The 57,671-nt window shown below is 35.6% G+C and carries 61 protein-coding genes, 1 tRNA gene and 1 other annotated feature (1 of these 63 running past the window's edge); of the genes, 58 read left to right on the forward strand and 4 right to left on the reverse strand.

Translation table 11 applies throughout. The features are described from left to right. The 36 genes from ftsW to ACESM9_RS01820 all read left to right on the forward strand — a co-directional run. Window positions 1-861 (forward strand): putative lipid II flippase FtsW (gene ftsW, locus ACESM9_RS01645; protein ID WP_372994633.1); only part of this gene is annotated, 861 nt, incomplete at its 5' end. Between the two features lie 5 nt (window positions 862-866). Then, window positions 867-1,979, forward strand: coding sequence for an undecaprenyldiphospho-muramoylpentapeptide beta-N-acetylglucosaminyltransferase (murG, locus tag ACESM9_RS01650; RefSeq protein ID WP_372994636.1), 1,113 nt, complete (start codon window positions 867-869; stop codon window positions 1,977-1,979). Window positions 1,980-2,094: 115 nt separating this feature from the next. Then, window positions 2,095-3,351 (forward strand): UDP-N-acetylglucosamine 1-carboxyvinyltransferase, encoded by a 1,257-nt coding sequence (murA, locus tag ACESM9_RS01655; RefSeq protein ID WP_372994638.1) that lies wholly within the window; start codon window positions 2,095-2,097, stop codon window positions 3,349-3,351. Window positions 3,352-3,414: 63 nt separating this feature from the next. Continuing rightward, a complete protein-coding gene (locus tag ACESM9_RS01660) occupies window positions 3,415-4,125 on the forward strand; it encodes a cell division protein FtsQ/DivIB (protein WP_372994640.1) in 711 nt (236 codons plus the stop codon). Window positions 4,126-4,141: 16 nt separating this feature from the next. Further along, the gene (locus ACESM9_RS01665) at window positions 4,142-4,858 is read left to right on the forward strand and encodes a DUF881 domain-containing protein (RefSeq protein WP_372994642.1); all 717 of its coding nucleotides are present in this window, start codon (window positions 4,142-4,144) and stop codon (window positions 4,856-4,858) included. Window position 4,859: 1 nt separating this feature from the next. Further along, the gene (locus ACESM9_RS01670) at window positions 4,860-5,588 is read left to right on the forward strand and encodes a DUF881 domain-containing protein (RefSeq protein WP_372994644.1); all 729 of its coding nucleotides are present in this window, start codon (window positions 4,860-4,862) and stop codon (window positions 5,586-5,588) included. Then, window positions 5,585-5,932 carry a small basic family protein gene (locus ACESM9_RS01675; protein WP_372994646.1) on the forward strand — a complete coding sequence of 116 codons (348 nt, stop codon included), beginning with the start codon at window positions 5,585-5,587 and terminating at the stop codon, window positions 5,930-5,932. The genes ACESM9_RS01670 and ACESM9_RS01675 overlap by 4 nt, the downstream gene beginning before the upstream one ends. A gap of 141 nt (window positions 5,933-6,073) precedes the next feature. Beyond that, window positions 6,074-7,153 (forward strand): cell division protein FtsZ, encoded by a 1,080-nt coding sequence (ftsZ, locus tag ACESM9_RS01680; protein ID WP_372994648.1) that lies wholly within the window; start codon window positions 6,074-6,076, stop codon window positions 7,151-7,153. A gap of 125 nt (window positions 7,154-7,278) precedes the next feature. After that, window positions 7,279-7,818, forward strand: coding sequence for an N-acetylmuramoyl-L-alanine amidase (locus tag ACESM9_RS01685; RefSeq protein WP_372994651.1), 540 nt, complete (start codon window positions 7,279-7,281; stop codon window positions 7,816-7,818). A 133-nt stretch (window positions 7,819-7,951) separates the two neighbouring features. Beyond that, complete coding sequence (gene spoIIGA / locus ACESM9_RS01690) at window positions 7,952-8,878, forward strand: sigma-E processing peptidase SpoIIGA (protein WP_372994653.1); 927 nt, start codon at window positions 7,952-7,954, stop codon at window positions 8,876-8,878. Then, window positions 8,856-9,605: an RNA polymerase sporulation sigma factor SigE gene (gene sigE / locus ACESM9_RS01695; RefSeq protein WP_372994655.1), complete on the forward strand. Its 750-nt coding sequence runs from the start codon at window positions 8,856-8,858 to the stop codon at window positions 9,603-9,605. Before spoIIGA ends, sigE begins: the two co-directional genes overlap by 23 nt. Before the next feature lie 130 nt (window positions 9,606-9,735). Then, window positions 9,736-10,509 (forward strand): RNA polymerase sporulation sigma factor SigG, encoded by a 774-nt coding sequence (gene sigG, locus ACESM9_RS01700; RefSeq protein WP_372994657.1) that lies wholly within the window; start codon window positions 9,736-9,738, stop codon window positions 10,507-10,509. 233 nt (window positions 10,510-10,742) lie between these two features. Then, complete coding sequence (locus ACESM9_RS01705; protein ID WP_372994659.1) at window positions 10,743-10,979, forward strand: YlmC/YmxH family sporulation protein; 237 nt, start codon at window positions 10,743-10,745, stop codon at window positions 10,977-10,979. 141 nt (window positions 10,980-11,120) lie between these two features. Further along, a complete protein-coding gene (nrdR, locus tag ACESM9_RS01710) occupies window positions 11,121-11,582 on the forward strand; it encodes a transcriptional regulator NrdR (RefSeq protein WP_372994661.1) in 462 nt (153 codons plus the stop codon). Between the two features lie 75 nt (window positions 11,583-11,657). Then, window positions 11,658-11,879: a binding site (T-box leader), on the forward strand. A 60-nt stretch (window positions 11,880-11,939) separates the two neighbouring features. Next, the gene (gene epsC, locus ACESM9_RS01715) at window positions 11,940-12,593 is read left to right on the forward strand and encodes a serine O-acetyltransferase EpsC (protein ID WP_372994663.1); all 654 of its coding nucleotides are present in this window, start codon (window positions 11,940-11,942) and stop codon (window positions 12,591-12,593) included. A gap of 75 nt (window positions 12,594-12,668) precedes the next feature. Next, a complete protein-coding gene (pgeF, locus tag ACESM9_RS01720; protein WP_372994665.1) occupies window positions 12,669-13,484 on the forward strand; it encodes a peptidoglycan editing factor PgeF in 816 nt (271 codons plus the stop codon). Window positions 13,485-13,499: 15 nt separating this feature from the next. Beyond that, entirely contained in the window at window positions 13,500-14,216 is a 717-nt protein-coding gene (locus tag ACESM9_RS01725) for a response regulator (protein ID WP_372994667.1), read from the forward strand. Beyond that, on the forward strand, window positions 14,213-15,985 hold the full coding sequence (gene pnpS / locus ACESM9_RS01730) for a two-component system histidine kinase PnpS (protein ID WP_372994668.1): 1,773 nt from the start codon (window positions 14,213-14,215) through the stop codon (window positions 15,983-15,985). Before ACESM9_RS01725 ends, pnpS begins: the two co-directional genes overlap by 4 nt. 103 nt (window positions 15,986-16,088) lie before the next feature. Continuing rightward, window positions 16,089-16,943: a phosphate ABC transporter substrate-binding protein gene (locus tag ACESM9_RS01735; protein WP_372994670.1), complete on the forward strand. Its 855-nt coding sequence runs from the start codon at window positions 16,089-16,091 to the stop codon at window positions 16,941-16,943. 94 nt (window positions 16,944-17,037) lie between these two features. Then, window positions 17,038-17,886, forward strand: a complete 849-nt coding sequence (pstC, locus tag ACESM9_RS01740; protein WP_372994672.1) for a phosphate ABC transporter permease subunit PstC — start codon at window positions 17,038-17,040, stop codon at window positions 17,884-17,886. Then, window positions 17,879-18,742 (forward strand): phosphate ABC transporter permease PstA, encoded by an 864-nt coding sequence (gene pstA / locus ACESM9_RS01745; RefSeq protein ID WP_372994674.1) that lies wholly within the window; start codon window positions 17,879-17,881, stop codon window positions 18,740-18,742. The genes pstC and pstA overlap by 8 nt, the downstream gene beginning before the upstream one ends. Window positions 18,743-18,749: 7 nt before the next feature. Beyond that, a complete protein-coding gene (gene pstB, locus ACESM9_RS01750; RefSeq protein ID WP_372994676.1) occupies window positions 18,750-19,502 on the forward strand; it encodes a phosphate ABC transporter ATP-binding protein PstB in 753 nt (250 codons plus the stop codon). Between the two features lie 25 nt (window positions 19,503-19,527). Then, window positions 19,528-20,184 carry a phosphate signaling complex protein PhoU gene (phoU, locus tag ACESM9_RS01755; protein WP_372994678.1) on the forward strand — a complete coding sequence of 219 codons (657 nt, stop codon included), beginning with the start codon at window positions 19,528-19,530 and terminating at the stop codon, window positions 20,182-20,184. 128 nt (window positions 20,185-20,312) lie between these two features. Then, on the forward strand, window positions 20,313-21,632 hold the full coding sequence (locus ACESM9_RS01760; RefSeq protein ID WP_372994680.1) for a DUF512 domain-containing protein: 1,320 nt from the start codon (window positions 20,313-20,315) through the stop codon (window positions 21,630-21,632). Between the two features lie 16 nt (window positions 21,633-21,648). Continuing rightward, on the forward strand, window positions 21,649-22,968 hold the full coding sequence (gene der, locus ACESM9_RS01765) for a ribosome biogenesis GTPase Der (protein ID WP_372994682.1): 1,320 nt from the start codon (window positions 21,649-21,651) through the stop codon (window positions 22,966-22,968). A gap of 14 nt (window positions 22,969-22,982) precedes the next feature. Then, on the forward strand, window positions 22,983-23,585 hold the full coding sequence (gene plsY, locus ACESM9_RS01770; protein ID WP_372994684.1) for a glycerol-3-phosphate 1-O-acyltransferase PlsY: 603 nt from the start codon (window positions 22,983-22,985) through the stop codon (window positions 23,583-23,585). An 11-nt stretch (window positions 23,586-23,596) separates the two neighbouring features. Further along, window positions 23,597-24,631: an NAD(P)H-dependent glycerol-3-phosphate dehydrogenase gene (locus ACESM9_RS01775; RefSeq protein WP_372994686.1), complete on the forward strand. Its 1,035-nt coding sequence runs from the start codon at window positions 23,597-23,599 to the stop codon at window positions 24,629-24,631. A 92-nt stretch (window positions 24,632-24,723) separates the two neighbouring features. Next, window positions 24,724-26,202, forward strand: a complete 1,479-nt coding sequence (gene spoIVA / locus ACESM9_RS01780; RefSeq protein WP_372994688.1) for a stage IV sporulation protein A — start codon at window positions 24,724-24,726, stop codon at window positions 26,200-26,202. Window positions 26,203-26,318: 116 nt separating this feature from the next. Next, window positions 26,319-27,251, forward strand: a complete 933-nt coding sequence (locus tag ACESM9_RS01785) for a hypothetical protein (protein ID WP_372994690.1) — start codon at window positions 26,319-26,321, stop codon at window positions 27,249-27,251. 40 nt (window positions 27,252-27,291) lie between these two features. Continuing rightward, a complete protein-coding gene (locus tag ACESM9_RS01790) occupies window positions 27,292-28,254 on the forward strand; it encodes an NAD-dependent epimerase/dehydratase family protein (RefSeq protein ID WP_372994692.1) in 963 nt (320 codons plus the stop codon). 2 nt (window positions 28,255-28,256) lie between these two features. Further along, window positions 28,257-29,330 (forward strand): NAD-dependent epimerase/dehydratase family protein, encoded by a 1,074-nt coding sequence (locus ACESM9_RS01795; protein ID WP_372994694.1) that lies wholly within the window; start codon window positions 28,257-28,259, stop codon window positions 29,328-29,330. A gap of 21 nt (window positions 29,331-29,351) precedes the next feature. Beyond that, entirely contained in the window at window positions 29,352-29,750 is a 399-nt protein-coding gene (locus tag ACESM9_RS01800; protein ID WP_372994696.1) for a WxcM-like domain-containing protein, read from the forward strand. Window positions 29,751-29,787: 37 nt separating this feature from the next. Beyond that, complete coding sequence (locus ACESM9_RS01805) at window positions 29,788-30,567, forward strand: sugar phosphate nucleotidyltransferase (RefSeq protein WP_372994698.1); 780 nt, start codon at window positions 29,788-29,790, stop codon at window positions 30,565-30,567. A gap of 147 nt (window positions 30,568-30,714) precedes the next feature. Continuing rightward, entirely contained in the window at window positions 30,715-31,416 is a 702-nt protein-coding gene (locus ACESM9_RS01810; protein ID WP_372994700.1) for a hypothetical protein, read from the forward strand. A 17-nt stretch (window positions 31,417-31,433) separates the two neighbouring features. After that, the gene (locus ACESM9_RS01815) at window positions 31,434-32,798 is read left to right on the forward strand and encodes a UDP-glucose dehydrogenase family protein (protein ID WP_372994702.1); all 1,365 of its coding nucleotides are present in this window, start codon (window positions 31,434-31,436) and stop codon (window positions 32,796-32,798) included. Window positions 32,799-33,040: 242 nt separating this feature from the next. Then, window positions 33,041-34,711: a peptide ABC transporter substrate-binding protein gene (locus ACESM9_RS01820; RefSeq protein ID WP_372994704.1), complete on the forward strand. Its 1,671-nt coding sequence runs from the start codon at window positions 33,041-33,043 to the stop codon at window positions 34,709-34,711. 150 nt (window positions 34,712-34,861) lie between these two features. On the opposite strand, the gene ACESM9_RS01825 is transcribed toward ACESM9_RS01820, so the two are convergent. Together ACESM9_RS01825 and ACESM9_RS01830 are read right to left on the reverse strand one after the other, a co-directional pair. Then, the gene (locus tag ACESM9_RS01825; protein ID WP_372994760.1) at window positions 34,862-36,133 is read right to left on the reverse strand and encodes a sensor histidine kinase; all 1,272 of its coding nucleotides are present in this window, start codon (window positions 36,131-36,133) and stop codon (window positions 34,862-34,864) included. A 24-nt stretch (window positions 36,134-36,157) separates the two neighbouring features. Further along, window positions 36,158-36,883: a LytR/AlgR family response regulator transcription factor gene (locus tag ACESM9_RS01830; RefSeq protein ID WP_372994706.1), complete on the reverse strand. Its 726-nt coding sequence runs from the start codon at window positions 36,881-36,883 to the stop codon at window positions 36,158-36,160. Window positions 36,884-37,096: 213 nt separating this feature from the next. Between ACESM9_RS01830 and ACESM9_RS01835 the strand changes: the two genes are divergently transcribed. The 4 genes from ACESM9_RS01835 to ACESM9_RS01850 all read left to right on the forward strand — a co-directional run bounded on the left by ACESM9_RS01835 (window position 37,097) and on the right by ACESM9_RS01850 (window position 42,301). Further along, window positions 37,097-39,874: a WG repeat-containing protein gene (locus ACESM9_RS01835; RefSeq protein ID WP_372994708.1), complete on the forward strand. Its 2,778-nt coding sequence runs from the start codon at window positions 37,097-37,099 to the stop codon at window positions 39,872-39,874. Window positions 39,875-40,206: 332 nt separating this feature from the next. After that, entirely contained in the window at window positions 40,207-40,761 is a 555-nt protein-coding gene (locus ACESM9_RS01840) for a LemA family protein (protein ID WP_372994710.1), read from the forward strand. Window positions 40,762-40,769: 8 nt separating this feature from the next. Continuing rightward, complete coding sequence (locus tag ACESM9_RS01845) at window positions 40,770-41,273, forward strand: DUF2207 domain-containing protein (RefSeq protein WP_372994712.1); 504 nt, start codon at window positions 40,770-40,772, stop codon at window positions 41,271-41,273. A gap of 119 nt (window positions 41,274-41,392) precedes the next feature. Continuing rightward, window positions 41,393-42,301: a DUF4428 domain-containing protein gene (locus ACESM9_RS01850; protein ID WP_372994714.1), complete on the forward strand. Its 909-nt coding sequence runs from the start codon at window positions 41,393-41,395 to the stop codon at window positions 42,299-42,301. 775 nt (window positions 42,302-43,076) lie between these two features. Here ACESM9_RS01850 and ACESM9_RS01855 read toward each other — a convergent pair. Continuing rightward, window positions 43,077-43,153, reverse strand: a tRNA-Pro gene (locus ACESM9_RS01855). A gap of 192 nt (window positions 43,154-43,345) precedes the next feature. Between ACESM9_RS01855 and ACESM9_RS01860 the strand changes: the two genes are divergently transcribed. The 18 genes from ACESM9_RS01860 to ACESM9_RS01945 all read left to right on the forward strand — a co-directional run bounded on the left by ACESM9_RS01860 (window position 43,346) and on the right by ACESM9_RS01945 (window position 57,599). Continuing rightward, window positions 43,346-44,593 (forward strand): HlyD family efflux transporter periplasmic adaptor subunit, encoded by a 1,248-nt coding sequence (locus ACESM9_RS01860; RefSeq protein WP_372994716.1) that lies wholly within the window; start codon window positions 43,346-43,348, stop codon window positions 44,591-44,593. 18 nt (window positions 44,594-44,611) lie between these two features. Next, window positions 44,612-45,316, forward strand: coding sequence for a YggS family pyridoxal phosphate-dependent enzyme (locus tag ACESM9_RS01865; protein ID WP_372994718.1), 705 nt, complete (start codon window positions 44,612-44,614; stop codon window positions 45,314-45,316). Window positions 45,317-45,328: 12 nt separating this feature from the next. Beyond that, window positions 45,329-45,772, forward strand: a complete 444-nt coding sequence (locus ACESM9_RS01870) for a cell division protein SepF (RefSeq protein ID WP_372994720.1) — start codon at window positions 45,329-45,331, stop codon at window positions 45,770-45,772. A 13-nt stretch (window positions 45,773-45,785) separates the two neighbouring features. Next, entirely contained in the window at window positions 45,786-46,067 is a 282-nt protein-coding gene (locus ACESM9_RS01875; RefSeq protein WP_372994762.1) for a YggT family protein, read from the forward strand. A 3-nt stretch (window positions 46,068-46,070) separates the two neighbouring features. Then, window positions 46,071-46,832 carry an RNA-binding protein gene (locus tag ACESM9_RS01880; protein WP_372994722.1) on the forward strand — a complete coding sequence of 254 codons (762 nt, stop codon included), beginning with the start codon at window positions 46,071-46,073 and terminating at the stop codon, window positions 46,830-46,832. A 19-nt stretch (window positions 46,833-46,851) separates the two neighbouring features. After that, a complete protein-coding gene (locus ACESM9_RS01885) occupies window positions 46,852-47,301 on the forward strand; it encodes a DivIVA domain-containing protein (protein WP_372994724.1) in 450 nt (149 codons plus the stop codon). 83 nt (window positions 47,302-47,384) lie between these two features. Beyond that, on the forward strand, window positions 47,385-48,197 hold the full coding sequence (gene aroF, locus ACESM9_RS01890) for a 3-deoxy-7-phosphoheptulonate synthase (protein ID WP_372994726.1): 813 nt from the start codon (window positions 47,385-47,387) through the stop codon (window positions 48,195-48,197). A 114-nt stretch (window positions 48,198-48,311) separates the two neighbouring features. After that, the gene (locus tag ACESM9_RS01895; RefSeq protein ID WP_372994728.1) at window positions 48,312-48,575 is read left to right on the forward strand and encodes a DUF5665 domain-containing protein; all 264 of its coding nucleotides are present in this window, start codon (window positions 48,312-48,314) and stop codon (window positions 48,573-48,575) included. Window positions 48,576-48,586: 11 nt separating this feature from the next. Beyond that, window positions 48,587-49,195 (forward strand): TraR/DksA C4-type zinc finger protein, encoded by a 609-nt coding sequence (locus ACESM9_RS01900; protein WP_372994730.1) that lies wholly within the window; start codon window positions 48,587-48,589, stop codon window positions 49,193-49,195. 60 nt (window positions 49,196-49,255) lie between these two features. After that, window positions 49,256-49,702, forward strand: a complete 447-nt coding sequence (gene lspA / locus ACESM9_RS01905) for a signal peptidase II (RefSeq protein ID WP_372994732.1) — start codon at window positions 49,256-49,258, stop codon at window positions 49,700-49,702. Between the two features lie 10 nt (window positions 49,703-49,712). Continuing rightward, the gene (locus ACESM9_RS01910; protein WP_372994734.1) at window positions 49,713-50,630 is read left to right on the forward strand and encodes an RluA family pseudouridine synthase; all 918 of its coding nucleotides are present in this window, start codon (window positions 49,713-49,715) and stop codon (window positions 50,628-50,630) included. Between the two features lie 137 nt (window positions 50,631-50,767). After that, window positions 50,768-51,301 carry a bifunctional pyr operon transcriptional regulator/uracil phosphoribosyltransferase PyrR gene (gene pyrR / locus ACESM9_RS01915; protein WP_372994736.1) on the forward strand — a complete coding sequence of 178 codons (534 nt, stop codon included), beginning with the start codon at window positions 50,768-50,770 and terminating at the stop codon, window positions 51,299-51,301. Window positions 51,302-51,342: 41 nt separating this feature from the next. Further along, complete coding sequence (locus ACESM9_RS01920) at window positions 51,343-52,644, forward strand: dihydroorotase (protein WP_372994738.1); 1,302 nt, start codon at window positions 51,343-51,345, stop codon at window positions 52,642-52,644. Continuing rightward, window positions 52,610-53,563: an orotidine-5'-phosphate decarboxylase gene (pyrF, locus tag ACESM9_RS01925; RefSeq protein ID WP_372994740.1), complete on the forward strand. Its 954-nt coding sequence runs from the start codon at window positions 52,610-52,612 to the stop codon at window positions 53,561-53,563. Before ACESM9_RS01920 ends, pyrF begins: the two co-directional genes overlap by 35 nt. Window positions 53,564-53,574: 11 nt before the next feature. After that, window positions 53,575-54,330, forward strand: coding sequence for a dihydroorotate dehydrogenase electron transfer subunit (locus ACESM9_RS01930; protein ID WP_372994742.1), 756 nt, complete (start codon window positions 53,575-53,577; stop codon window positions 54,328-54,330). Further along, the gene (locus ACESM9_RS01935) at window positions 54,326-55,231 is read left to right on the forward strand and encodes a dihydroorotate dehydrogenase (RefSeq protein ID WP_372994764.1); all 906 of its coding nucleotides are present in this window, start codon (window positions 54,326-54,328) and stop codon (window positions 55,229-55,231) included. Before ACESM9_RS01930 ends, ACESM9_RS01935 begins: the two co-directional genes overlap by 5 nt. Before the next feature lies 1 nt (window position 55,232). Continuing rightward, window positions 55,233-55,808 (forward strand): orotate phosphoribosyltransferase, encoded by a 576-nt coding sequence (gene pyrE / locus ACESM9_RS01940; protein WP_372994744.1) that lies wholly within the window; start codon window positions 55,233-55,235, stop codon window positions 55,806-55,808. Between the two features lie 381 nt (window positions 55,809-56,189). Continuing rightward, on the forward strand, window positions 56,190-57,599 hold the full coding sequence (locus tag ACESM9_RS01945) for a sodium-dependent transporter (protein ID WP_372994746.1): 1,410 nt from the start codon (window positions 56,190-56,192) through the stop codon (window positions 57,597-57,599). 25 nt (window positions 57,600-57,624) lie between these two features. On the opposite strand, the gene ACESM9_RS01950 is transcribed toward ACESM9_RS01945, so the two are convergent. Further along, window positions 57,625-57,671 carry the 3' end of an NFACT family protein gene (locus ACESM9_RS01950; RefSeq protein ID WP_372994748.1) on the reverse strand. It continues 1,732 nt past the right edge of the window, so only the last 47 of its 1,779 coding nucleotides appear in the window; its start codon lies off the right edge, out of view; it ends in the stop codon at window positions 57,625-57,627.

Below are 57,671 nucleotides of genomic sequence, written 5' to 3' on the forward strand. Positions count from 1 at the left end.
ATATTATTGATTGCCATATTTATACCCGGACTAGGCTATGGGGCTAAAGGTGCTATGAGATGGATTAAGATAGGACCAATGACAATGCAGCCATCGGAATTTGCAAAAACCGCATTGATAATATTTATGGCAAAAAGTTTGAGCAACAAAAAAGATAAGGTTAGACAATTCTTTCAAGGGGTTGTTCCTTATATAATACTAATGGTCATATATTTTGGTTTAATCATACTGCAGCCAAACTTGAGTATGGCAGGAAGTATACTGATAATTACATTTATAATGTTGTTTGCTGCTGGAGCTAAAATATGGCATTTATTGGGCTGGGTTATCCCCTTTCTTCCGGCAGTAGTATATTTGGTGACAAAAGAAAGTTACAGGCTCAATAGATGGCTGTCATTTAGAGATCCATGGGCAGACCCTCTAAATACAGGCTATCAGGCTATACAATCTCTCTTGGCCTTAGGTTCAGGAGGGTTATTTGGACTAGGCCTCGGGAACAGCCGGCAGAAGTTTTTTTATATACCTGAAGCTCAGAATGATTTTATATTTTCTATAATAGGGGAAGAATTAGGGTTTATAGGAGCTTCTACAGTTTTGTTTTTATTCTTATTTTTAATTTGGAGAGGTATTAGAATTGCTCTTCATGCTCCTGATATGTTCGGTTGTTTGTTGGCTACAGGAATAACATGCATGATTGGAGTACAGGTTGCCATAAATATAGCTGTTGTAACAGTATCAATGCCGACAACAGGTGTGACTCTTCCTCTCATTAGCTCAGGCGGTTCTTCTTTACTATTTGTTATGGCCAATATAGGAATTTTGCTTAATATTTCCAGGAGCATAAAAAGTGAGGGGAGTTGAATCAAGTGAGAGTGATATTTGCGGGAGGTGGAACCGGAGGACATATATACCCTGCCATATCCATCGCCAGAGGTATTTTAGATAAATATAAGGATGCAGAAATACTCTTTGTTGGAACAGCAAAGGGAATGGAAAGCAGCATAGTTCCGAGAGAAGGATTCTCTTTTACAACTATTAAGGTAAGAGGTTTTTTGAGAAAACTATCCTTTGAGAATTTGGTAGCAATAAAAGAAAATATGGTGAGTTTTATTGAATGCCGCAGAATCATAAAGGAATTTAAGCCTGATATAGTAATAGGGACAGGTGGGTATGTATGTGGCACCATGTTAATGACTGCCGCTTTTATGGGCATACCCACATTAATACATGAACAAAATGCTTTTCCTGGAGTCACCAATAGAATTCTGTCAAGATTTGTTGATAGGATAGCATTAACATTTGGTGAGGCTTCTGATTATTTTCATAGAAAAGATAAAATAACAATTACAGGCAATCCTCTTCGAGGAGAAATTACAAAAATATCTAAAACAGAAGGCATGAAAGCTTTTGGCTTTGATATAAATAAGCCTCTCATATTAATAGTTGGAGGCAGCAGAGGGGCTAAAAGAATTAATGAAAGCAGTATGCTTATTGCAGAAGAATGTGCGAAAAAGAGGGAATTTCAGCTTCTGCATATGACTGGAGAAACCCAATATAACGATGTCATAAAATTATATAATAATAATGGTATTTCTCACGATACTTCTTATTTGAGAGTAATGCCCTATATCCACAATGCTCCCTATGCATTAGCTGGAGCAGATTTGTTGATAAGCAGGTGTGGGGCAGGACTAATATCTGAAATTACAGCCCTCGGCAAGCCGTCAATATTGATTCCATATCCATATGCAACAGATAATCATCAGGAATATAATGCCAGGGCACTAGAGAATTGTAATGCAGCAACTGTTATACTTGAAAGTGAGCTAAATGAGAATGTGCTTTTAGATAGAGTAAAATCTCTATTTGCTGATAAGAGGAAAATGGAGGATATGGCATCCAACAGCAGGAAATTGGGAAAGCCGGAGGCAACCTCCGCTATAGTTGAAATGGTTGAAGCATTATTAAACAATAAGTAGATACTGATATGTTATAATGAATAAAGAAGAGTACTTGCCTTTGTAACACCTTTGGAGGAAATGCATAATATGTTAGTATGATTACTATTAGCACTTCCTGGAGGTGTCGTAAAACATGGGCATGTATATCATAAATGGTGGCAACAGGCTCGAAGGTGAGTTGAGGATTGAAGGCTCAAAGAATGCTGTGCTGCCGATATTAGCAGCATCAATAATAAATGGTAAAAATTCAATTATCCATAATGTTCCATATTTGAAGGATGTAAATACATTAGTAAGTATGCTTGAATCAATCGGATGCAAATACAGTTTTGTAGGGAATACAGTTATAGTGGATTCCACAGGGGATTTGGACATAAATATACCAGAGAAGCCTGTACGAGAGATGAGATCATCAATCATACTTATGGGAGCAATGCTGGGGAGATTCAAGAAGGTTAAAATAAGTTTTCCAGGAGGCTGCGAAATCGGATTAAGACCTATTGATCTGCATTTATCAGGTCTCAGACTTTTAGGCGCAAAAATCGTAGAATCACATGGATATATAATATGTGAATGTGATAAACTGTATGGCAATGAAATTCATTTAGATTATCCCAGCGTTGGTGCTACAGAAAATATTATGTTAGCAGCTGTATCAGCTGAGGGAGTGACCACTATTCAAAATGCAGCGAGAGAGCCGGAAATAGTAGATCTACAGGATTTCTTGAACAAGATGGGGGCTAAAATTACTGGTGCAGGAAGCAGCACCATAAGAATACAAGGTGTAACAAGTTTCCATGATGTAGAGCATACAGTCATACCTGATAGAATAGTTGCAGGTACCTATGCGGTTGCAGCAGCTATTACAGGTGGAAAAGTAGTAATAAGAGATATTATTCCTGAGCATATAAAACCGATTATTTCAAAGCTTGGGGAAAGCGGATGTAAAATATACAGATATGATAAAGATATAAGCATTAGCTGCAGCAGAAGACCAAATGCAGTAGATATTATAAAGACCATGCCATATCCAGGATTTCCGACAGATATGCAAGCCCAGATGATGGCGCTCATGTGTACTGCAAGAGGCACAAGTATTTTTATAGAGACTATATTTGAGAATAGATATAAACATGCCGAAGAACTAATAAAAATGGGAGCAAATATAAAAATAGAGGGCAGAGCTGCAATAGTCAAAGGGGTAAATAAACTGATGGGAGCACATGTGTTTTCTCGTGACCTTCGCGGAGGTGCCGCTTTAGTTTTGGCTGGTTTAGCGGCTGAAGGTACTACAATAGTAGATAATGTAGATTTACACATAGAAAGAGGATATGAAAATCTGGATATAAAGCTCAAAAACCTAGGTGCAGACATAACAAAAGAAAAATGATGATTGCAGCTATGCTGCAATAAATTTTAGTTCTTTTGTAGTACAAGCCTTAGAGGTGAGAATATGAAATCATTATTTAAATTTTTTATTTTGGTTTTTATACTAGGAGCAATTGGGGCTTTTTTACTTTCATCTGAAATATTTGAGATTAAGAACATATATGTTACGGGAAATAAGACTGTAGCTAAGGATGAAATAATAAAGTTATCAAATATACAGTACAAGCAAAATATTTTCAAATTAAACACCAAAGATATAATAAAAGGTATGTTTAATAACCCTAAAATCAAAGCAGTAAAGATAAAGAGGGTATTGCCTTCCAGCATTGCATTGGATATTATTGAAAGGGAAGGCGTTGCTTTAATACCTTACTTGGGATCATATATAAAAATTGACGAAGAAACCGTAATAATTGAAGTAATCAGCTTAGAGAGCGATTTAAATCTGCCAATAGTATCAGGTATTACTTTTAGTGATTTTAAGCTTGGTGAAAAGCTAAAAAGTGAAAAATTAGATCAGTTAAATAGTGTGATGGAAGTAATTAAATGTTTGAAAAGTGTTAAAATGACAGATATAATTGAAACAATTAATGTAGAAGATTCATCTAACATAATAATAACAACATCAAACAATATACGAGTGTATTTAGGAAATAATAAGCTGGATTACAAAATTGGCATGGCAAAGTCAATTGTGGAGGATCTAACAAAGGATAATGAAATTGGAATAGTTGATATGAGACATGAAGGTAATCCGATTTTTAAGAGAGATTAAGCCAGGAGGTTTTTCAATGAAAAACATAAAAATTCATCTAGCCATAGGCTTAGTGTGTTTAGTATTAGGAATTATGGTTGCTGTACAGTTTAAAACTGTAAAAAACAATATAGGTCCTGTAACAGAATATAGAGCAAGAGAATTGGCTTCCCAGTTAAAAAGGGTAACTACTGAAAGAGATAGTTTGGTTGAATTAAAAAATGAACTGGAGAAGAAGCTTCGAGATTATGAAAATGCAGAAGCTGAAGGTAATGTGGCAGCAAAATTTTTGACTGAAGAGTTGAATAAAGCAAGGATTATTGCCGGTCTTGTAGATGTAGAAGGACCTGGTATTATAATGGTACTAGATGATTTGAAATTTTCCGAGCATTATAATTACAATATCATCAGTTATACTGATTTATTGGAGTTGGTTAATGAGCTCAATGCGGCAGGTGCTGAAGCTATTTCGATAAATGATCAGAGAATAATATCTACAACAGAGATAAGGCAAGCAGGACTTCATATTAATATCAATACTGTTAAATTTGCACCCCCATATACTTTTAAGGCAATAGGAGAGCCGAAAACCCTTGAAGCAGCTTTAAGGATGAGAGATGGGATTATCCAGAGAATTGAGAACAAAGGTATTGGTATATCAATTACTCAACAACAATCAGTAGTTGTAAAAAAATATGATGGTGTAATTGAAAAGAAGTATTCAAGAGTAGTAAAAGAAGGAGAAACCCAATAATATGAAAAGAGGATTATCCACCTATTATTTACTTGCTATTGCATTAATATTAGGCTTTTTTCTAGCCATACAAATAAAATCCGATATTACTTCTCAAGGCATCATAACAATACCTAAATTATTAGCTATGGAAAAGGATGTCAGCAATTTAGAAGTAGAGATAGATAATCTCCAAAAGTCTATAAATGAACTGAATCTAAAACTTAAGGATTATGAAACCAGCCTGAATGAAAGCGGAAGTATATATAGCTCTATGATGGAAGAGTGGAAAAAAATCAGAAATTATGCTGGCATGGAGAAAATTTCAGGTCCAGGTATCATAATTACCATGAATGATAGTGATAAAGAAATTGAAATTGGTGATAATCCGGAATTGTATATAATTCATGATATAGATGTGTTAGAAGTAATAAATGAATTAAGAGCTGCTGGAGCTGAAGCTATATCCATCAACGGAGAGAGGGTTTTGGGCACATCAAGTATAGAATGCGGAGGTCCTATAATAATAATTGATGGAAAAAGGCACGCTACTCCTTTTATAATAAGGGCAATAGGAGACCCAAAGGTTCTTGAGGCTTCCATCCTTGCACCTAATAGTTATATTGATCTGATGGAGTATACAGGTATAGAGATTGATGTAAAAAAAGTTGAGAATATAGTAATGGATGGATACAAATCTCCTTTGAAACTTAAATATCAGAAAAGTATAGAAGAAGGTGAAAAGAAATGATAGTACCATTGTTAGGGTTATTATTGGGAATACTATTAGGTTTGCTTTCTCCTCTTACAATACCTATACAGTATTCAACATACATGTCTATAGCAATACTGGCTGCTCTGGATTCGGTGTTCGGAGGCGTGAGATCTAGTTTAGAAAACACCTTTGATGTTGAGATATTTATATCAGGTTTTTTTGCAAATGCGGTTTTGGCTGCAATATTGACATACATTGGGGACCAGCTTGGAGTTCCAATATATTATGCTGCAATATTCGCCTTTGGCGTAAGACTATTCCAGAACTTTGCAATAATAAGAAGGTATATTTTAGCTAAAATAAAAAGAAATAGAAAATAAAAATTTTATAAAAATAAAGGAAATTAAGCTTTTTCGTTGAACAATATATTAATGAACTAACAAAAAATGTGAGAAAGGATCTTATTGCTATATAACAGGTATCATATTTAATAATAAAGGATGTAATAGGGAGGTCGTAGTGTGCTCGAGTTTGATGTTGAAGTTAATTCGGTTGCTCGTATAAAGGTTATAGGTGTAGGAGGCGGTGGAAATAACGCAGTAAACAGAATGATTGCTGCAGGTCTTAAAGGCATAGAGTTCTTTTCAGTTAATACTGATAAACAAGCATTGTGCATGGCACAAGCACCAAACAAGATACAGATTGGCGAAAAACTTACAAAAGGACTAGGTGCAGGTGCTAATCCTGAAGTTGGGAAGAAAGCAGCAGAAGAGAGCTATGAAGACATAAAACAAGCACTGGAAGGTGCTGATATGGTTTTTGTAACTGCAGGAATGGGTGGAGGTACAGGTACGGGAGCCGCTCCTATTGTTGCGAAAATTTCCAAGGAGTTAGGGATATTAACTGTTGGAGTCGTAACAAAACCTTTTGGTTTTGAAGGTAAAGTAAGGAAGCTCCAGGCAGAAAAAGGCTTATTGGAGCTTAAGGAACATGTGGATACACTGGTTACTATACCAAATGATAGATTACTTCAGATAGTTGATAAAAAGGCTTCTATTATGGATGCCTTTAGAATCGCTGATGATGTATTAAGACAGGGTGTACAGGGTATTTCCGACCTGATAGCAGTACCAGGGTTGGTTAATCTTGACTTCGCAGATGTGAAAACAATAATGGCAAGCAAAGGTCTTGCTCACATGGGTATAGGACATGGCAGTGGAGAAAATAGAAGCTCCGATGCTGTGAAGCAGGCTATACATAGTCCTCTTCTTGAAACTTCTATAGAAGGTGCTAAGAGCGTTCTTCTAAATATAACTGGAGGGCCGGATCTTGGAATATTTGAAGTTAATGAAGCTGCAGAATTGGTTTTCCAGTCTGCAGATCCAGATGCCAATATAATATTTGGTGCAGTTATTGACGAGAATTTGAAAGATGAAATAAGGATAACTGTTATAGCAACAGGATTTAGCGAATTTGAAACTAAACCTGTTTTACCTGTTGATGACGATGAGATCATAGATAAAAAAACTGATACACATAAATCAAATTATCGAGATGATGATCTTGATATTCCACCATTTTTAAGAAACAGATTCAAATAAATAAAGCTAAAAAACTGGACGATGTCCAGTTTTTTTATTTCTTTTTCTTCTCCAAAAAACTTGGAATAAAAATAGAAATCTCCAATATACATGTATTATACATAATTTTTGAGTGGTGATTCTTTATGTTTAGTGTATATATTGACTGGGGCTATGGGATAGGGGTAGAAGCTTTCAGCAGCTTCAAAATAGGAGAAAAGCTATATAATGAACTAAAACTTCTAGGGGCATCCGTCGGTATAAGACCTATAAGTGATACAGCAGTAAGTGTAGAAGAAAGGATAAGCTTAATTGAACATGCCAATGCTGATATATTGATTTCCATAGATACAAATTGGTCTGAAAATGCAAATCAGAAAGGTATAGAAACCTATTATAGTGCTTCCAGCAAAAAAGGGGAATTGCTTGCAAAGAAGGTACAAAGGGAATTGATAAAGGCTACTAATTTATATAACAGAGGAATAATTAGCTGTAGTGATAAGGTAAATTCAGTAATATCCAGGCTAATAAAAGCAAATGAAACATCTATAGTTACTCTAATAGGCTTCTATTCAAATCCCCATGAAAGATTGAAAATTGAGCAGGATATGTTTAAAGAACTGGCTTCTATTGGTATTTTAAATGGTATTAAAGAACTATACAAAACAAAAGGAATTTTTATGTAGATTTATATAAAGCATTTTTTTATTTCGACTTCTAAAAATGACAAATATTTTCCACTTATGTTTCTATAATTATAGTAAGTGATAGGATTAAATTAATTTCTAATAAATATAATTAGCAAAGGTTTGTGGAAATATGGTCAAGTTTGTATATGGAGATATAATCTTTGTGGAAAATTTATTGATGAACTATTTAATACTATTTAGTACAGCAAAATTAACCAGAAGCCCTTATAAAAAAATTAATATTCTTCTTGCTTCTATAACCGGTGCTATTTATGCTGTTTTTTACTATTATCCAGGCTTTGAATACCTTTATACTTGGCTGCTTAAAATCATTTTTTCACTATTTATCATTGCTGTGGCATTTAATCCATATACCCTTAAAGAATTTGGAAGAATAATATTGGTTTTCTATATAATATCACTAATATTCGGTGGAGCAGCCTTTGGAATATACTACCTTATAAATGGAATTAAATTTTCATATAAAGGTGTATTTTATATAGAAAGCTTCCCTATCAAGCTTTTATTTGTATCTATAATTTCTGCTTACATATTTGTAAAGTTTTCGTGGGGATATATTATTTCAAGAATAAAGAGAGAAAAAATACTATTAGATGTTTCGATACTAAAGGGAAGCAAAAGAATATGCTTAGTAGCCTTGGTAGATACAGGTAATTCTCTTACAGATCCAATAACTAATCGCCCTGTAATTATTGCCGAATATCAAGCTATTAAAGAACTTTTGCCTGAAGAAATCCAGAAGATATTTGATGAAAACAATGAGAATAATTTGAATACCATAGCTTCAGTCTTATCCAAATCTGAATGGATGACCAAGTTCAGGTTTATACCCTTTAAATCCTTAGGCGTTGAAAATGGGATGCTTATAGGGTTTAAACCTGATGCAGTAAGCATTGAAGATAAAAGATCGAGAAACTATATTAAAGATACTATTGTTGCAATATATAACAAAAGATTATCTAAAGACGGTGAATATAGCGCATTGTTGCATCCTGAAATATTAAGCAATTATAATGGGGGGAAAAATAGTGCATAAATTATTCAGGTTGTTAGCCCTTCAATTAATAATCTTGATAGCAAAACTAAAACAGCAAATGAAGCCTAATGACGAAGGTTGGATTCACTACATTGGTGGTAATGAAGCATTGCCTCCGCCTTTGGATATAGATGATGAGGTTGTTTGGATATCAAAGTTAAATGAAGTGGGAAGCAACGCAAGGTCAGTATTAATAGAAAGAAATCTTAGGCTTGTGGTCTACATAGCCAGAAAATTCGAAAATACAGGTGTAGGCGTGGAGGATTTAGTTTCCATTGGCACCATTGGTTTGATCAAGGCAGTTAACACCTTCGATCCTGACAAGAAAATCAAGCTTGCCACATATGCCTCTAGATGTATAGAAAACGAAATACTTATGTATTTAAGAAGAAACAGTAAGGTTAAATCAGAGATTTCTTTTGATGAACCTTTAAATATAGATTGGGACGGAAATGAGCTACTGCTCTCAGATATTTTAGGTACTGATAATGACTTGATATACAGATATTTAGAAGATGAGACCGATAAGGAGTTATTGGATATAGCACTAAAAAAATTAAATGAAAGAGAAAAAAGGATAATGGAGCTTAGGTTCGGATTAAATGACGGAGTAGAAAAGACTCAAAAAGAAGTGGCAGATATGCTTGGAATTTCGCAATCATACATTTCAAGGTTGGAGAAAAGAATAATTAAAAGATTAAAAAAAGAGATAAACAAGATGATATAAAACAAGTTATTTGTATTCCAGATATATATATATCTGGATTTTTTTGATATTAATTAACTTATTTCCATGAATAAAAAAAATAGCTATGGTAATAATTTAAATGTCTATTAAATAAAAAGGGTGTGCTGGTATGATGATCAACAAGGTTGAAATATGTGGTGTGAATACTTCCAAACTGCCAGTTTTGTCTAATGCAAAAATGATGGAGCTTTTAAAAAAAATACGACAGGGTGATTTAGAAGCCAGAGAGGAATTCATAAAATGTAACCTCAGGCTGGTTTTAAGTGTGATACAAAGATTTAATAACAGAGGCGAATATGTTGACGATTTGTTCCAGGTAGGATGCATAGGTTTGATCAAAGCCATAGACAACTTTGATTTGGATCAGAATGTAAGATTTTCTACTTATGCAGTCCCCATGATAATAGGTGAAATAAGAAGGTACTTACGAGACAATAACTCTATTAGAGTTAGCAGATCATTAAGGGATATTGCATACAAAGCTTTGCAAGTAAGAGACAAACTGATAAATATAAACTCAAAGGAGCCAACAGTATCAGAGATAGCAAAAGAGCTTGATCTACCGGTGGAGGAAGTGGTTTTTGCATTGGATGCAATACAAGATCCTCTATCTTTATTTGAACCAATTTATCATGACAACGGAGATGCAATATATGTGATGGATCAAGTGGCTGATGATAAGAACAAGGATGAAAACTGGGTTCAGAGTATTGCTTTAAGTGAAGCTATGAGAAAGCTAAATGATAGAGAAAAGCTTATACTCAATCTGAGATTCTTCCAAGGAAGAACCCAAATGGAGGTGGCAGAAGAAATTGGCATCTCTCAGGCTCAGGTATCTCGCTTGGAGAAAACTGCTTTGAGCCATATGAGAAAGTATATCTGAGTGATTTAGCATATTGCAGCATAAAAAAGAATAGGGCACACCTATTCTTTTTTTTGGGCAGATGATTTCTCAGAGGTTGAAGGATACACTATAGCCAATCTAATGGATATATAATATCGCAAAAGTAATTAACTTTGGTGACTCTAATGCTCATCATTACAAATTCAGGTTCTATTTCTGATGCATGTCTTATATATTTTATATAGCACATGTATTAGAAATGGGGTGTTGATATGTTTAAAGCATCTGAATTAAGACAAAAAGAGATAATAAACATTGCAGATGGTAAAAGGCTTGGCTTTGTATCAGATGTGGAGATAAATATGGAAACTGGGATTATTGAAGCAATAATAATCCCATCAGAAAGCAGATTGTTCAGAATAATATCAAAGGATAACGATATTGTAATCCCGTGGGAAGATATCAAAAAAATCGGAATCGATGTAATATTGATTGATAAAAGTTCTTAATAAAAATTATAAGTTTCAGCCAAGGGTGGGAAATGAATCAAAAAAGTGGGTCAAACTGCTATGTGTGCTGATATAATATATAGTATAATTATACTATAAATAAGTGTAACACGAAGGAAAAGCACATTAGGAGGAATAGAAATGAAGTGTCCTTATTGCGGATGTAATGAAAGCAAGGTAGTTGATTCGAGACCCGCTGATGAATATACTGTTATAAGACGCCGAAGAGAATGTGAAAGCTGTTCTAAGAGATTTACAACATATGAAAAGATAGAAGAAATGCCTTTGATAATAGTAAAAAGGGATGGCAGCAGAGAACTGTATCAAAGAAGCAAGATAGTGAACGGTATTCTAAAAGCTTGTGAAAAAAGACCTGTTTCTGTTAAAGATATTGAAGAAATGACAGACAGCATTGAAAAAGAGTTATATAACTCTATGGATAAGGAAATCGAAAGCAAAAGAATAGGGGAAATGGTTATGGCCATATTAAGGAAAGTAGATGATGTTGCCTATGTTCGTTTCGCTTCTGTGTATAAACAATTTAAAGATATAAATACTTTTATGGAAGAACTCAATAAATTAATGAAAGAAAACTCAAAATGATGATAAAAAGTTATTGACAGATAAATACAATGCAATTATAATAAAATCATACTATATTAGTCGGAATTAAATATTCTAAAGGCTATGAATGGAAAGTGTAGGTAGTGAAGATACTTTTTCAGAGAGAGATTGCCATGGCTGAAAGCTATCTCAAAAGTATTTACCGAAAGTGCGTCCAGGAGCTTTAGGCTGAAGGGTATTAGGCCGTTACGGGAGCAACCGTTATAAATGCATGGGTATGATGGTACCCATAGAGTAGTAATAAGAGTGGAACCGCAGAATAATACTGCCTCTTAATAGGAGATTCTCCTGTTAAGGGGCTTTTTAAATTTTAAATAATAAAAAAGGAGTGTAGCAATGTTTAAAACATTAAAGGAAGACATATCTGTAGTAATGGAAAGAGATCCAGCTGTAAAAAGTAAATTGGAAGCTTTACTATGTTATTCGGGACTCCACGCTATAATTATGTACAGAATAAGCCATTTTTTCTATAACAAAAGAATGTTTTTAATAGCAAGGCTGATATCACAGTTAGCCAGATTTTTCACTGGAGTAGAAATACATCCAGGGGCAGTTATTGGCAGAAGGTTGTTTATTGACCATGGAATGGGAATAGTTATAGGAGAAACAACAGAGATAGGTGATGATGTAACCTTATATCAAGGAGTAACCTTAGGAGGTACAGGTAAAGATAAAGGCAAGAGGCATCCCACAATTCATGATAATGTGACCATAGGTTCAGGAGCCAAAATACTAGGTCCTATAACCGTAGGAACCAATGCAAAGATAGGAGCAGGTGCCGTAGTCCTGAGATGTGTACCGCCTAGCACAACAGCTGTAGGAGTTCCAGCTCATACAGCCAGAAAAACAAATGAAATAATGAAGATTGACTTAAATCATACTGATTTACCGGATCCGGTGGAAAATAGAATCAAAGAACTTGAAGAAAGAATTAAGAATCTTGAAGAAGCATTGTTGAATTATTCAGGAGACTTGAAAAAATCCTGTTGATTACTCATAAAGATAAAGGCTAATATAATATTATTGATGGAATAATATTATGTTAGCTTGGAGTGAATGATAGAAATGGCATTTAAGATTAATAAGGCAGGAAATTTAATATATCTTACTATCCCCGAATTTTCAGATACGGGGATAGTAAGACATTGTTTTACGACAAAGCAAGGGGGAGTAAGCAAGGGCATTTATGCTTCTTTAAATACTTCTCCTTTTAAAGATGAACCTAAAGAAGTAACCAATAAAAATCTGGATATAATATGCAGCTCAATAGGTGTAGATTATACAAAGCTTGTAATGTCAAAACAAGTTCATGGAGACAATGTATTAGTTGTTGATGAAAACTTCTTAAAAGCGAAATCATCCGATAATCAACCAAGTCAGGGGTATGATGCACTCATAACAGATCTGCCTGAAATTCCGCTTATGACTTTTTATGCAGATTGCGTACCTATCTTTCTACTTGATCCAGTCAATAAAGTAATAGGTCTTGTACATTCAGGGTGGAGAGGTACTGCATTGCATATTGTAGAAAAAACTGTTGAAAAAATGAAGAAAATTTATAACACAAAACCTGAACATCTATTGGCAGCCATTGGTCCTTCAATAGAGAGAGACTGTTTTGAAGTGGATGGAGATACAGCAGAAATATTCAGAAATAGCTTTAGCAACTATGATGAAATTGCTTTAATGAAGGGAAATGGCAAATATCTGATCGATTTATGGTTGGCTAATAAGAAGATGCTCCTGGAGTCAGGGGTAAGACAGCAGAACATCAATGAAAGTCAAATGTGTACCAGATGCAACAGGGAACTCTTCTTTTCACATAGGAGAGATAAGGGTAGAAACGGTAGTATGTCAGCTATTATGGAGCTGAATTGTTAACATGGAGGTAAGATTATGAAAGTACTTGTTATAGAGGATGATTACGGTATCCAAGAACTTTTAAGATATAATCTTAAAAACAACGGATATGAAGTTATTATAGTTGACAATGGCGATGAAGGTTATAATATGGCCCTTAAAGAAATGCCGGATATAATTCTGCTTGATCTTATGATACCTGGTATAGATGGATTAGAAGTATGTAAGAAGATAAGGATGAATGAGCTTATAAGAAATATACCCATTATAATGGTTACAGCAAAGGGTGAGGAATTGGATAAGATATTGGGTCTAGAACTGGGAGCCGATGACTATGTGACTAAGCCTTTCAGTGTCAAAGAGCTTATCGCACGAATAAGAACTGTAATGCGAAGGATGAAAAATGGAGATAAGCCATCTAAAGAGCCTGAAAACACAAACAGAAAAATTGCAATTGGAAATCTTGAAATAGATGAAGATAAACATGAAGTAAGAATCAATGGAAAGAAGATAATACTCACATTGAAAGAATTTGAACTTTTAAAAATAATGGCTGAGAATCCAGGAAGAGTAATGACCAGAGACTTCCTTCTTGATGCTGTATGGGGATATGAATATGGAGGGGAGACCAGAACCATAGATGTTCATGTCAGAAATCTAAGAAAGAAGCTTTGGGGAGATAATGAGGAAGGAATGATACAAACTATAAGAGGTGTAGGTTACAAATTTGAAAATCCAGGTGATTTGAAATGAGCAAAAAGATATTCTTATCTCTACTTTATGTGCTGCTAATAGGTTTTACCATTAGCGGCATATTATCATACGGCACCATCAGGTCTACATACAACAGTGTTGTAGAAGACAAGCTTATATCCAATACTCATTTGGTGGTTGAATTGATTACCGAGCGATTAAAGGGTTATGGTTCTGAAAATATTGATGAATATGTAAAACAAATAAGAGCATATAACGATATTAGAATTACATTAATCGATTCACAGGGCAATGTTCTTGCAGATACCTATGAAGATATATCAAAGATGGATAATCACATAGATAGGCCAGAAGTAAAAAAAGCAATTTCAGGTAACTACAGTACAGAGAGAAGATATAGTGATACTATTAAGGCTGATTATCTGTATTACGCTATAGCAGCTAGATATCAGGATAATGATATAATCATTGTCAGACTATCCATGCCTTTGAATGAAATTGAAATGATTATAAGAAAATATTTATATAATCTATTAATGGCTTTCGTGTTTGGTTTAGTTATAGCTTTGATTATTGGATATATTTCTACAAAAAAAATTGTAAAGCCTTTATCAAAAATTACAGAGACATCAGAAGAAATTGCAAAAGGGAATTTTAGTATTAAGCTGAAGATTAACGGTAATGATGAAATAAGTAAATTAGCGGAGACAATCAACAACATGTCACAACAGCTTCAGTATTACATAAATGGATTAAATACAAGAAACAAGGAAATGGAAGCGATACTTAGCAGCGTTGCAAGCGGGATAATTGCTATAGATAAGGATTATAGAATACTTTTTATAAATGACAATGCTAAAAAGCTATTGGATATACATGATGAAGAATTGACAGAAAGCCATCTCATCTATGTGCTGAGAAATCACTACATTCATGAGTATTTAAGCAATGCCATTGAGAATGAAGCATATAAAGAGACGGAGATTACACTGAATTACCCGGAAGAAAAAATAATTAAGTTATATACAAATCCTATTATTGAAAGTAATGGGTTATATACTATAGGTATTATAATAGTGCTTCAAGATGTGACAAAGATAAGGAAACTGGAAAGAGCAAGAAGTGATTTTGTGGCCAATGTTTCACACGAACTGAAAACTCCATTGACATCTATAAAAGGTTTCATTGAAACATTGAAGGAAGGTGCTATAAAGGAAGAGAATACTGCTTTGAGATTCCTTGATATAATAGAGCATGAAGCTGAGAGGCTTGTTGAGCTCATAGACGGAATTTTATCCCTTTCAGAGTTGGAAGGAAAGAAAGAAAAGGAAACCAAAGAAAGCTTTGAATTAAGTTCAGCCATTGATGATGTAATACTTATGTTTAAATCTAAAGCAGAAAGCAAAGGAATAACAATAGAGAAGGTCATTAAAGAAAACATAGGCTACATATATGGAAATAAAGATCAATTCAAGCAGATGATGATTAACCTTGTTGATAATGCAATTAAATACTCCATGGAAGGTGGAAATGTTACAATCAAAGGGTATCTAGAGGAAAGTAAAAAGGTAATATCAATTGAAGATACAGGTATAGGAATTCCAGAGGAAGATTTGCCAAGAATATTTGAACGATTTTACAGGGTGGATAAGGCCAGATCAAGAACAGGTAAAAGTGGAACAGGACTGGGATTATCCATTGTAAAGCATATTGCTCTAAGCATGGGCGCCGAAATAACTGTAGAAAGCAAAATAGGTAAAGGCACAAAATTTAAAATAAGTTTTTCCAGTACAAAAAAAGGGCTTTGATAGCTCTTTTTTTAGTTTTTACTTAGATTTAACAATATGATAATAGACACTTAACATGACTAGATTAATATAAAGATGTAATAAATTAGAGGAGGGAGAGAAATTGAGAAAAAGTATTAAAAACTTATTAAGTCTGATTCTTGTAATAATAGTTGCATTATCAGGTTGTTCAGGACAAGCAGGTAATCCTGAACAAAAATCAGAAAAAGAGCAAATAGTTGGAACAGAAAAGCAGAGTATTTTAATAAACGGATCTACTTCTGTACAGCCTTTAGCTGAAGAGTTGGCAGCTGCATACAAAGAAATTAATCCAAATGCAATTATAGATATACAATCCGGTGGTTCAGGAGTAGGAATCAAATCAGCAATGGATGGTGTAGTTGATATAGGAATGTCTTCAAGGGAATTAAAAACCGATGAAAAAACTTTGAAAGAATTCAAAATCGCCACTGATGGAATTGCAGTTATATTGAATTCTCAAAATCCTGTAAATGATTTGACTCTCGAACAACTAAGACAAATATATGCAGGGGAAATAACCAACTGGAAAGAAGTTGGTGGAAATGATGCAGCTATAATAGTTGTAACAAGGGAAGAAGGCTCAGGAACCAGAGGAGCATTTACCGAGCTTACTGGTTTAGAACTGGTATTATCCTCGGCTATAACACAAGGTTCTACAGGGGCGGTTATGACTACTATAACAAGTGATGCAAATTCCATAGGATATGCTTCTTATGGAAGTGTAAAGGATAATGCTAATCTAAAACTTATAAGCATCGATGGGGCTGCATGCAATGAAGAAAATATATATGCTGGCAATTATAAGATTTCAAGACCATTCCTCATGGTGACCAAAGAAGAACCAACTGGACTTGCTAAAGACTTTATTGATTTTATTCTGAGTGACAAAGGCCAGCAGATAGTTGAAGAAAACAATTATTTGAAGACTAATAAATAATCAAGAGAAAAATTAATATGGCTAAACTCCTACGACGATTTTAAGTAGGAGTTTTAGACTTGGTTGAACTATTTTTCAGAAGGGAAAGAGATTAATGATATTTCGAGAAAAAATTGTAGAAAAAATACTTCTTTTCTGTGCTGGAATAGCAGTATTGGGAGTTGCAATTATTGGTATATTCATTTTTAGAGAGGGTTGGCCAGTGATAAGTAATACAGGTATAATTGGTTTTGTGCTTGGAAAAGATTGGGCTCCAACCCAGGGGATATATGGAATTTTCCCTATGATTCTTGGTTCTATGTATGTCACTCTAGGAGCCTTAATGATAGGGGTACCTATTGGGATTGGTTGTGCCGTATATCTTGCCGAGATTGCATCTCAAAGACTTTCAACAATTATTAAACCAGGTATTGAGTTATTGGCAGGAATACCTTCAGTAATTTATGGATTATATGGAATGACAGTTATAGTTCCTATCATAAGAGATTTATTTAATAATCAGGGTTTTAGTGTTCTGGCAGGCAGCATAGTTCTAGGTATTATGATACTACCTACCATAATAAACATATCCAAGGATTCTATTGAAGCAGTACCAAAGGAGTACAAGGAAGGTTCTTTAGCTTTGGGATCATCCCATTGGCAGGCAATTATAAAGGTTGTACTTCCTGCAGCCAGATCAGGAATAATCTCATCAATAATATTAGGAATGGGGAGAGCCATAGGAGAAACCATGGCTGTAATAATGATAACAGGCAATAGCACATTGATTCCTGAAAGTATTTTGTCGCCTGTGAGGACTCTTACAGGAAATATTGGAATTGAAATGGGATATGCCAGCGGAGAACATCAAAAAGCATTATTTGCAACAGGTATAGTGTTATTTGTCTTCATTATGGTTTTAAATCTTTTGGCAAAGCTTATACCCAATAAGGTAGGTGAGTAAATTGAATGAGATTAAGAATGTAAGACACTCCAGAATAAAAGAAAGATTGGCTTTTTATTTATTATGCGTATTTTCAATACTGACAATAATTGTTTTGGCGCTTATAGTAAGTGATATCTTAGTAAAAGGGTTGCCACATATAAGCTTTAACTTTTTATTGGAAGAACCAAGGAAAATGGGAAAGGCAGGGGGAATTTTTTCAGTAATAGTATCCACCTTTTATATTGTTGTTTTATCAGTAGTTTTTGCAGCTCCTATAGGTATTGCAGCTTCAGTTTATTTGACTGAGTATGCTAAGGAAGGACCAGTGCTAAGGATTATAAGATATGGAATTGAAGCGCTAGCAGGAGTCCCATCAATAATTTACGGTTTGTTTGGTTACTCATTCTTTGTGGTTTTTCTAGGGCTAAAATACTCCATATTATCAGGAGCATTGACACTAACATTGATGATACTACCTACTATAGTAAGGACATCTGAGGAGGCTATCAAAGCAGTACCAAGCTCCTATAGGGAAGGAAGCTTGGCATTAGGAGCTACAAAGCTCCAGACCATTAGAAAAATTGTAATACCTACTGCTATGCCGGGCATATTGACAGGATTAATTCTGGGTATAGGAAGAGTTGTAGGTGAAAGTGCAGCAGTTATATATACAGCAGGAAGTTCCTTAGGTGTGCCGGATTCTATTTTAAGGCCTGGAAGAACGCTGTCAGTCCATCTTTTTACCTTAGCTTCAGAAGGTTTATCAGCGGAAAATACCTATGCAACTGCAGTAGTACTTATAACTTTGGTGCTTATCATCAACTTTATAGCTAACACATTGATAAATAAAATTTTTATTGCTAGAAGGAGATAGTAAATCAATGGAAAATGTAAGAATAAAAGTGAGAGATGCAAATTTATATTATGGAGATCATCATGCATTAAAAAATATAAGTATAGATATATATGACAAGTCTGTTACTGCTTTAATCGGACCTTCAGGATGCGGAAAGTCAACCTTTCTAAGATGCTTAAATAGAATGAATGATTTGATTCCAAATGTGAAAATAAATGGTGAAATCCAAGTAGCAGGCAACGATGTCAATAGATATGATGTTATTCTCCTGAGGAAAAAAGTTGGAATGGTGTTTCAAAAACCAAACCCTTTTCCCATGTCCATTTACGAAAATATAGCTTATGGACCGAGAATACATGGTATCAAGAGCAAAACCACGCTTGACGATATTGTTGAAAAAAGTTTAAGGGAAGCAGCTTTATGGGAAGAGGTGAAGGATAGGCTAAAATCCGATGCCATTGGCTTGTCAGGAGGTCAGCAACAAAGGCTTTGCATAGCCAGGACCATTGCAGTAGAACCTGAGGTATTGCTTATGGATGAACCCACTTCCGCATTAGATCCTGCCTCAACCATGAAAATTGAAGATCTGATGGAGAATTTAAAGAAGCAATATACTGTTATTATTGTTACACATAACATGCAGCAGGCAGGTAGAATATCAGATTATACAGCTTTTTTCCTTAATGGAGAGATTATAGAATACGACAAGACAGAGAAAATTTTCTATAAACCGAGGGACAAGAGAACAGAGGATTATATAACAGGAAGATTTGGTTAATATTTTCTAGGAGGTATAACAGATAATGACCAGAAACCATTTTGATAATGAATTACAAGAACTCATAAAAGACATGATTAAGATGAGCAGCATTGTAGAGGAAGCATTGTCTGATTCCATTAATGCGTTAAAAAAACAGGACATTGAACTAGCGGATAAAGTAATTGCACTGGATGACCTTGTAGATAGCATGGAATTAGAAATAGAAGATAAATGCTTAAAGCTTATTGCATTGCAGCAGCCTATTGCTAAGGATCTGAGAATAATTGCCACTGCATTGAAGATAATCACGGATTTGGAAAGAATAGCAGATCATGCGGTTGATATAGCAAAGATTACTAAAAGATTATCGGGAGAAAAATATATTAAAGAGCTTATCGATTTACCTAGAATGGCCTATATAGTTACAGGCATGGTAAAGGATAGTATAGATGCTTATGTAAGACAGGATGTGGAAAAAGCCAGAGAAATTTCTAAGAGAGATGATGAAGTGGATGGGCTTCATTCTCAAATTTTCAGAGAGTTGCTTTTACTTATGATGGAGGATCCAAGAAAGATAAATCAAAGCACTTACTTCCTATTCATAAGTCAAAGCATCGAGAGAATAGCAGATCACGTCACTAATGTTTGTGAGTGGATAATATACGCAGTAACAGGTGAGCATGTGGACTTAAACGAATAAACTTTGAGTTAAGCAGGTTTGTTCTTACTAATATACAGACCTGTTTTTTAATTGGTTAAAATAATGTTGTGCTTAATGTTGCCAATGGTTATAATATATTAATAGTACAAAAAGGCAGGAGGAATAGTATGTCGTGCCGCAGTATAAATATCAAAGATGTAAAAAAGGGTAGTATTGCCGATGAACTAGGTATACAAGAAAATGATAAACTTTTAAGCATAAATGGTGAGGAAGTAAATGATATAATAGAGTATAAGTATCTTATAAGCGATGAATTTTTGGTTTTAGAAATAGAAAAAACTGATGGTGAGATATGGGAGCTGGAAATAGAAAAGGATTATGATGAAGATTTGGGACTGGTATTTGAAGGAATAATTGACAAGCCTAAATCCTGTCATAATAAGTGCATCTTCTGTTTTATAGATCAATTGCCAAAGGGTATGAGAAAAACATTGTATTTTAAGGATGATGACACAAGATTGTCATTTCTTCAGGGTAATTTTTTAAGTTTAACCAATATGAAGGATAAGGATATTGATAAGATTATAAGATTCAGGATAAGTCCTATAAATATATCAATCCATACAACAGATATGGAGCTGAGAAAGAAAATGCTTCATAATAAGAATGCTGATAAGTTGTTGGATTATATGAAAAGACTAAAAGATGGAAAAATAGAAATGAAAGGCCAGATAGTTCTTTGCCCGGAAATAAACGATGGAGAGCATCTGGATAAAACTACCAAGGACTTATACGACTATTATCCTGAGCTATGTTGTGTTGCAATTGTGCCGGTAGGACTAACCAAATATAGAGAAGGACTTTTTCCGCTGAAGGAGTACAATGAAAGCACAGCCGGTGTGGTTATAGATCAGGTGGAAGCTATGCAAGAATATTATCTGAAAAGCATAGGCACCAGATTTGTGTTTTTATCTGATGAATTTTATCTTATAGCCAATAGGCCAATACAGCCTTATGATAACTATGAAGGTTTTTCTCAGATAGAGAATGGTGTAGGCATAATTGCTCTTTTCAATGCTGAGCTTAGCAGCTCATTAGAAAGAATTAAAGGATGTCATGGGGTACTAACAGATGGGACCATAGTGACAGGAGAGTATGCTATGCCTATATTGAAGAAGGCTTGTGATAAGATTATGGATAAATTGCCCGGTCTTAATCTTAATGTGATAGGAATAAAGAATGAATTTTTCGGTTCTTCTGTGAAAGTATCTGGACTTGTAACAGGAGGAGATATAATATCTCAACTGAAGGGCAAGACTATTTCTGGGAATGTGTTTATACCTGATAATATGCTGCGTGCTGGTGACCCGGTATTCTTAGATGATTTGACCATAGAGGATATTGAAAAGGAGCTTGGAGTTAGAGTAATTGTATGTAAACAAGATGGCAGCGATCTGGTTGAAAATATTCTTAAATACTGTAGATAGAAATGGAGGTTTTACAATGGCAAAACCTGTTGTGGCTATTGTGGGAAGACCAAATGTAGGCAAATCAACGCTTTTTAATAAAATAGCAGGTAAGAGAATATCCATAGTTGAAGATGTACCAGGAGTTACAAGGGATAGAATTTATGCAGAAGCAGAGTGGCTGGGAAGAACATTTATTATGATTGATACAGGAGGATTGGAGCCTTATTCCCAGGACATTATAATGCAGCAGATGGTGAGACAAGCGGAGATAGCAATAGAAACTGCAAATGTAATAATTTTTGTGGTCGATGGACAGGAGGGTATAACAGCAACAGATCAAGAAGTAGCTAATATGCTGAGAAAGACAAGCAAAAAAGTCATATTAGCATGTAATAAGATTGATTCACCAAAGTATAAGGATAATATATATGAGTTCTATAATTTGGGTATCGGTGAACCAATAGGAATATCTGCAGGCCAAGCCTTAGGTATAGGAGATTTGTTGGATGAAGTAATAAGTGGTTTCCCCCATGAGGATGAGGAGGAATATGATGATTTAACAATAAAGGTAGCATTAGTGGGAAGACCAAATGTAGGTAAATCTTCTATTATAAATAAAATCCTTGGAGAGGATAGAGTAATAGTCAGCAATATTCCAGGTACAACAAGAGATGCTATAGATACTCCTTTTGAAGCAGATGGTCAGAAATATGTATTAATTGATACTGCTGGTATGAGAAAAAAGGGTAGAATTAATGAAGCTATTGAAAGATATAGCGTAATAAGATCTCTCACAGCTATTGAGAGGTCCGATGTATGTATTTTGGTAATTGATGGGGAGACTGGTGTAACAGAGCAGGATAGCAAGATAGCAGGATACATGCATGAACAGGGCAGGGGAGCAATAATTGTTGTAAATAAATGGGACTTAGTAGAAAAAGATGATAAGACCATGAATAGATATAAGGATGATATCATGAAGGAACTGTCATTTATGAACTATGCACCTATAATGTTTGTGTCTGCTTTGACAGGTAAGAGAATTCCTAAAATATTGGAAATGGTAAACTATATTTCAAATCAACATGCTATGAGAATACAAACAGGGTTGCTGAATGATGTTATAAATGAAGCAGTATTGATGAATCAGCCTGCAGTATCAGGGGGCAGAAGATTGAATATACTCTATGCTACCCAGGTTTCTGTAAAGCCTCCTACTTTTGCGATATTCGTTAATGATCCAGAGCTTATGCATTTTTCATATGAAAGGTATTTAGAAAATCAGATAAGAAAATCTTTTGATTTTCAAGGAACGCCCATTAGATTTTTAATAAGAGGAAAAAGCAAACAATAGGGGGATTTAATTAAATGACCATAAAACTGATAATCATTAGTATAATAGCATATTTCTTGGGAAATATTTCTGCATCCTATATAATTGCTAAGTACACAAAGGGAATTGATATAAGAAAGTACGGAAGCGGTAATGCAGGAGCAACTAATGTATTTAGGACCTTAGGTCCTAAAGCGGGTTTGCTTGCTTTTTTGGGAGATGCACTGAAGGGTGCAATTGCTGTAATATTAGGCTACATAACTGGAGGAGAAGATGGACAAATAGCTGCAGGAATTTTCGTTGTGATGGGACATAACTGGCCTATACTATTAGGCTTTAAAGGTGGAAAAGGAATAGCTACAACCATAGGAGCAATGATTGCTATTAATCCCTATATTGTGGCTGCTATAGTTCCCATAGGGATAGTAATAATAATTATAACAAAATATGTTTCATTGGCTTCAGTAATGGGAATGACCCTCTTTCCTATACTTATGCTAATAACTAAGCAGCCTGCAAAGTTGGTACTATTCAGTTTTTTGCTATCAGCAATGGCTATATATAGGCATAGAACAAATATTGTAAAACTTTTAAAAGGTACTGAGTCAAAACTAGGCGAGAAAGCAAAAAAACTTTAGGAGGGATATCATTGAAAAAGGTATCTATTATTGGTTCCGGCAGTTGGGGTACAGCTAATGCTATATCGCTTGCAAGTAAGGGTATAGATGTTAAGTTGTGGGTAAGAAATAAAGAATTATTAGATATAATAAATGAAAAAAGAGAGAATTCAACCTATTTGCCTGGAGCCACACTTCCCAGTAATATTATGGCAACAAATGACTTGGAATACTGCTGCAAAGACTCAGAAATAATTGTATTAGGCACCCCATCCCATGCAGTAAGGGACACTATTGAGAATATCAAAAGGTATATAAAAAAAGACCAATATATAGTTAATCTTGCCAAAGGCATAGAAAATGACAGCTTATGTAGGATGTCAGAAATAATTGAAGAATACCTGCCGGAAAATCCTATAGCAGTACTATCAGGACCTAATCATGCAGAAGAGGTTGCAAAGGATATGCCTTCCGCAACAGTGGTATCATCTAAGTATAAGAGGGTTGCGGAATTCATACAAGATACCTTTATGACGCCGAGGTTTAGAGTATACATAAATCCGGATATAGTAGGTGTTGAATTGGGCGGAGCCTTAAAGAACATAATAGCTTTGGGAGCGGGCATTTCAGATGGATTGGGTTTCGGAGACAATACAAAAACTGCTCTAATGACCAGGGGTATTGTAGAGATTGCCAGGCTTGGTGTAGCCATGGGGGCTAGACAAAGTACTTTTAGCGGACTATCTGGGGTAGGAGATTTAATAGTAACATGCACTAGCATGCACAGCAGGAATAGAAGAGCTGGTATAGCTATAGGCCAGGGAAAAACACTGGAAGAAGTGTTAAAATCCACAAAGATGGTTATTGAAGGAGTGCGAACCACTAAATCTGCCTACCACCTGGCAAAAAAATTTTCTATAGAAATGCCAATAACCCAAGAGATATATGAGGTATTATATGAAGGCAGTGATGTAAAGAAATCAGTAATAAAACTGATGACAAGGAATAAGACTCATGAAATAGAAGATTTGTTAGAAACAGAAACAGTAGGTTGGAAAGATGCTTAATAGGCATCTTTTTTTGTAATATTCTTATCTACTTGACATATATATATAATGCAATATTTGAAGGTTATAATCCTTTGAGAGGGGGTAAAAATGTGGAAGAATTTGATTTATATCGGAATATTGCCGAAAGAACCGAAGGAAGCATATACATAGGCGTTGTAGGCCCGGTACGCACAGGTAAATCCACCTTTATCAAGAGATTCATGGATTTGCTTGTTATACCGAATATAGAAAATGAATACAAAAGAGACAGGACAAAGGATGAACTGCCCCAGAGTGCTAATGGAAGGACAATAATGACCACTGAGCCCAAGTTTGTACCAAACGAAGCAGTTGAAATGACTCTTGAAAGCAATGCAAAATTCAAAGTTAGACTTGTAGACTGTGTAGGATATCTTGTTGAAGGTGCAATGGGACATCTGGAGGATGGAAACCCCAGAATGGTTAATACCCCTTGGTTTGATAATGTAATTCCTTTTGAAGATGCTGCTGAAATAGGTACAAAAAAGGTAATAAATGAGCATTCTACTATTGGGTTGGTAGTTACAACAGATGGAACTATTACAGATATTCCAAGGAGAAATTATATACAGGCTGAAGAAAGAGTGATAGAGGAGCTGAAGCAGATAAATAAACCTTTTGTAATATTACTAAATTCAGCAAATCCTCACAGCCAGGAAGCAGAAGAATTAAGGGAATCATTAGAGTCCAAGTATGAGACTCCGGTACTTCTAGTAGATTGTCTTAACATGGAAATGAGAGATATAAACAATATATTATCTAAAGTATTATTTGAATTCCCGATAAGAGAATTGAACTATCATATGCCGAGATGGATAGATTCTTTGGAAAATGATCACTGGCTGAAAAAAGAGATTGTAGATGGAATCGTAAATAGTACAAAGGATATTTACCGAATCAGAGAGGTTGCTTCCTCTACCGAAAGCCTATCAGCCATTGAAAATCTGGAAAGTGCCAGTGTTAGAGACATGGATTTGGCCAAGGGAACTGCAGATATTAAGTTCGATCTAAAGGAAGGATTATTCTATCGTATACTGGGAGAGGTATCCGGATACGGAATAGAAGGAGATTATCAGCTTGTTTCCTTAATGAGGGAACTCTCAAATGCTAAAAAAGAATATGACAAGATTAAAGATGCTATAAGGGATGTAAAAGAAATAGGCTATGGAGTCGTAGCCCCTTCCGTAGACGAGATAAAGCTGGAAGAGCCGGAAATTGTAAAACATGGAGGAAGATTCGGAGTAAGACTTCGTGCCAGTGCCCCATCATTGCATATCATAAAAACAAATATTGAGACAGAGGTATCTCCAATAGTAGGTACTGAAAAACAAAGTGAAGAGTTCATAAGATATTTCATGGATGAGTTTGAAAGCAATCCAGAAAGAATATGGGAAACAAATGTATTCGGAAAACCATTATATGATATGGTGAAGGAAGAACTCCAAAGCAAATTATACAAGATGCCTGATGATATTCAAGGTAAAATGCAGCTGACTTTAGAAAAGATAGTAAATGACACAAAAGGAAGTATAATCTGCATAATAATATAACTAATTTTATTAAAAAGCTCGGTTTCGGGCTTTTTGCTTTTTTAGTAACAATTCATTGCAATTTCCCATATTTTAAACAAGGAGCATATTTAAATAGATCAATGGGTGGTGGCAAAATGCATAATTATTGTTCCATTGCGAGCAGGGAATATATTCATAAAATATTGCTTCTATATGATTCTTTATTAGAACATGACAATAATTTTAGATTTTTTATCATATGCATGAGCAAAGAGACAAAAGCACTTCTAAATGATTTGAAATTAGAGAAGGCAGTACTTTTAACAATAGATCAAATAGAGAGAACAGATACCCAACTTGCAGCAGTAAAGTCACAGCGAAATGAAAAGGAGTATGCCTGGACTTCAAAAGCCTCAGTATTTTTGTACTTGTTTAGAAACTACTCTGATGTTGAGCATCTGTTATGGTTGGATGGAGATATAGTTTTCTATTCATCTCCTGAGCCAATATTCCAAGAACTTAAACAATGCTCCCTATTATTAACCCGGGAAAGATTTAAGGGGGAAAATAAAAAGCTGGATAATGTGTACGGTATATATAACACAGGGCTGATGGGCTTAAAACGAGATAAGGAGGCTATGGGTTTTATTAAATGGTATAGAAGAAAATGTCTTGAATGGTGCTACGACCAGGTTACTCCAAGCAGGTTTGGGGATCAGAAATATCTAGAGGTAATAGGTAAAAGAAATACAGGTATATATATTTCAAAATCAAAAACAACTAATGCCGCAATGTGGAATATGGAAGATTCAAGAATAGAGACCTCAGAGGGGCAGGTTTATATTGATGGGAAAAAACTTATATTTTATCATTTCAGCAGTTTCTTCATTCTCAGTGAGAACGAATTTGATTTATGGATGTGGGAGCAGCCTAAGCTGGATGAAAAAATAAAAGAAGCAGTATATTTCCCATATGTAAAGGCAATAAAAGGCGCTATTGAATTGATGAAAACAAAAGAAAAAGATATATCACAATTCATATCAAAGTATTATGACAGAGAGGCTGCAGGCAATTACTTGATTATGTAAACATCTTACTACTATAACTGGAATTTTGGGGGAGTTAGCTTTGAATTTTTATGACGGTAAAAGAGTCTTGATAACCGGAGCCAACGGATTCTTAGGCTCTCATATTTTAGAAAGAATGATAGAGTATAATGCAGAATTGTCCATAATTCTGCGGGAAAGCTCTGATTTGTGGAGGATAGAAAAACAACTGGGTAATTTTAATATATATTATGCAGATATAAGGGATTTAGATGCTGTAAGCAGTTGTATAAGCAAGATTAAGCCAGAAATAGTTTTTCATATGGCAGCCTACGGAGTTGATTCCAGAAAAAACAACATATATGAAGCTATTGGTATAAATATTCTTGGTACTGTGAACTTGCTTCATGCAGTTAGTAAAACCGGGTGTGAAAAATTTATTAACACCGGGACAAGTATGCAGTACGGAAATAAAGAAGGAACGGTTAATGAGGATGCCAATTACACGCCTAACAATATCTACGGAAGTACAAAAGCAGCTTCAACCATACTTGCTCATCAAATAGCCGATGATATGGATATAGATATAACAACTATTATACCCTTTGGAGTCTTTGGGGAGAAAGAAGGAAGCCACAAATTTTTTCCAGAAGTCATATTATCCATTCTCAATCATAGAGAGGTAAATCTGACTCCCTGCCTTCAGCAAAGAGATTATTGCTATGTTGAGAATATAATTGATGGCTTTCTGATGGCAGCAAAGACAAACAAGACACGAGGAATGACTCTGAATATAGGTAGTGGAAAGACCTTTCCTTTAAAATACTATGTTGAGTTAATAATTGAAAAAATGAATATGGATGCAAAGATAAACTATGGTGCATTGGAATACAGAAAAAATGATTTGTGGAATCCTCAGGTTAATATTGAAAAGATAAAGGACGCTATCAATTGGTATCCTGAAGTATCTATTGAAGAAGGCATTGAGAGAACAATTGACTGGTTTAAAGACAATTATCATTATTATGATGTAAGAGGGAGATAGCTTTGGAAATTATAGATATCATTTCTAAAGATATGGAGAGGATATATGAAAGTACAAAGGAGTGTATTACTAATACAGGTGGGCATACATGGCTTATTACCGGAAGCGGAGGATTTATAGGATCTTATTTTCTTGACTTTATTGATTATTGTAACAAATATGTTTTTTCTACACCGGATAAGGTTATTTGTATAGACAACTATAAGACGAGTTCCATGAACAGAATTATGCATTTATTAGACAATGACAATTTTCAATTTATAAACAAGGACATATCAAAACCCATAGAAGTTTCACAAAATATTGATTATATTGTTCATGCTGCTAGTATTGCTTCTCCAACTTTTTATAGGATGTACCCTATTGAGACTATAGAAGTAAATGTATGGGGACTCAAAAATTTACTTGATATTGCAAAAGCAAAGAGCATTAAAAGCATGCTTTATCTTTCTACCAGCGAAATATACGGAGATCCGGATTCAGCAAACATACCTACCAGTGAAACTTATAATGGCAATGTATCATGTATAGGTCCCAGGGCATGCTATGATGAATCAAAAAGATTGGGAGAAACTCTATGTGTAAATTATTGGAAGCAGTATAGAGTTCCTGTAAAAATAGCAAGGCCTTTCAATGTATATGGCCCTGGTTTAAGAATTGATGATAAGAGAGTTATACCTGATTTTTTTAAAGGGGCTCTTTATAACAGAAGAATAGAAATTTTAAGCGATGGCAGGCCTACAAGAAGCTTTTGCTATATAAGCGATGCTATTGCCGGGTTTATAAAAATCTTGATGTCGGAGTATAATGGAGAAGTTTTTAATATTGGCAATGACGAGATAGAAATAAATATGAAACAATTGGCAGAAAAAATTGCTGAAATCGTTGAAAAAGTAACAGTTATATATAATGAAAGCAGTGACAAGGAGTATCTTACAGACAATCCTCAGAGAAGATGCCCGGATCTGAAAAAAGCAAGAACTCTCATAAACTACAATCCCTCTGTTAATTTGGAAGCTGGTTTAAGAAGGCTTATGGATTGGTACAAAAGTATACTGGAAATTGATTGTATTTAGCCGCTGGGAGGCATGAATACCATGAGCGCGAGGTTAATATCAATAACTCCCTTTGAAGATTTCAGAGGAAGTTTGAAAAAAATATTAAAAAAAAGCAATATAGAGAAAGACCTTGATATCGAGGAAGCTTATGTATTATACAGCAAAAAAGGTGCAATAAGAGGGAACCATTATCACAAAGAAACCACAGAATACTTCTGTGTGCTAAAAGGCAGCGTAAAGTTTGCAACGAAAGTGGTCGGGAAAGAGCATATTGAAGAAATATCCATTGATGAAGGAGATAATATAGTAGTCGAAGTGCCTCCGCTTACTGCCTATGCAATAATAAATGAAAAAGATGAAAAAGCTATAATATTGGTTTTATCTACTAAGGAATATGATGAAAACTATAATGACACATATAAGATGGTTCTGTACTAATATGTATTAGAAGATGTAGACTGCAGGAGGTGAACATATGAAAGTAGTCATTCTATGCGGAGGTAAGGGGACCAGAATAAGAGAAATATCTGAAGATGTTCCGAAGCCGCTGATAAATATAGATGGCCGTCCCATAGTATGGCATATTATGAATATATACTATCATTATGGTTTTGATGATTTCATATTACCTATAGGTTATAAGGGACAGAAGATAAAGGAGTACTTTATGGACAGTCCATGGAAGAATAATGATATGATTATTGACAACAGAGAAGGTGACTTCAAAATCACTCTTCTTAGAGGCTTAGATAAATGGAGAATAACCTTTATAGATACTGGAGAAGAAACAATGACAGGCAGCAGGATAAAAAGAATTGAACCATTTATTGAAGAAAACGAATTCATGCTCACATATGGAGATGGAGTGGCAGATATCGATATAAAAAAACTCCTGAAATTCCATAGAGAAAAGGGCAAGATTGCAACTATGACAGGCATAAAAGCCAAGAGTCAGTATGGCATATTAGAAGTATCAGACGGTATAGCTCAAAGATTCGTGGAAAAACCTAAAACAGATCAAATAGTAAATGGTGGTTTTTTTGTTTTAAACAAAGAAATATTCAAATATATTGATGATGATGGAGGCAAATGCGTCCTAGAGAAGGAGCCCTTGGAAAAGCTTGTGGAGGATAAACAGTTGGCAGTTTATTTACACCTGGGCTTCTGGACTGCTATAGATACCTATAAGGATTATGTAGAGCTCAATGAAAATTGGGATTATATAAAGAATAAATTATATGGAAATAAGGGCTGAGATTATGGATGTAGCATTATGCACAATTATTTCAAAAATAAGAGTTCATCAGTTTTTAGCACTTTATGAATCACTAGTAAACAACAAAATAGATGGACAATTATTTGTATTTTGTGTAGATAAAGAGTCTTATGATTGCTTAATAAAATGAGCATTTCAAAAGCCGTAATTATAGATTTTTCTGAGCTTGAAGATAAAACTTTAACTAAAATCAAAAAAGAAAGGGAGCTTTATGAGTATTGTTGGACAATAAAACCTGTTGTAGTGGAATATATATTCGACAAATACCCGGGAATCAATAAAATAATATATATGGATAGCGATATATATTACTTTTCAGACCCTATAAGCATTATCAATAGAATAAAGAAATGGTCTGTGATAGTGACTACACATAAAAGTTCGAAAAAAGTAAATGGAGGATTTGTATGTTTCAAAAGAGATAAAATTGGCTTAGATGCTCTTAAATGGTGGAAGGAACAGTGTATAGATTGGTGTTATGCCTATTATGATAATGGAAAATTCGGTGATCAAGGCCATCTTGATAAACTAAAAAAACACTACAAGAATATTTATTATCTGGAGCATCCAGGTATTAACCTAGCATCTTGGAATGATTTTCTATTTGAGATAAAGATTTATGACAACAGGGTACATGTTAACAATACCCGATTGGTGTTTTATCACTTCAGTGGCCTTAGAATGATAAACAAAAAAGACTATATAATGCTTTGGAAGTTTGATCCAAAGAGTTACGTGTATGAACACTATATAAATGTATTAAGAAAAAAGATTGAAGAGATTGAAAAAATCTCTCCTGGCTTTACAGATAATATTTTTTATAATTAGAAGACAGGGGTATGGACATGAAAATATCAATTATTGGAACTGGTTATGTAGGGTTGGTTACAGGAGTTTGTCTAGCAAAAAAAGGGCACAATGTCATCTGTGTCGATAGAGTAGAAAGTATAATAAATAGTATTAACAGTGGTATCGCGCCTATTTTTGAAAAACATCTGGAAGACCTTCTTTTGGAGGTTATTAGAGATAAGCTGACAGCCACATCTGATGTAGGGTATGCAGTTGAAAATTCAGAGGTATCCATAATTGCAGTGGGGACTCCTTTTTCAGAGGGCAATATAGATTTGAAAAATGTAAAGGAAGCTGCCTATGATATAGGAGTGATTTTAAAGAAGAAAAAGGATTATCATGTAGTTTGCGTAAAGAGTACAGTAATACCTACAACTACGGATACCATGATTCTGAAGACTTTAGAAGAGGCATCTGGAAAGAAGTTGGGTGAGTTCGGTCTTGTGATGAATCCGGAGTTTCTAAGAGAAGGAAATGCTGTTGAGGATTTTATGAATCCGGACAGGATAATAATAGGTGCAATGGATGATAAAAGCTTTGAAGTGTTCAGTAAAATATATAAATCTCATTTTGATGCACCCATTGTTAAAACAAATTCCAGGACTGCTGAAATGATTAAATATACTTCCAATGCTTTACTGGCAGCTTTGATTTCCTTTTCCAATGAAATTGCTGCTATTTCTGAGGAAATTGGAGATACTGATGCTTTAGAAGTCTTAGAAGGGGTCCACATGGATAGACGTTTATCTTTAATTGTTGAAGGAAAAATCACGATGCCTGGTATAATAAAATATTTGAAGCCAAGTCGCGGCTTTGGAGGAAGCTGTTTTCCTAAGGATGTAAAATCTCTTATTGCATTTTCAGAAAAACTGGGTTATAAGCCTAAAATATTGAAGTCCGTAATTGAAGTAAATGAGTCTCAGATAGAAAGGCTAGTATTGAAGCTGAAAGACGAGATTGGAGAAATCAGGGATAAGACAATAGCTATATTAGGATTGGCTTTCAAAGCCGGAACTGATGACATAAGGGAATCTCAATCTATTAAACTCATTAGAAGACTTATCAAAGAAGGTGCAGTATTAAAATGTTATGATCCTATAGCCATTGAGAATGCAAAAAAAGAGCTAGAAGAACAAGCAAATTTAGAGTTTTATAGTAATTATGAAAATACTTTGCTAAATGCAGATGCAGCTTTAATAATGACAGATTGGGATACAATTGCAAATATTAGTATTGATGTATTTAAGAAATTAATGAAGAATCCTGTTATAATTGATGGCTGCAGAATATTAATCAAAAATAACATAAAAGAACAGAAAACAAAGTATAGAGGTATAGGGTTGAGAATGATAGAAAAATAACATTAAAATTTTCAAATAAACTGAATATTTAGAAGGTAAAATTAATTTTATATAGAATATATATAATAACAAATATATATCAATACAAACATTTGGGGCTTCATGTCACTACTACTTTGTTAATCATACTAACGTTAACAAAATCTAGTAGAAAATGATATTATTTTCTGCTGGATTTTTTGTTTTATAACTCACTTATAAATATTCATAATAATGTACTATTAGAGGAGGAGGAATATAAAATGAGAAGAAGACATTTTTTAATGACCATGTCTATGTTGATTATCATCAGTCTTTTGTTTGCTGCATGTGCACCTAAAGCAAGCGGGACTGGAGGCACAGAATCAGAAGGTGCACAGCAAGAGAAAAAAGAAATGGTGCTGAGTTTCAGTCTTGATGCTGAACCCCCACAATTGGATCCTCAAAAAGGCAGTGATTTGACATCTATTTTTGTACTAGGCCATGTTTTAGAAGGATTGACAAGAGTCTATGACGGTAAAATCCAGCCCGGCATGGCAGAAAGCTGGGAAGTGTCTCCAGATGGTCTTGTTTATACCTTCCACTTAAGGGATGCTAAATGGAGTGATGGAGTAGCAGTTACTGCACAGGATTTTGAATACAGCATCCTAAGACTTCTTGACCCAAATACTGCCGGTGCCTATTCAGAAATAATGGGTTTCTTAATCAAAAACGGTGAGAAGTTCTATAAAGGTGAAGTAGATAAAAGTGAAGTAGGCCTAAAAGCTATAGACGAAAAAACTTTGGAAATTACTTTGGAAGCTCCAACAGGATATTTCCTAAGAGTTTTAGGATTCTTGCCTTATTGGCCATCCCGCAGTGATATAGTAGATAAGTTTGGTGAGGCATTTTCCTCTGAAGCTGATAAAATGGTTTATAATGGACCCTTTATCATGAAAGAATGGAAACATGAAGAAGCCATTGTTTTAGCAAAAAACGAAAATTATTGGGATAAAGATAAGATTAAGGCTGATATCATAAATGTTTATATAGTTCCAGATCCAAAGACAGCTATAAATATGTTTGAAACTGGAGAAATCCTTGCTGCTAACATACCTGCAGATATGACCGAGCTTTATGTACAAAACGGCACCGCCAAATTCTTCCCAGCTGGTGGCTCATATTATCTGCAATTTAACTTTAATCATAAAGATGGACAAATGGGAAAGATACTTAGCAACAAGAACTTTAGAAAGGCAATATCCTATGCATTGGATAGAGAGAATTTTGCTAAGGCAGTAGCGAAGAATGGCGCATTGCCAGCGACGAGATTTGTTCCGCCTACAGTCTCAGGTGTAAATGACAAGTATACCGAAGAATATCCATATGCTCCACTTAATCTTCAGATAGATGAAGCAAAGGCTAAGGAACATCTGGAATTGGCACTGAAGGAATTAAACATGACACATGAACAATTGCCTATCTTCAAGCTTTTGACCAGAGATGATGCAGTGAGAAGAACACATATGGAAGCAGTCCAGGATATGCTTAGCAAGACATTAGGAATAAAAACTGATATTGTACAGGTGCCAAAGAAGCAATTCTTCCAGTTATGCGATGACAGTGATTTTGACATCAGCTACAGCAACTGGTATCCGGATTATGACGATCCTATGACATATATCGATGTATTCATGACTGGAAACGGAGTTAACAGAGGAAGATATAGCAATCCAGCATATGATGATGCTGTTAAAACCGCTAAATTGACTCCTGACTTAAAGCTCAGAGGAGAAAAGCTCTTTGAAGCAGAAAAGATTTTGCTTGAGGATCTTCCAATAATTCCTATGTATTGGGATTCAACTGCATATGTACAATCCGACAAACTGGTAAATTATATAAGATCAATGGTCGGAGCCGATCCAGATCTTATCTACACATATATCGAAGAATAAATAAAAAGAAGCTCGGTTAGCCATGCTCCCATAGAGAAACGTTTTAAAAGAGGCTAATGGAGGGTATATATTGGCAGTCAGTGAGTTTTCGCTGTCTGCCAATTGCTTTTTTATGTTACCTCAAACCAGTTCTCAAAAGTCAATTAAGAGTTATACAGTAGCCTGAAAAACAAACAATCCGTCCTTGAACGAAAACTGATATACACCACCATGTTTTTCCACGATATGAGCCATGCTTTTGGTACCGTAGCCATGCCCTTGTTCTTTCGATACTGGGAGACCCTGATGGAATATGGGTTGAGTCTGATAGCTGTTGCGAATGTCAATGCACAACTTATTATTCTTTGAATACATACGCAGCTTGATATACCGTTTATTTTTGTATTCTATATTTTTACAGGCATGTATGGCGTTTTCCAAAGCGTTTGACAATAGTGAACAAAGCTCAGTATCACTGAAAGGCAGCAAGTCAGGCAGCTTCACATCTACCGTCAGAATGATTTCCGATTGTTTTGCTTTGGAGGCGAAAGAGGATATGATCAGATTTACGGTCTCGTTTTCGCAATAACGTATGGGTGTGATGGAGTCCATGTCGGACTTAGCAGTCTGCAGATACTCTTTGATTTCATTTGTAAGTCCCTTGGATGCTAGCCCCTGTAAAAGTGCTAGATGGTGGCGCATATCGTGCCTATAGGCAGCGGCATTCTGATGAACCTTGCGTAAAGATTCAAGTTCTATTTGTGCCTGCCTAAACTGTGTATTCAACATATCCCTCTCTCTTTGAAAATCTGCCTGTTTTTGAGTTTCTATGTAATAAAGGATCACAAAAACAAAATAGAATACAGATATTGTTGAGGGCATGAATTGAACTGCCCATTCTGCTCCATTGTATAGCACATCGGTATAAATGGTGGTAACATAATCAAAAATGTAGTAAAAAAGAGGTACACCGCCTAATAGTAGGCATGACTTTGGGGATTTAACCATAAGCTGCCTAATGGATCCAACAACATATTTTTCCAGTATAAAGTATGCTAGAAACACTGCCCCAACATAAAAAGCGTGGTCTGCAATTTTGCTGCCTAAGGCGGCTCCCGCAAGGAAGCCGATCCATCGAGGCACTTGACAGCACAGATAAGCGGTAAGCACGCTGATAGCGGATATGTGCCATGGACACTTATAATATATGGATAAAATAACTATCATCGGTAGATGGATGATCAGCGGATACAGTTTTGCTGTCAAATCCAAGCCCAAAGTCCACCAGCTGATGAATTGAATAAAAAGAAAAAATGCACATAAAAAGCTTATTATAAACATGTTCTTCCGCGTGGATTCTATTCCAGCTAAGAGAACCGACACCATCACGCCAAAAATCAGAGAAAATCCAAATCTTATTAGTCCAATAACAGTTACCATAATTCTTTAACATCTCCAACCATTCGTTTATTCCTCCTCCATTTGATAAGCAAGGTACTGCTCTTTAATTTCTTTTGCCTTGCCCTGTGCAATAGGAATAGAGGTAAGTGTCTGTAAAGTCAATTGTCTATTTTCAATGGTATCCACATACTGCATATTCACAATGAATGAGCGATGAGTTTTGATAAACTGTCTATATTTCAGAAGATTATCGCAGACAGAGGAAAAGGATTCTATGCATTCGATAACTCTGCCTGATTGCAGGTGATAAAAAACACTTCTGCCAATGACCTCGACAAAAACCAAATTTGAGGTCAGTATTTTTTGAATTCCCTCATTGCTCTTTACGACAATTGCATCTTCATTTTTCTCTAATCTTATCCGTTCCAATATATCGTCAAAGGTGAAAAAAAATTTCTCTTTCGATATGGGTTTCAGTACATAGTTGATTGCTTTCACTGAATAGCTTTCCAAAGCAAACTCGGGCGAAGTAGTAAAGAATATAATAGGCGCGGTTTTGTCATAACTACGGATTTCTTTCGCTACATCAATGCCAGTAAAGCCCGGCATAATAATATCAAGACAGTATATATCAAATCGCTTTCTTTTTTCCAAGGCTGAAACCAGCTCAAATCCATTTGAAAAGACTGCATACTCGCAACTAAAATGTCTTTCTGCTCGATATTGGTTTATGAGTTGAACGATATTGGATAGCTCGTCTATATTGTCGTCGCAAACTGCAATCTGTAACATAAACATTCCTCCTGTCATTTGGCACTCCTAGCTAAGTTTAACATAAGAAACGAATATCTGTAACTATGTTGATATCAAAAAATAATGATTCATGTCAAAAAAATCGCATTTCATGTAGAAGTTGCTTTTTTTCAGAAGATTTATGATAGATTGAACACTAAATAATATGATTTTTATACTTAACCAAAATACTTTTATAGGAGGCAAAACATCATGAAGAAACGACTAATTAGCATTTTGCTCATCCTATGTATGATGCTGACCATACTGCCCACAGCGGCATTGGCAGCCCCATCAGAGGATGGAAATTACTATGACAGCGATGTCACATGGCTGGGAACTACAGCCGATTATCAAAAGACTCTTAAGGCTATGTTTGATTCAGGATTGCGCAAGGTAGCCGTGGGCGACAAGTATGGACTTGTAGACATATATGGAAACTGGGCAGCAGAGCCAATATATGACGAGATAGCTGCACATTACTGGCGCTGGAATTCACAGATGGGCAGAAAATATCACCCAACAGGCGATTTTGAATATGAAAGTACTGAGACCATATTCGTTGATGGATATGTTCAGGCAATACGCAATGGAAAAATGGGATTGCTTGACACTACAGGCAAGGAAGTAATTCCCTGCAACTACGATGCAGTAGGGCTGCCATCGGAAGGAGTTTGCCGTATCTCAAAGAAGGTAAACGGAAAGACCTATCTTGGTTATTGGAATCTGGAACTGGGCAAAGAGATTGTAGCACCAGATAAGTACCTAATCCCTGCAGATTACGAATATTTAGGATCAGCTGAAGGCGATTATTTAGACGCATTTGATATGGAAGACAGGGATGAGGGACGTAATCCTGTGTTTTTTGATTTCATCAAAGGGTATGCAATGGTGCCTACAGGGAAAGTGGTAAAAGTCACACAGAAAAATCAATTTGAATATCATAACAGAGATGCATATCTGTTTTACGTCCAAATTATAGATAAAAACGGTAAGGAAGTACTTCCTCAAGCCTACCCATTTAATATAACTCCTTCAATAGGCAGGCCGTATCCTCAGGCGGGGCCTTACTTAGTTTATGATGAGCTTTCTACAAAAAGGCTGCGCATGATTGCAGATGCAGGTGGCTATGATGTTATCTACTACTCTCACCTGGAGTCTGGAATAGTTGGACAAAAAGGAGTTCTTGTACCTGCCCAATATCATGGAGGTATATGGGGAAGCTCCATATTGGGTTGGTATCCACCCGGTGCACAAATAAAGCTTATTCCTGAATTGTCCCTGGCGTTAACATATAACTGCGGCTATGATGGCTTCAGAGAATCTGCAGCCAGATTAGGGGTTATAAACTTCAACAACAAGGTGATTATCCCCCTTAACAATGAATTTTTATCTTATGATTCCGAGAACAAGGTATTTAATACAAACATGGGTAATTTCATCTATAAGACAGATGGGACGAAGATTCCAGGAACGGAAAGTCGAGCCCTCTATGACATCGGTGATTATGGTTATGTAATATTAGGTGATGCTGACTATGATGGAAAGATAACATCTATTAAAGGCGTTATTTCAGTAAGGACAGGCAAAACCTATACCCATGAAAACCTGAAAGGCAACGGTGCTACGGATGTAAGCTCAAAGGACACTCTTTGGGTGAAAAAGGGCAGCAAATGGGGGCTTGTCAAGGTAGACGGCAGTATTATACTTCCATTTGAGTATGATGAAATAAATGATTCTGCTTGGGTAGACAAAAAAAACCCCTATGCCATAGTGAAGAAAGACGGCAAAGAGGGCCTGGTTGATATATCGGGACAGCTGCTTCTGCCCTGCAGCTATTGCAGCATTCAGTGGGCTAATGAAGGCTATATGAATATACAAGATGACGCCACTGGCAAATATGGTATATATAACTTCAACATCAAAAAAATCACTACCCCATGTGTCATGTCCGGCTGGATTAATACTAATTCAGGTTTTAGTTCCGATGGCCATGGTTCTATTTATGGTACGATGCATATTAATGTTGGTAATAGCTTGAATGCTCTGTTTAATATGGATACGGGCAAACAAGTCACTGGTGCTTATTTGGTTATGAAGCCCTTGGGACGTGGCTTATTCTACAACACTAATAACGATTATCTCGGACCAGATGGAAAAATTGTCTTTAATAGTGCCGAAGACAGCAGCACCTACACTCTGGTGGTCAAGGACGGCAAAGTAGGTTCTATCAATGCCTCCAGATTAAAAATAGGCGGCAAGCTGCCCACCACAGCCTATGTCAAACCTGTACCAGAGAAAAAAGCACCAAAATACTTCCTTGTTGCTAATCCTGATAAGGTATTATATAAGCAGGGTGAGGCCTTCGATATAACCGGCCTGATTGTGCATTACCAGGATGAGAATGGGGCGCGCAGTGTTATTGACAATTCTAAGCTTAAATTTTATATATCAGATAAAGCAGTGACTCAAGGTGAAAGCTTAACAAGCTCCGGAGTTAAAAGCGTTGATGTTCAGTATAACGGTAAAACTGTTGCTGACTTTAATATTAATATTGCTGCGGTTAGTGAAAGCGATATTTTGCAAGACGGCGACTATTATATGCAAATTTTAGGTAAGTATGTCTATCCTGTCCCAGGAGGCGGTTTCTTATGGCTGGAGCTTTCCGACAAGAAACCTGATAAGCCCTTTACTGTAAAGCTCATCAACTATAATAAAGAACGTGGACCCATGTACTCCATTGAATATGAGGGACGCAGCATCGGACAGCCATCCTCACAGAATGGAGATCAGTTGCGATCAGCCGCCATTACCCATGCTTGGAGAATCAACAAATATTCTAATTTCTGCACCATCCGGGATTATGGCAACCAAAAGCTGCTTGTCAACGCCAGCGGTGCAAAAAGTGATAATGGAACAAAAGTAACTGTTTGGAAATACACAGGGTCTGCACCTGAACATGGAAAGGTCAAGTTTATCAAAGCTGACTGATATAGTTAACAAATTATGCCGCTGGCCTTAAAGAGCCAGCGGCGCAAACCTTTTTTGACAATACTATGATTCATGTCAAAAAAATCATGTTTCATGCAGTGGGCGGTTTTTAAAGGAGAATTTTTGATAGATTTAATACAAGTTAATGAACCCTGTAGGCTATACAGAAATGAATGGAGGAATTACTGTGAAAAAACTATTAGTACTTATGATGACGCTTGTTATGACGCTGAGCCTTACATAAAATAACAATTGCTGTTCGTAAGCAATCCCGTAACAAAGGTGGATGAAGTTATTACTCATCCGGCTTACTAAATAAGGAGGGAATAAATATGCTACCAACTTTCATCGCAATAATTGCGATTATAGGGGTAATCATTTTATGGGTAATCTCTACTCAACGGAAGCTTGTGATACTAGATGAGAATGTCAGCAATGCTATGAGTCAGATTGGGGTGCAGTTGTCTAGTCGTTTTGATGCTTTGACGGCTCTATTGGATTTGACAAAGGGCTATGCTAAGCATGAAAGCGAAACACTGATTGAAACAATTAAATCAAGAAGAAGCGTTATTACTGCTAAATCCACACCAGAAGATGTACTGCATCAAGAAGGTGTTATTTCAGAAGCATTAGGTAGAATTGCCATGGTTACGGAACAATACCCCGAATTAAAAGCAAACCAAACCTATATCAAAACCATGGGCGCGGTGGAAACATTTGAAAATATGGTACGCACTAGCCGCCTGATATACAACGACAGCGTGACTAAGTTGAACCGTGAAATCCGAATGTTTCCAGTCTCAATGATTGCCGGTATATTAGGTTTTCGACAAAGAGATTATCTGGAGGAGCAGACGGCCAAGGCAGATATGCCAAGCATGAAATGAGGTGCTCCATGGGCAGAACAATTAAATTTCTGATTCTCTGTATTCTTTTGTTGTTTGCCTTTCCTCTTGCTGCTTTTGAATCCAATCATGTGGCTACCATGGATATTCAAGTCATCATTTACGAGGACGGTTCCATGGGTATCATCCAAAACTGGGAGGGGAGCTTTAAAGAAGGAACAGAAATCTATATTCCAATGAATGAGCCTGATTATCTGACTATCAGTAATCTAAAAGTTTCAGACCAAAATGGTATCTATGAAACAATTCCATATTGGAACATAGACTGGAGCTTTGAAGAAAAAACAAGAAAATGCGGTATTAATTATACAGACAACGGTTATGAAATCTGTTTCGGCATCAGCCAGTATGGACAAAATCGTTATACCATTGAATATAAGCTGGATAATGTGGTAGGTGGCTATAGTGACAGGGATGGTGTAAATTTTCGATTTGTCAATGACCAATCATGGTTACCGCCCATTCCTATCACTACTTGCTTTATAACAATATGAAGAGAGCCGAAGAGCAACGCCAGCAGGAAAATCGCAGTAGCGGAGGTGGCGGTTTTGCTTCCTTAGGCGGTTCAGGAGGCGGAACAAGATAACTATATATAGTACAGGAGGAAATGCTTATGGGCTTATTTTCTAAAAAATCCCCTTGCCCCATTTGTGGCGGTAAAATATCGTGGTTTCTACCAACAAAAATCGAAGGTGAATATATCTGTGACACTTGTAACAGCAAGATAGATATGGAAAATGATAAGAGAATCCATCTAACCATGCAGGGTTTTAAAAAATATTTGACATTTTACAATCAAAATCAACTGCTGAAAGATCAGTTCGTAATTTCTGAACGTATTGACTTCGGCCTTTGGGATACCAAAATCATCTTTGATTACAAGCATAAGCTGTTTTGCATGAGTAAAAATCCTGATAAAACCGTTTTTGAGGGCAAACATTTGAAATCCTTTACAATTAAAGAGGACAGTATGCCTCTATTCGAGGGCTCGGCGGAGGGTATACGCCGTTATACCAGTACTGTGCCAGAGAGAGCTATGGCACTTGCACCGCAAATTGCTCAGTTTATGATGAACAGAGAAATGGCTCGTGTAGTTGACAAAATGGATGATGGAAATGAGAACAGGATAACATCGATGCAGTATTTTGATATCCCTGAACCCTTCCAGACCTTTAATGTGGAGCTGCATTTGGACCATCCCTACTGGACGGTGATTAAATGCGACATGGAGGGTCCTAGATTTGATAACAATCGACCGGATGTCAACGATTACATCCGCGAATATAAACGCAGCATTGAAGAAATTGAAAAGCTGGTGATAGCATTAAAAACAATTTCCTTTCAGGGCATACCTGGGCGGTTCATGGGTTCTAGTACGGTGAGGGCACAGGAGGTAAATATAGTATCTGCACCACCTGTCGATGCCATCGAGGAAATCAAAAAGTATAAAGCACTCATGGAGGAAGGCATAATCTCCCAAAAAGAATTTGAAGCAAAGAAAAAACAGCTGCTTGGAATATAAGTGGAGATCACATGAAGGAGAGAATATGCAAACTGCTATGACATTCCTATGAGATTAGAAACAAGGCAATGATTACGAAACTAATTTAACTATCAGAGGAACTAGTTGAACTAAAAAATATAATTCAATCAGAGGAATCAGTTGAATCAGGAAATCTAGATGTTCCAGAGGATACAGTTGGTCCAGAAGATCGCGTTGAATCAGGACATCAAGATGATTCAAGTGAATCAGAAGACCAAAATGCTCAAGAAGATATAACTGGTATAGAATATCCTGTTGAACCGGGATATAAAGATGAATCGGAGTATACAGTAGAATCGTAAGTTGTTGATAAATAGATCTAGATAATTGATCTGAATACTGAAATAAAAAGAGTAAAAACTCATAAATCATAAGGGTGTCGGCAGAAATACTGCTCTGTGGCGCGCACTAAACCGTCCTGATGCATTGGGGCGAAGTGAGCTGGCGGCGGGACTGGGTGAGCATTACTACACCGATGCGGTGGCCTGGGCTGACACCAACGATCTTTTTACCGCTGATAAAAAGGATTTTGATCCCATGCATGAAGGGACCCGTGCCCACATTGTGACTTATCTCTATCATAGCATAGGTAGTGGACATTGATTAGATGTCTGGATGGACGATCCCAAGGTTATGTTCGTCACCACACTAAAGTAGAAGGCTAATAATGTAAGAGAGGTTTCCGTAAAACGTTTCTCATGCAAAATAAATAAACTTTCGAAGCAATAGCCTCGAAAGTTTTTTATTTCAATAATGGTCTGGGTGACAGGAATTGAACCTGCGACCTCTTGAACCCCATTCAAGCGCGCTACCAAGCTGCGCCACACCCAGATGTATGAGTTACATATAAGAATATAGCACATAAACTACTAAATTTCAAGTCAAATTTTGATCCATTTCGTCTGGTGTTATAGGACTAATTTTAATATTTCATTTTTCTTAGCAGGATATAAAAAACAAATGGAGAAATATAATAACAGGTTATGTATACTAAAAAATTAATGCTCTGAAGGAGTATGCAACATGAAAAAAAGAAAGAAAATATCTTCACTTTATATATTTCCTATATTGTTTTTTATTATAATTTGCTTTTATATATATAGATTCTTTTTTCTCAATGTCGATACTGAGATAATAAAATATGGCGAGATGGAAGACTATTTTGAAGCAAAAGCAATAGTAATAAAAAATGAGTGGACATATGCTTTTCCAGAAAATGCAGAAATCATAAAAAAAGCTAATGAAGGAGAAAGAGTGCCCTTTGGTAAGAAACTTGCAGAAGTCATAAAAGGTGAAAAGCTGGATGAGGACTTGAAAATAAAAATAAGCGAGCTAGATGCGAGAATAAAAGAAATTGAAAATAGCAGTGAGAAAAATTTTTTTAATGATGATAGTACAAGATTACAGGAAAGCATTGATGAAAAGGTTGAGTATATAAAAATCCTGTCTAGCCAGGGGAATATTGAAAAGATATCGGAAGTTAAGGAGCAATTGTCATCAGACTTGAATAAGAAATCACTAATTTCCGGCGAAAAGAGCTTTTCAGGAAGAAATCTTGAGCAATTAAAGAAAGAAAAAGCTCAGTTGGAAGAATTACATGATAATTATATGGATACAATAGTTGCCAGCAGCCCTGGCATAGTAAGCTATAATTTAGATGGTTTAGAGCAAAATCTCAATCCTGAAAATATTGAGAAATTTAGCATTGAGGATATAAAAAGCATCATTAATTCCTTGAACAATGAAAATAATAAGGAAGATAAGCTAAGTGGTGTAAAGATCATAGACAATTTCGCCTGGTACATATGCATGACAGTTGAAGAGAAGCTGTTGAAGGGATTAGAAGAAGGTAAGAGAGTCCTATTAGTTTTTAAAGATTACGCCAATGAAACTATAAAGGCGAAAATTAAATATATTTCTGAACCTATAAATGGTGAAGTATTAGTTTCCTATGAGATTACTGATAACATCAGCAAATATTACGATATTCGGTTGGCGGATGTAAAGGTTATTACAAATCAATATGAAGGTTTTATGGTTAGTGAGAAATGTATTGTGGAAATAGAAAACCACAAAGGCGTCTATATTATAAAGGAAGGCATAGTAAAATTTGTTGCTGCTGAAGTTATCGCTACTGACAATGGATATGCACTTATTAAGAACATAGAGAATAAGGAAGATGCTATTCAGGTTAGCAGTGGTACAATTAAAGTCTATGATGAGGTGGTAAAAGATACTGACAAAGTAAAACCAAATCAAAGGATTCTTTGAAAAGGAGGAGAAGCATAGTTGAGTTCCATAAGTGAAAATATTAAAGCGATAAGAAATGAAATAGAGGATATTTGCCGCCAAAAGAATATAGATGCAAAAGATATTACTTTAATCGCAGTAACTAAGACTATTGATGTTACACGGATCAAAGAGGCTGTAGATTCAGGTATAACCCATGTGGGAGAAAACAAGGTTCAGGAAATAATGGACAAGTATGATGCTTTAAAGGATATTGCCAATATTCACTTAATTGGGCATTTACAATCAAATAAGGTAAAATATATAATAGATAAGGTAAAGCTAATTCATTCTGTTGATAGTATGAAACTGATGGATGAAATAAACAAGAGAGCTAAAAAATCTGGAATTATAGCCGATATACTTATACAAGTAAATGTAGCTCGCGAGGATACTAAATTTGGTATTGAGATGGGAGATGTGGATAGTCATATTGAATATGCTTCAAAACTAGATAACATAAGAGTAAGGGGATTGATGACCATAGCACCCTATTTTGAAGATGTTGAAAAGACCAGGCCCATATTCAGAGTATTAAAAGAAAAATTTGATGAATTATCAAGTGAACGGTATTCTAATGTTGAAATGAAATATCTTTCCATGGGTATGACTAATGATTATAAAATAGCATTAGAGGAAGGTTCGAATATGATTAGGGTAGGTACAGGTATATTTGGTAAAAGAGTTTATAATACAAATTTATAGGAGGTTTGCTTTATGGCAGGGAAAATAATGAGCAAGGTATTATATTTTATGGGTATAGGCGAAAATGCTGAGGAACAGGAAGAAGTGGAGAATGTAGCACAAAAACCAGTTTTGGAGCCGGTTCGAAAGAGCAATGTTGTAAGTATGCCTACTCCAGCAGGACAAATGAAGCTGGTGCTTATTGAACCTACTGACTATGATGATGTTCAAGATATATGCGATAACTTAAAAAATAAAAAACCAGTAGTTATAAACTTTGAAAATTTAGACAAAGATATTGCAAGAAGGATGGTAGATTTTGTTAGCGGAGCTGTTTATGCAATTGATGGGAACATTCAAAAAGTATCTAATGGTATAGTGGTTGCTGCTCCACCAAATGTGGATATACTTGGTAGCATCGGTAATATAGAGGGAGAAGACTTTGATTTTGAAAAATTTATGGATTGGTTAAAATAAAAGATTGTGAGTGATGTTTTTGAGAGGTATACTAATTTGGTCAGTTAGCAAATTCTTTAGCGTAATCTATCTTTTGATATTCATAAGAATGGTGTTATCCTGGATAAGGCTAAGTCCTTATAACAGTTTAGTTAATATTATATATCAGCTTACAGAACCGATTTTAGAGCCCTTTAGGAGACTTATGGATAGAACCGGAATTAACACAGGTATGATTGATTTTTCACCATTGATTGCCTATTTGGTTTTGCAATTATTAGAAGGTATAATAATAAGAGCTCTTTGGATGCTATAGAATATGGAAGATTCTAAGTCAAAATATGCTGATGAGCTGCTCATCAAAAAGCTGGAGGATCTGATAGAGAGAGTGGATAAGCGAATGACCGAAAGTTTTACAGATTTTTTGGATCCGAGGCAGCAATTATTGATATCTGATAATTTTAGACATATAAAAGGCATTTCAATGGAGTTTTATGGTGGCTATGAAGAAGCTGAGAGAAAGATTTGCGGTATTTTTAATGAATATGATGAATCTAATATAGGCACATTTCCCATAAGCATAATTCATATTTGCTGGAAGTCTCCAAAGAAAGTGAGCCATAGAGATATACTAGGTTCAATATTAGGAACTGGCATAAGAAGGGATAAAATTGGGGATATTATACAGCAGGATAAGAAAGCCTATGTTTGTGTACATAAGGATATAGCAGATTACCTGATGATACATATGGATAAGGTTGGAAGCATACCAGTTGATTTGGAATATTGTGATAGTATGACACAATTTACTAAGGAAGTCAAAACTATAACTGTTGTGATTGCTTCCTTGAGATTGGATTGTATTTTGGCTGCAGGTTTTGGGGTATCAAGGACAAAGGCTGTAGAGGCCATTAGGAGTTCTAAGATATTTGTGAATTGGAAGCCGGAGGCGGCTGCTTCCAAGGATATTAAAGAAGGAGATGTAGTATCTTGGAGGGGGAAAGGGCGTATACAACTACGCGATATAATTGGATCAACCAAAAAGGATAGGATTAAAGTGGTAATAAAAAAGTACATCTGAATTATGGGAGGTTATACATATGATGACTCCTATGGACATACGCAATAAGGAGTTTAAAAAGGGCTTTAGAGGTTATAGTGAGGAAGAAGTGGATTTGTTCATAGATAAGGTAGTAAGCGATTATGAGAAGCTATATAAAGAGAATATTGAGCTAAAGGATAAGCTGAGTTCAATAAACGAAAGACTTGATAGCTATTCAGAAATCGAAAAAACTCTACAAAGCACATTGATTGTAGCCCAAAAGACTTCTGAGGATATAATAGCAAATGCAAGAAAAGAAGCGGATATGATAATCAGGGAAGCGGAAGAAAACAGAAAAAAGATAATTGCAGATGCAAACCAAAGTGTCATAGATATTAACAGAGAATATGAAGAGTTGAGAAAGCAATTGCAAATATTTAAAACTAGATATAAGACTTTTTTAGAATCTGAACTGAATAATCTGGATTCTTTTTTCAAAGAAATATAAATACTGCTCTTTCATCCCTCAGAGGTTGAGAGAGTTTTTCTTTGGATTTGAGCAAGCTTTCTGAGCAAGCAGGAGGATTTAGAATGGATTTGAAATATATAAGTAGAGATGATGAAGAAAGAAAAGTAGTAAAAGTAGGCAGCACAATTATTGGTAACGGAGATTTTGTGGTTTTTGCAGGTCCTTGTGCCATAGAAGGAAGGGAAATGCTTCTGAATACTGCATATTATATGAAGAAGAATAATGTATCCGTGCTGAGAGGGGGAGCATTCAAACCTAGAACATCTCCATATAGTTTTCAAGGGTTGGAGCTGGAGGGAGTTAAATATTTAAAGGAAGCTTCAGAAATTACAGGATTGCCGGTTGTGACAGAGGTTATGGATCCAAGGGATGTGGAAAGTATATATCCCTATATTGATATGTTCCAGGTAGGTTCCAGGAATATGCAGAACTTTCCTTTATTAAGAGAGGTAGGAAAGCAGGATAAACCGGTACTGCTTAAAAGAGGCCTGGCAGCGACTATTGAAGATTTTCTATATGCAGCAGAGTATATTGCTGTGGAAGGTAATGATAATATAGTGCTATGTGAGAGAGGTATAAGAACCTTTAGCAGTTATACAAGGAATACTATGGATATTTCTGCAATACCTCTTACTAAAGAGTTAAGCAAGCTTCCCATTATTATAGATCCAAGCCATGGTACTGGTATGAGAAGCCTGATTCTTCCCATGACTTTGGCTGGATTAGCAGCTGGAGCCGATGGTGCTATGATTGAAGTACATCCCTGCCCTGATAAGGCTCTGTCAGATGGGGAGCAATCCTTAGATTTTGAAGATTTTCAGAAGCTTATGAATAAGTTGAAAGAAGTTGAGGGATGCTTTAGAGATATGAGATAAATAGTTGATAACATGGTAATAACCACCATGTTATTTTTTATTGTTAAGGAAAGTTACGAAGCAACTTTTTTTAAAAGCAGTATTTTTGGGAATAATATTTGGGGAGGAATAAAAATGAAAGAAGAACGAGTGGAACAAATTGCTCTCACATTGGAAAAGGCTAAATTAGGTGAATATGTTGAAATGATGTCAAAACCGAGAAAAATGTTACTAAACAATTTTATTGCCGGTTTGGCAAGAGGATTTGGTATGGCAATAGGCTTCACGGTTTTAGGAGCCCTTGCTTTGTATTTTATGAGAGCATTAGTTATGTTGAACTTACCTTTTATCGGAGGGTTTATTGCAGAAATAGTAAAGATAGTACAAGATCATCTATAGGAGGCAGGAACGTGAAAAAGGAAAAAGTAGCAAAACTGAAACAAAAGCTTATAGATATTAAAAATGAAAGGGAAGAGTCATTAAAGGATGATCATATAGGTTTGGGAGAATCCATAAGAGATAATACCAGTGAGTTATCTTCCTATGACAACCATCCAGGGGATTTGGGTACAGAGACCTTTGAAGCAGAAAAAAACTTCTCCTTTAGAAATAATGATAAATTCATAATTGCTGAAGTTGATGAAGCCTTAAGAAAAATCAAAAATGGCAATTATGGATTATGTGAGCGCTGTGGAAAAGAAATAGCAGAAGAAAGGCTTGATTTTATTCCTTATGCTCGTTTATGCATATCTTGTGAAGAAAGATTTCCTCTAAAGGCGGAAGATCAGGAGAAGGGTAGACCTATAGAGGAGCAGGTGCTGATACCGCCCTTTGGAAGATCCTTTAGAGATAATTCATTGGAGGATAGTGTAATGTACGATGGTGAAGACGCGTGGCAGGATGTTAACGTTTATAATGACGCCACATCGGATAATCCATTTACTAAGGATGATAGTATGGGATATGTAGAGGGTGTAGAATCTATAAGCAATGAACAATATAGGAAACAACTAGAATAACTAATCGCATTTTTTATTTGCATATGCTATAATCTTTTCTAGAATAAAGGGGGTATTTTTTTGTATTCATTTATTATCATCGGAGTAATAGCTATTTTTGATCAACTGATAAAAATGAAGATTGTTGAGAAGATTACACTTTATGACAGGTTAGAAGTAATAAAAAATTTTCTCTATATTACATATGTAGAAAATACAGGTATATCTTTCGGCTTATTTAAAGGCACAAGAGTAATATTGATTATACTGACACTGATTGTATGTCTAGTACTTTGTTACTATGTCTTCAAGTTTCATAAAAAATATGTGGGTATAGCTGTCTGTCTCTCTTTTATACTTGGTGGGGCCATTGGAAATCTTATTGATAGAATAAGATTCGGATATGTGATTGATTATATACATTTTACTTTTTTTCCTCCCGTATTCAATCTGGCGGATGCAGCCATTGTTTGCGGTGCCATAGCATTAAGCAGTATATTGTTGTTTAGCAAAAACATAAGTTTATAGAGAGGTTATTATGAAAACCATAGATTTGGAAGCATTGGATTCAGACAATGGAAAAAGGATAGATGTGTTCTTGTCAGAGAAAATTGTAGAGTATTCAAGAACCTACTTTAAAAAGCTTATTGAAGATGAAATGGTTATGATTGACGGCAAAACCAGGAAAGCTAATTATAAGTTAAAACCTGGGGATAAGGTAGTTGTTACATTGCCGGAACCGGTGGAGTTGGAGGTAAAACCGGAAGATATTGATATTGATATAGTATATGAAGACGATGAGCTATTGGTGGTAAATAAACCTCAAGGTATGGTTGTACATCCGGCTCATGGAAATTATAGCGGTACATTAGTCAATGGATTGTTGAAAAGATGTCATGGGTTATCTGGAATAAATGGGGTTATTAGACCAGGTATAGTTCACAGAATCGATAAGGATACATCAGGTATAATAGTTGTTGCTAAAACCAATGAAGCTCATATGGCCCTATCACTTCAACTGAAGGAGCATTCTATAAATAGAAAATACATTGCTTTGTTGGAAGGCAGGCTGAAAGAAGAAAGAGGAACCATTGATGCGCCCATAGGCAGAGATCCTTCTAACAGGAAAAGGATGGCTGTAGTGAACAAGAATAGTAAAAATGCAGTGACACACTACAAGGTATTAGAGCTTTTTGATTCTAATACCTTAATAGAGGCCAAGCTTGAAACTGGTAGAACTCATCAGATAAGGGTTCACATGGCATATATAGGCCATCCTGTTGTAGGAGATCCGGTTTATGGATATAAGAAGCAGAGGTTCAAATTAAATGGTCAGCTTCTTCATGCGGCACTTTTGGGATTTATTCATCCCAAGACCCAAGAGTACATGGAGTTTACGGCACCACTACCAGACTATTTTAACAAAGTATTGGGTATATTAAGAAATAACGTATAGACAAATTTTTATACCTATGATAACATAATTAAAACATCCTTTAATCTAGTCCTGTGAGACGAGAAAGGTGACATTATCTATGCTATTATTGTCTACCTTTTGGTAGACTTTTTTAGTATATACTTGGAGGTGAAAAGATGATTATTAAGAACGAATTGTTGGATGAGAAAGCTATAGATAGAGCATTGACAAGAATCGCCCATGAAATTGTGGAGAGAAACAAAGGCGTTGAGAATCTATGTCTATTAGGTATTAAGACTAGAGGATTGCCGTTGGCAAAAAGATTGGCAAGCAAGATACTATCAATTGAAGGTGAAGAAATTCCCTTTGCAGAAATTGATGTAACAAACTACAGAGATGATGTGACAAGTGATAAACATGCAGCTAAAATGGCTATTTTTTCACTGAATTTAAAGGATAAGAAAGTTGTATTGGTAGACGATGTTTTATATACAGGAAGAACAGTCAGAGCAGCAATGGATGCAATAATGGATTATGGGAGGCCTGCCTTAATACAATTAGCTGTATTGGTTGATAGAGGACATAGAGAACTTCCCATCAGGGCAGATTTTGTCGGTAAGAATCTTCCAACCTCGAGAAATGAGAGGGTTATTGTCAATCTAAAAGAGGTTGATGGAAGAGACATTGTTTTGCTTACCGAAAAAGAGTAGTATGTTAGCTACTCTATTTTTTTGTAAATGAGGGATAAATAATGAGGATATTATTAACAAACTGCAAGATCATAGACGGTATAAATAGCTATCAAGGTTTATTTGATATTCTAATAGTTGATGAAAAGATATCAAGGGTAGAAAAACATATAACTGATGTGGAAGCTGAAAAGATTATTGATGTTCAAGGCAATATAGTAATGCCCGGTTTTATTGATATTCACTGTCATCTCAGAGAGCCAGGATTTGAATATAAAGAAACAATAGAAAGCGGGAGCAGAGCGGCAGCAAAAGGAGGATATACAACTATTTGCTGTATGCCGAATACAAAACCTGTTATAGATAATATTCATTTGGTAAGAGAACTGAGAAGAAGGATATATGAAAGCAGCAAGATTGAAATCATTCCAATAGGAGCATTGACCATAGAACAGCAGGGGACGGAAATCTGCGATTTTAAGGCTATGACTAGTGATGGCATAAAGATTTTTTCTGATGATGGGAACCCTATAATGGACAATGCAATAATGCTGGAATGTCTAAGACAATCCCGATTATATGATTTCCTTATCATTGACCATTGCGAAGATATAAATCTTTCCAAAGACGGAGTGATAAACGAAGGCAAGATTTCTGAAAAACTCGGCTTAAAGGGGATACCAAAAACCGCAGAAGAGGTACAGGTCGTGAGGGATGTAATGCTGGCTGAATACACTGGAGCTTCTATACACATTGCGCATATAAGTACGGAAGGTTCACTCAATATAATTAAATGGGCAAAGCAAAGAGGAATTAGAGTAAGCTGCGAAGTCACTCCACACCATATATCCCTGTCAGAAGAAGATATAATACCCTTTGATACAAGCTTTAAAGTTAACCCTCCTTTAAGAAAAGTTGAAGATGTTGATGCTTTAAGAAAAGGTTTAAAAAATGGATTGATAGATATAATTGCAACAGACCATGCTCCACATAGTGACTTAGATAAACCAGGTGATTTTTATAAGGCAGCCAATGGTATATCGGGCATCGAATTAAGCTTTTCTGTATGTTATACCTATTTGGTCAAAGAAGGATTTTTAACTCTGGAGGAATTGATTGAGAAGATGAGCTGTAATCCATCTAAACTATTAGGGCTTAATAAAGGAGTAATCGCAAAAGGACGAGATTCAGATTTGACTGTAGTTGATATAGATTCTGAGTTTATTGTAGATAGAAATCAGTTTATATCAAAGGGAAAGAATACTCCTTTCCATGGCAAAAAGCTATGGGGTGAAATATTGATGACCATATCAAAGGGAAAAGTAGTATATGAAAAGGAAGGTAGATTTAATGTTTACAGATAGACTTATAGAAAGAATAATCAGCATGAAGAATCACAGCATAGTTGGAATAGATCCAAGCTATAGCATAATACCTCAGTTTTTAAAAGATAAATATATTGGTGATAATGGAGGAAGTATTGAAAGTATTTCTGAAATGCTTTATGTCTTTAGCATTGAAATAATAGACCATATATATGATATAGTACCTGCAGTTAAACCACAGATTGCTTTTTTCGAAAGATATGGTTCAGCAGGGTTGAAGATATTTGAAAAGGTTTGCAGCTATGCCAAAGAAAAAGGCCTATTAGTTATTGCTGATATCAAGCGGGGAGATATAGGTAGTACCTGTGAAGCATATGCGGAGTATTATTTAAGTAATGCTACAGGCTCTTTGGATTGTGATGCTATAACAATAAACCCATACCTAGGAAGAGATTCGATTAATCCTTTTGTAGAAAAATGTATAGATAATGATAAAGGCTTATTTATACTAGTAAAAACATCAAACAAATCCTCTATTGATATTCAGGATCTAATATCTGAACAAAAAAGGATATATGAGCATGTAGCAGGTATTGTGAGTTCACTCGGTGAAGACTTTAAAGGGGAAAAAGGATATAGTCCTATAGGAGCGGTGGTAGGAGGCACATTTAAAGAAGAAGGGGAAAAACTGAGACAATTGATGAAGAACTGCTATTGTCTTGTGCCTGGATTTGGCGCCCAAGGTGGAGTTGCTTCAGATTTACCAGGTTACTTTAATGAAGATGGTTTAGGTGCTGTTATCAATTCTTCAAGAGGAATAATAGGCGCTTATCTGCAGGACAAATATAGGCATGACTATGATGAAAAATCCTATGGTACTGCAGCTAGAATGGCGGCAATAAGTATGAGGGATGAAATAAACAAATGCCTTAGAGAAGAAGGGAAAATGGCTTGGTAGGAGGATGACGCATGCAAAGAGATATATGTAGAATATTGTCCAACCATAAAGTGACTGGAAACATATATAAGATGGTTATTGAATCAAGGATCATTTCAAAAAAAGCTCTACCGGGTCAGTTTATTCATATAAAGCCCGGGGATGGCTACGATCCTTTGTTGAGGAGGCCTATAAGCATTTGTGACTTAGATGCAGACAATAGCCAAGTTACATTGCTTTATAGAGTTTGCGGAAAAGGAACAAGACTTTTTACACATACCAAAACTGGTGATTTTTTAGATGTATTAGGACCTTTGGGAAATGGTTTCCCCATATTTCATAGCAAAAGAGTCGCCATAATTGGTGGGGGAATAGGAATAGCCCCTTTGCTATACTTAAGCAAAGAGCTTATAGAAGCAGAGGTATATTTAGGTTTTAGAGACGAAACCTACATGATTGAAGATTTTATGAAGTATTCAGATAATATTTCTATATACACAGAAGATGGAAGCAAAGGAAATAAAGGCTATCCAATAGAAGCTCTTGAAAGAAATATCCGTAGCTATGATGTGGTCTATGCCTGTGGACCAAAGATAATGTTGAGGGCTGTGAAGAATCTTTGTGAAGAGAATCACATAGAATGCTATATTTCCATGGAGGAAAGAATGGGGTGCGGTATTGGTGCTTGTCTTGTGTGTGCCTGTGAAAGCAGTAGCAATGAAGAATATAAAAAAGTGTGTACTGATGGGCCTGTATTTAATAGCAAAGAGGTGAATCTTGATGATTGATATGAGAGTTGATATTGGTGGAGTGAAGCTTAAGAATCCAGTATTGGTGTCTTCTGGTACCTTCGGATTTGGAAAAGAGTACTCAAAGTTTTATGATCTTAATCTGCTTGGAGGAGTAGCTGTAAAGGGTATTACTCTTAAACCGAGGAAAGGCAATAAACCCCCTAGGATAATGGAGACCCCTGCAGGGATACTGAACAGTGTGGGACTTGAGAACCCTGGATTGGATGTATTTATTGAAAAAGAACTGCCCTTTTTAAAAAAATATAGTGTACCCATAATTGCTAATATCTCCGGCAATACCATAGAGGAATACTCATTAATGGCAAAAGAACTAAATGACCATGTGGATTTAATTGAGCTTAATGTTTCTTGTCCCAATGTAAAAGAAGGTGGTATTGCATTTGGAACCAAGTCCGATTCTGTATATGAGGTTACAAAAGAAGTGAGAAAGAACTGTAGCATTCCTATAATAGTGAAACTATCTCCAAATGTAACAGATATAACAGAAATGGCCTTAGCCGCTGAAGAGGCAGGTGCAGACTGCATATCTCTCATAAATACTATAATGGGTATGGCAATAGATATTGAAAACAGAAAGCCCTACTTTCATAACATTGTAGCAGGACTATCAGGACCTGCAGTAAAACCCATATCCTTAAGAATGGTTTGGCAGGTTGCACAAAAAGTTAACATTCCTGTAATCGGTATGGGGGGTATTAGCAATTGGCAGGATGCTATTGAATTTATGATGGCAGGCGCAGATGCAATCTCAATAGGCACCGCGAATTTCTACAATCCATTGGCTCCTATAGAAGTGTTGGAAGGTATAGAAAAGTATATGGTGGAAAATGGCATAAGCAATCTAAGTGAAATAAAAATCAATGGAGGCGTTAAATAACATGAATAATAAGGAGATAACTGAAATATTAATTAAGTGTGATGTATTGTTAGAGGGACACTTCTTACTTACTTCCGGCAAGCATAGCAATAAATATCTACAATGTGCTAAGTTATTCCAATACCCTGAATACAGCGAAGCTATTTCAACAGAGATTGCTGACAAACTGAAGAAATATAATGCAGATGTGATAATTGGACCTGCTATAGGGGGAATAATTCTTGCCTATGAAGTAGCTAGACAAATGGGGCTGAAAGCTCTATTCGCTGAAAGAGAGAATGGAGTAATGAAGTTGAGAAGAGGCTTTGAAATTAAAAAAGGCTCTAGAGTTATAGTAGTGGAAGATGTGGTTACCACTGGAGGCTCTGTGAAAGAAGTAATTGCTTTGGTAGAAAGTATAGGAAGCAGTGTTGTAGCTGTTGGCTCTGTAATAGACAGGAGCAATGGTCTGGCAGATTTTATGTGTCCATTTGAAAATGTAATCAGAGTAGATGTAGAAGCTTTTGATGCAGATAAATGTCCTTTGTGTAAATCAGGATCTATCCCTTATAAACCGGGAAGTCGAAAAATGCAATAAAAAACAGTTAATAATTTATCAAATATTGAATCATGGAAAAAAATATTATATAATTGCAATAATATATTGATTTAGAAAATTCTAAAAAATTAAGAGACGTTAAAAAATTTTAGTAATTTAAATATTTTCTGAAAAGTTAAAAAATTAGGAAAAAATAGAAGGTATATTCTTATCTTTGTAGAATAAATATAAAGAAAAATTTTTTGAAAGGGGTGATGAGCAAAGGTAATATCTGATTGACATAAATAATATTATGTTAAGAAGGACTTGATTCATATTTTTCATTTCTTAAGTCTTTCTTAAAACCCATGATGGAAAGCTTTTATATTTAATATTCTTCGTTCCTCTGGGTTATAAAAAAAAGAAAGGAAGGTGCAAAAAATGGAACAAAAAGGAAGAGAAAATTGGGGTTCCCGTATTGGATTTATAATGGCAGCAGCCGGTTCTGCAGTTGGTTTAGGTAATATCTGGAGATTTCCCTATTTAACCGGTGAAAATGGTGGAGGCGCATTTATAGTTATTTATTTAGGCTGTATTATATTTATTGGACTCAGTATAATGATTGCTGAATTTGCAGTAGGTAGAAGAACTAGTTTAGCAGCAGTAGGAGCATACAAGAGTTATAGCTCCAGATGGACTTTTGCAGGAGTCTTGGGAGTGCTTAGCGCATTCTTTATCATGGGTTTCTATCCGGTAGTAGGAGGATGGGCAATGGCCTATATAGCTAAATCATTTACCGGATTGCTAGCAGCCCCTGAAGCTGTACCGGATGTATTTGGTGCTTTTATTGGAGGTACAGCACAGCCATTAATTTGGATGGTTATTTATCTAGCAATAAATGTATTTATAGTTGCTAGAGGTGTTGCAGGAGGTATAGAAAAAGCAGGCAAGATATTGATGCCAATGCTCTATATACTGTTAATAATTGTTGCTGTTAAGGGTATAACCCTTCCTGGCGCAGGTGCAGGAATTGAATTCTTATTTAAGCCCGATTTCTCAAAGGTAACTGGCCAAACCTTCTTGGCAGCATTAGGTCAGGCTTTCTTCTCACTAAGTCTTGGTATGGGTTGTATGATAACATACGGCAGTTACCTCAATAAGCAAGAAAAGCTTCCTAGCAATGCATTGATTGTAACATTAATGGATACAAGTGTTGCTTTATTGGCAGGTATTGCTATGTTCCCAGCTTTGTTTGCATTTGGGATGGAACCATCACAAGGTGCAGGACTTGTTTTCGTAGTATTGCCACAATTGTTCGCACAGATGGGTGGAATAGGTGTTATATTCTCTGCTATGTTCTTTATTGCTTTATTTATCGCAGCTTTGACTTCTTCAGTATCCTTACTTGAAGTTGTTGTTGCATATCTGATGGATCAGAGGAAAATGGAAAGAAAACCTGCAGTTTATGGTACCGCTGTAGTAATGGCTGTTTTGTGCATACTGTCATCACTATCAATGGGTGCATTGTCAGGTGTAAAACTCTTCGGAGTAGGATTCTTTGATTTCTTCGATATACTAACAGATAAGATATTCCTTGCAATAGGCGGTATGCTTCTTGCTATATTTACAGGATGGTTTGTTAAGAAAGAAGACCTTAAAGATGAGCTTACAAATAGCGGGGCAGTACCATTCGGATTATTTGAAATATGGTATAATTTAATCAAATATGTTATACCTGTATTGATTGGTATAGTTGCCATAATGGGAATAATGGCTATAGAACAAACAAGCTTGATGATATTTGGTTTACTCATAATAGTTGTGCTTGCCATATTCTCCAATAAGCTATAAAACAAGATAAAAGTTAGGGTCTGGCTTAAATGCCAGACCCTTTATTCATATTATTAACCATTTCTTCATCTG

Source organism: Lutispora sp. (assembly GCF_041687175.1).
GTDB lineage: Bacteria > Bacillota > Clostridia > Lutisporales > Lutisporaceae > Lutispora.

What these genes read in the sequence shown, in the direction of transcription:
- pnpS (WP_372994668.1), top strand. Translation starts at nt 14,213, where the DNA reads ATGAGCAAAAAGATATTCTTATCTCTACTTTATGTGCTGCTAATAGGT.
- ACESM9_RS01830 (WP_372994706.1), bottom strand. Translation starts at nt 36,883, where the DNA reads ATGTTACAGATTGCAGTTTGCGACGACAATATAGACGAGCTATCCAAT.
- ACESM9_RS01660 (WP_372994640.1), top strand. Translation starts at nt 3,415, where the DNA reads ATGAAATCATTATTTAAATTTTTTATTTTGGTTTTTATACTAGGAGCA.
- epsC (WP_372994663.1), top strand. Translation starts at nt 11,940, where the DNA reads ATGTTTAAAACATTAAAGGAAGACATATCTGTAGTAATGGAAAGAGAT.
- plsY (WP_372994684.1), top strand. Translation starts at nt 22,983, where the DNA reads ATGACCATAAAACTGATAATCATTAGTATAATAGCATATTTCTTGGGA.
- ACESM9_RS01910 (WP_372994734.1), top strand. Translation starts at nt 49,713, where the DNA reads ATGAAAACCATAGATTTGGAAGCATTGGATTCAGACAATGGAAAAAGG.
- ACESM9_RS01845 (WP_372994712.1), top strand. Translation starts at nt 40,770, where the DNA reads ATGGGCAGAACAATTAAATTTCTGATTCTCTGTATTCTTTTGTTGTTT.
- ACESM9_RS01725 (WP_372994667.1), top strand. Translation starts at nt 13,500, where the DNA reads ATGAAAGTACTTGTTATAGAGGATGATTACGGTATCCAAGAACTTTTA.
- pyrF (WP_372994740.1), top strand. Translation starts at nt 52,610, where the DNA reads ATGAAAAGGAAGGTAGATTTAATGTTTACAGATAGACTTATAGAAAGA.
- ACESM9_RS01835 (WP_372994708.1), top strand. Translation starts at nt 37,097, where the DNA reads ATGAAGAAACGACTAATTAGCATTTTGCTCATCCTATGTATGATGCTG.
- ACESM9_RS01840 (WP_372994710.1), top strand. Translation starts at nt 40,207, where the DNA reads ATGCTACCAACTTTCATCGCAATAATTGCGATTATAGGGGTAATCATT.
- pyrR (WP_372994736.1), top strand. Translation starts at nt 50,768, where the DNA reads ATGATTATTAAGAACGAATTGTTGGATGAGAAAGCTATAGATAGAGCA.
- nrdR (WP_372994661.1), top strand. Translation starts at nt 11,121, where the DNA reads ATGAAGTGTCCTTATTGCGGATGTAATGAAAGCAAGGTAGTTGATTCG.
- ACESM9_RS01875 (WP_372994762.1), top strand. Translation starts at nt 45,786, where the DNA reads ATGTTTTTGAGAGGTATACTAATTTGGTCAGTTAGCAAATTCTTTAGC.
- aroF (WP_372994726.1), top strand. Translation starts at nt 47,385, where the DNA reads ATGGATTTGAAATATATAAGTAGAGATGATGAAGAAAGAAAAGTAGTA.
- der (WP_372994682.1), top strand. Translation starts at nt 21,649, where the DNA reads ATGGCAAAACCTGTTGTGGCTATTGTGGGAAGACCAAATGTAGGCAAA.
- ACESM9_RS01885 (WP_372994724.1), top strand. Translation starts at nt 46,852, where the DNA reads ATGATGACTCCTATGGACATACGCAATAAGGAGTTTAAAAAGGGCTTT.
- ACESM9_RS01675 (WP_372994646.1), top strand. Translation starts at nt 5,585, where the DNA reads ATGATAGTACCATTGTTAGGGTTATTATTGGGAATACTATTAGGTTTG.
- pgeF (WP_372994665.1), top strand. Translation starts at nt 12,669, where the DNA reads ATGGCATTTAAGATTAATAAGGCAGGAAATTTAATATATCTTACTATC.
- murA (WP_372994638.1), top strand. Translation starts at nt 2,095, where the DNA reads ATGGGCATGTATATCATAAATGGTGGCAACAGGCTCGAAGGTGAGTTG.
- ACESM9_RS01930 (WP_372994742.1), top strand. Translation starts at nt 53,575, where the DNA reads ATGCAAAGAGATATATGTAGAATATTGTCCAACCATAAAGTGACTGGA.
- ACESM9_RS01850 (WP_372994714.1), top strand. Translation starts at nt 41,393, where the DNA reads ATGGGCTTATTTTCTAAAAAATCCCCTTGCCCCATTTGTGGCGGTAAA.
- ACESM9_RS01805 (WP_372994698.1), top strand. Translation starts at nt 29,788, where the DNA reads ATGAAAGTAGTCATTCTATGCGGAGGTAAGGGGACCAGAATAAGAGAA.
- pstC (WP_372994672.1), top strand. Translation starts at nt 17,038, where the DNA reads ATGATATTTCGAGAAAAAATTGTAGAAAAAATACTTCTTTTCTGTGCT.
- ACESM9_RS01815 (WP_372994702.1), top strand. Translation starts at nt 31,434, where the DNA reads ATGAAAATATCAATTATTGGAACTGGTTATGTAGGGTTGGTTACAGGA.
- ACESM9_RS01800 (WP_372994696.1), top strand. Translation starts at nt 29,352, where the DNA reads ATGAGCGCGAGGTTAATATCAATAACTCCCTTTGAAGATTTCAGAGGA.
- ACESM9_RS01870 (WP_372994720.1), top strand. Translation starts at nt 45,329, where the DNA reads ATGGCAGGGAAAATAATGAGCAAGGTATTATATTTTATGGGTATAGGC.
- ACESM9_RS01685 (WP_372994651.1), top strand. Translation starts at nt 7,279, where the DNA reads ATGTTTAGTGTATATATTGACTGGGGCTATGGGATAGGGGTAGAAGCT.
- ACESM9_RS01785 (WP_372994690.1), top strand. Translation starts at nt 26,319, where the DNA reads ATGCATAATTATTGTTCCATTGCGAGCAGGGAATATATTCATAAAATA.
- ACESM9_RS01810 (WP_372994700.1), top strand. Translation starts at nt 30,715, where the DNA reads ATGAGCATTTCAAAAGCCGTAATTATAGATTTTTCTGAGCTTGAAGAT.
- ACESM9_RS01945 (WP_372994746.1), top strand. Translation starts at nt 56,190, where the DNA reads ATGGAACAAAAAGGAAGAGAAAATTGGGGTTCCCGTATTGGATTTATA.
- pstB (WP_372994676.1), top strand. Translation starts at nt 18,750, where the DNA reads ATGGAAAATGTAAGAATAAAAGTGAGAGATGCAAATTTATATTATGGA.
- phoU (WP_372994678.1), top strand. Translation starts at nt 19,528, where the DNA reads ATGACCAGAAACCATTTTGATAATGAATTACAAGAACTCATAAAAGAC.
- ACESM9_RS01670 (WP_372994644.1), top strand. Translation starts at nt 4,860, where the DNA reads ATGAAAAGAGGATTATCCACCTATTATTTACTTGCTATTGCATTAATA.
- ACESM9_RS01820 (WP_372994704.1), top strand. Translation starts at nt 33,041, where the DNA reads ATGAGAAGAAGACATTTTTTAATGACCATGTCTATGTTGATTATCATC.
- ACESM9_RS01665 (WP_372994642.1), top strand. Translation starts at nt 4,142, where the DNA reads ATGAAAAACATAAAAATTCATCTAGCCATAGGCTTAGTGTGTTTAGTA.
- ACESM9_RS01705 (WP_372994659.1), top strand. Translation starts at nt 10,743, where the DNA reads ATGTTTAAAGCATCTGAATTAAGACAAAAAGAGATAATAAACATTGCA.
- sigG (WP_372994657.1), top strand. Translation starts at nt 9,736, where the DNA reads ATGATGATCAACAAGGTTGAAATATGTGGTGTGAATACTTCCAAACTG.
- spoIIGA (WP_372994653.1), top strand. Translation starts at nt 7,952, where the DNA reads ATGGTCAAGTTTGTATATGGAGATATAATCTTTGTGGAAAATTTATTG.
- ACESM9_RS01860 (WP_372994716.1), top strand. Translation starts at nt 43,346, where the DNA reads ATGAAAAAAAGAAAGAAAATATCTTCACTTTATATATTTCCTATATTG.
- ACESM9_RS01920 (WP_372994738.1), top strand. Translation starts at nt 51,343, where the DNA reads ATGAGGATATTATTAACAAACTGCAAGATCATAGACGGTATAAATAGC.
- pyrE (WP_372994744.1), top strand. Translation starts at nt 55,233, where the DNA reads ATGAATAATAAGGAGATAACTGAAATATTAATTAAGTGTGATGTATTG.
- ACESM9_RS01880 (WP_372994722.1), top strand. Translation starts at nt 46,071, where the DNA reads ATGGAAGATTCTAAGTCAAAATATGCTGATGAGCTGCTCATCAAAAAG.
- ACESM9_RS01895 (WP_372994728.1), top strand. Translation starts at nt 48,312, where the DNA reads ATGAAAGAAGAACGAGTGGAACAAATTGCTCTCACATTGGAAAAGGCT.
- ACESM9_RS01760 (WP_372994680.1), top strand. Translation starts at nt 20,313, where the DNA reads ATGTCGTGCCGCAGTATAAATATCAAAGATGTAAAAAAGGGTAGTATT.
- sigE (WP_372994655.1), top strand. Translation starts at nt 8,856, where the DNA reads ATGGGGGGAAAAATAGTGCATAAATTATTCAGGTTGTTAGCCCTTCAA.